The following is a 57,671-nucleotide window of genomic DNA, read 5'->3' on the forward strand; positions in this document are numbered from 1 at the left end:
TTATCAGTCTATGTTGTGCAGATAACGGCAAAGAGTTGGCGCGAGAGATTTATGGAGATCGGTTTGTGTGGGTCCCATATGTTCGCCCAGGTTTTACGTTATCCAAAATGATTGCTGAAAGCGTATTCGCGAATCCGAATGCTGAACTGGTTCTGATGGAGAAGCACGGACTCGTCACTTGGGGAGAGACATCCGAGGAATGTTACGCACAGACCATCAAGATTATCAATGAGGCGGAAGCGTTCATTGAAGCTCGTGTGGATGAAGAAAGTTTGTTTGGTGGTGTTAAACATCCTGCACTTGCTGCTGAAGTGAGACGTGAGATTGTAGCCAAAATCATGCCAACGCTTCGCGGTGCCTTATCGGATAGCAAAAAAATGATCCTGTCCTATGACGATCAGGAAGATGTACTTGCTTTTGTCGGTGGAGCCAATTCACCAGAGCTGTCACAGGTGGGGGCGGCTTGCCCGGATCATCTGGTACATACCAAAGTCGTTCCGTTGTTCATCGACTGGACGCCGGACGCTGAGGATGTTGATGGTCTGAAAGCGAAGCTGACAGAAGGCGTAGCTGCATACAAAGAGCAGTACAAACAGTATTTTGAAAGCAACAAAAACGAAGGCGATGTCATGTTTGAAGCAGCTCCTCGCGTTATTCTCATCCCGGGTGTAGGTATGATCAACACAGGCAAGAGCTGGGCGTTATCTCAAGTAAGCGGAGCACTGTATCACCGTGCGATTGCCGTTATGCGGGGCGCGACGAGCCTGGGTAAATTCGTATCGCTAAGTGAGAATGAGTCCTACAATGTAGAATACTGGCCGCTTGAATTGTATAAATTGTCCCTTGCACCGGCTGAAACGGAATTTTCCCGGAAAGTGGCGTTTATTACAGGTGGAGCCGGTGGGATTGGCAGCGAGACTGCACGCAGGCTGGTATCCGAGGGAGCTCACGTCGTTCTGGCTGACCTGAACCTGGAAGGCGCTCAAAAAGTAGCGCAGGAAATCAACGACCAATATGGTGCGAATCGCGCATATGCGCTAAAAATGGATGTAACCGATGAGGAAGCCGTGCAGTCGGCGTATGCTGAAGTGGCTGTACAATATGGCGGTGTGGACATTATCGTTAACAATGCGGGTCTTGCCACATCGAGTCCATTTGACGAAACCTCCCTGAAGGAATGGAACCTCAACATGAATGTGCTGGGTACCGGATACTTCCTCGTTGCCCGTGAAGCGTTCAAGCTGATGAAACAGCAAGGGATTGGCGGCAGTATGGTCTTCATCGGGTCCAAAAACTCGGTCTATGCCGGTAAAAGTGCATCAGCTTACAGCTCGGCAAAAGCACTTGAAGCTCACCTTGCACGTTGTATCGCAGCTGAAGGCGGCGAATATGGCATTCGTGTCAACACGATACTCCCTGACGCGATTCTGCAAGGGTCTGCGATCTGGAATGGTTCCTGGAGAAACGAACGTGCGGCAGCGTACGGGATTGAGCCCGATCAGCTGGAAGAGTACTATCGCAAGCGTACGACACTGCTCGTGAATATTTATCCGAAAGATATTGCGGAAGGTATTGCCTTCTTTGCTTCTTCCAAATCCGAGAAAACAACCGGATGCATGATGACCATCGATGGCGGTGTACCGGCAGCATTTACACGTTAAGAGGAGGGTTTCTGCGAATGGATAACCAAGTCAAGCAAGCGTATGAAGCAGCCAAATTGTTATATGCCCAGCATGGAGTCGATACGGATGAGGTATTGGAAAAGCTTGCAGAGATCAAGGTATCTGTGCATTGCTGGCAAGGTGATGACGTGAAAGGCTTTTTGAACCAGGATGGAGAGTTGACGGGAGGCATCTCCGTTACAGGTCAATATCCGGGAGCAGCAACCACTCCTGCTGAACTTCGGGCAGATCTGGAACAAGCCTTTTCGCTGATTCCTGGCAAACATAAGGTCAATCTGCATGCGATCTATACCGATACGGATGAAAAAGTGGAGCTGGATCAGATTGAGCCCAAGCATTATGAGAAATGGGTGCAATGGGCGAGGGAGCAGGGGCTGGGTCTTGATTTTAACCCGACGTGCTTTTCTCATGAGAAATCAAGCGACGGATTCACACTGAGTCATCCTGATCCGGAGATCCGCAAGTTCTGGATTGATCACTGCAAGGCGTCTCGTCGCATCGGCGCTTATTTCGGAGAACAATTGGGCCAGACGTGCGTAACGAACGTTTGGGTTCCAGACGGGTTCAAGGATAATCCGGTTGATCGCATGACACCGCGCAAACGTCTCAAGGATTCGTTGGATGAAGTATTTGCAGAAAAGCTTGATCCGAAGCATAATCTGGACGCGGTTGAGAGTAAATTGTTCGGCCTTGGTTCGGAAGCGTACGTGGTTGGATCACACGAATTCTATATGGGATACGGATTGCAAAATGATACTTTGATCTGCCTGGATGCAGGCCACTTCCATCCCACTGAGGTCATCTCCAACAAGCTGTCTTCCCTTGCGCTCTTTACTAGTGGCATTCTGCTGCATGTGAGCCGTCCAATGCGTTGGGATAGTGACCATGTCGTCATTATGGACGATGAGCTGTTGGAAATTGCACGGGAACTCGTTCGTCACGACCTGTTGCCAACGACGCATGTGGGCCTCGATTTCTTCGATGCCAGCATCAATCGCGTAGCCGCCTGGGTTGTCGGTACGCGCAACACGATCAAGGCTTTGCTGCGTGCCATGCTGGAACCGGTGGATGCACTAAAAGCCGCTGAGCTGCAAGGTGATTATACGGTACGGCTTGCGCTGACCGAAGAATTCAAATCCTATCCATTTGGTGCCATCTGGGATTATTATTGTGCCCAGCAGGGAGTGCCTGTTCGCGAGAAATGGATCTCCGAGATTAAAACCTATGAAGAAGATGTTTTGCTGCAGCGTGGTAAATCGCTCGTTTAACTTGTTTTTATAAAAGGAATTTTGTATTACTTACTTTATCCTAAACTGATAAAAGTCCGCCGTGGAGCCAGCGTTCCTTTGCGGGCTTTTTGGCATGGCGATATTCACGATGCATAAGTGAACCGAGAAATACCATACTACAAATACATAAACAGGCTTGTAGAATAGCCCAGTTACTGCAGCAAAGCGAAAAGGAGGATGCTTCAAATTGAATCTAGCCCACAATAAGTTGTATGTCGCTGCACTTGGCGGCGTAAACGAAATTGGTAAGAACATGTACATTATTCAGTACAACCAGGATATTATCGTCATTGATTGTGGTTCCAAATTTCCGGATGAGACCTTGCCGGGCATCGATCTCATTATTCCGGACGTCTCCTACTTGCTGGAGAATCTGGACCAGGTAAGAGCGCTTGTTGTTACCCACGGGCACGAAGATCACATCGGGGGCATACCTTATTTTTTGAAACAAATGAATATCCCCGTATATGCATCCAGGCTTACCCGAGGGTTGATTGAACTGAAACTGAAAGAGCATAATATGCTGCGAACCGCAGATCTTCATACAATCGATGCTCACTCCACTGTAAAGCTGGGGGATATCGACGTTTCCTTTTTTGCAACGAGCCACAGCATCCCGGACTGCCTGGGGGTATTCTTCCGGACACCTGGTGGAAATGTGGTACATACCGGCGATTTCAAGTTCGACATGTCACCGGTAAATGGACCTTATCCTGACCTATATCGAATGGCCGAGATTGGTAAACAGGGCGTTCATCTGCTGCTGTCCGAGAGTACAAATGCCGAACGACCTGGATTTACACCTTCTGAGCGTGTTGTAGGGGATCGCATTCTGGATGCATTTATTCGAGCCAGGCAAAAAATATTCATCTCCACCTTTGCTTCCAATGTCAGCCGGGTCCAACAAATTGTGAATGCCACCTTTGAGACCGGCCGCAAACTGGCCTTGCTGGGCAGAAGTATGGTTAATGTCGTATCTGTTGCTAGTGAACTCGGATACCTGGATGTTCCTGACGGCCTGCTGATTGAAGCGATTGATGCGGATCAGTTTCCTCCTGAACAAGTGGTTATTCTCTGTACGGGAAGCCAAGGTGAACCTATGGCTGCGCTGTCTCGGCTCGCGACAGGTAAGCATCCTCACTTGAGAGTGGCAGCAGGTGACACCGTCATTATTGCGGCAGGAGCAATTCCGGGCAACGAACGCAATTTAGCCCACGTTATTGATAACCTGTATGTACTGGGAGCAAGAGTACTATATGGCTCGAGCGGGTCGGGGGGCATGCATGTTTCGGGGCATGGCAGTCAGGAAGAGCTGAAGTTAATGCTGACACTGATGAAGCCGGATTATCTGGTTCCCATCCACGGCGAATTCCGCATGCTGTACCAGCACAGATTGCTGGCTGAATCGGTTGGCATCGATCCGGATCACGTATTTATCGTAAATAATGGTGACATGATTCAGTACAAGGACGGCGTAGCATCACCGGGTCCCAAAATCGCTTCAGGCAACAGTCTGGTTGACGGCTTGATTATGGGGGACGTAGGTAATATTGTGCTTCGGGATCGCAGACAGTTATCGTCAGACGGTATGCTTGTCATTGTGACGACACTTAGCAAAACGGAGAAGCAAATGGTCACATCTCCAGAGATCATTTCTAGAGGATTTGTGTTTGTAAAAGACTCGGAGGAATTTATGCGAGAAATTCATGGATTGGTGCTATCCAGAATGGAAGAACTGACCGGAGCTGGAGTGAACCAGTGGAATGTCATCAAAAGAAAGCTTAAGGACGAGATCGGACATTACATTTATGCCCAGACGAAACGAAGACCGATGATCCTGCCTATTATCATTGAGGTATGAAAAATGGTTAGAATAAGAAAAAGCCTGAGGAATGCTCATTCATATTTGATGAATAGGCAGCTCCTTCAGGCTTTTTGTTTTTGCTTGCTTTAAAGAATACTGTTCACTATCTTCTGCGACTATTAATCCTTCAATAAACCGGATTGTCTTACGGAGGAGAGGAACTGATGGAATTGTTCGATGTTCAACTGCTGCGCACTATCGGATAGCGCGACCGCTGGATTGGGATGCACTTCCACCATAACGCCGTCGGCACCAGCCGCCAGGGCAGCTTTGGCGCATGGAGCCAGAATATCTTTGCGTCCAGTAGAGTGGGTTACATCCACCAGCACGGGAAGATGGGTTTCCTGTTTTAGAATAGGCACGGCAGAGATATCAAGGGTATTGCGTGTGGCTTTTTCATAAGTGCGAATTCCTCGTTCAATCAGCATGACTTGTTTGTTCCCACGGGACACGACATACTCTGCAGCATGCACGAATTCATCAATGGTTGCTGCCAACCCTCGTTTAAGTAAAATCGGAATACGAGCGTCGCCCGCTGCTTTGAGCAGCTCAAAGTTTTGCATGTTTCGGGCACCAATCTGGATCACATCAATATAATCCGCTGCCAGCTCGATATGGCCTGGATGCACTATCTCACTGATCGTTTTGAGTCCAAACTCGTCAGCTACTTCCTTCAGAATTTTCAGTCCTTCAATACCTAATCCCTGAAAATCATATGGGGAGGTGCGTGGTTTAAACGCTCCGCCGCGCATAACCGAAATCCCGGCTTCTTTCAAAACCTTGGCAACCTCCCGGACTTGCTCGTAACTCTCGACGGAACAAGGTCCGGCAATCATGATTGGTTTACCCGCGCCAACCTGAATGTCACCAATGGAGACGATCGTATCCTCCTGCTGGTTTTTACGGCTAACGAGCAGCTGTTTCTTGTGTTCGTAAACCTGTAAATGCAGCGAAGCCTGAAAGATCTGCTTGAACAGCAGCTTGATGGCATCATCCTGGAAAGGCCCAGGATTGGCTGCCGTCAATTCTTCCAGCATTTCTTTCTCACGAACGGGGTCAAACTTGGGAACACCCTGTTTTTCCTTGATCTGACCGATTTCCTGTGTGATTTGCGCCCGCTCTGATAGTAAGTGAAGCAGATCATGATTAATCTCATTTAATCGGCTTCGTAATTGTTCCAAGGTTTTGTTCTCGTCCATTTACAACCACTCCTCCGTTACGTTGGATATGAATTCATTTTATTGAAAAACAAAAAAAGCCCTTCATCCGCAAGGGACGAAGAAGCCGTGGTACCACCCTAATTAGAAACGGTTCAGCCTGATTGCAGGCATGCCGAATCTCACTTTGACCTTTTAACGCAAGGAACGGATTGTCCTAGAAGCTGACGCTTGAAGAAGCCGCTTTTCAGCAATCGGCTCGGGAGTGAACTTCGGCGGATGGTTGCCTCGGGTGCTCTCAGTCTTTGGCACCACGTCCCTGTAATCAACGCCAGATTCCGCTTACTCTTTCCGTCATAGCCTGTAATTGTTTATTGATATGTTAATATTCCATCGTGCACGATATGAATTGAAGTTATACTAGCATGTACACCTTCTGCATGCAATGAATTGAAGTGATGCCGCACATCAATAACGCTGTACTGCAGCACAATGATATTCGCCACATCGACATCAACCAAGTATAATATGAAGGGTGCATTATCCATTTTCATTTTTAAGCTGTACACAAGAGGAGTAACTATGAACAAAACCATATCTGATATCGCTCAACTGGCCGGCGTGGCCAAAAGCACCGTTTCCCGTTTTCTTAATGGCGGTTCGGTCAGTGAAGATACACGCCAGAAAATTGAGCGGATTATTAAACAATACAATTACGTACCAAATACCTTTGCTCAGAGTCTCAAAGCGAAGAAAACCAGTATTATCGGAACAGTTGTCCCCCGGCTGGACTCATTTGCAACTTCACAGACGCTTATCGGCATAGATGAGGAATTAAGAACCAATCAGTACCAGATGTTGATTGCCAACACAAGCCAGGATATGGACCGCGAGATCGACGCTATTTATGATTTTGCAAGGCAGAAGGTATCTGGCATTATTCTGCTTGCCGCTGAAGTAACCGAAGCACATCTGAAGGCAGTCGAAGAGATTGGTATTCCTGTGTTGTTGGTGGGACAACAGCATGAACGTCTGCATAGTTTGGTTCACAACGATGACCAGGCCGGATACGATATGGGCAAATATGTGGTGGAGAAGGGGCACCGCCAGATTGTTTATCTTGGTGTAACGGAGAGGGACCAGGCCGTCGGCATACATCGTAGACAGGGATTCCAGCGTGCCATCGCCGAATATGGCGGGAGTTGGTGTGATGTTACCTACTACGAGACAAGCTTCAAAATGTCCGAAGCGATCGTTACAGCAGAAGCCATTCTTCGGGACAATAAACCGAGCATCATTGTAGGTGCCACGGATAACATCGCACTTGGTGTAATGAAGACAGCGTTCTCTAACAAGATTCGAATTCCCCATGAATTGTCGGTAGCCGGATTCGGCGGATACGATATCACGGAAATGATTCATCCGGCGCTGACAACAGTGAAATTTCATTATTTGCAAGCCGGTAAACTGGCTGCGAGCCATATGATTCGTCAGGTTACAGGTGAGCCGGTAGAGAAGCAAACTATACTTGATGTGGAATTGATTCCCCGAGAAAGCGTTGACAACGTATAAACTTATCCTTTATGATAATTCCATCGAACCGGTTCCATTCGTTTGAGATATTCGAATTGGAATAATGGTTTTGGCTGTATGCCGTGGAATTATTTTTTTATTTGTGTTGGAACCGGTTCCTCTATAATGTAATAATTTTGGGCAAGGTTAGGAGATATGTTATGAAAATGACCAGAGAGCAGCGCTATCGATTCATTGAGCAGGCGGAAGAAGGAGAGATTGAGAAGCTGAAAGCGTTGATTTCCGCTTGCTCGTGGAGACAATCCTATCACATTCAACCTGTTACGGGCTTGCTGAATGATCCTAACGGATTTTCATATTACCAAGGACACTACCATCTTTTCTATCAGTGGTTTCCCCTGGGAACAGAGCACGGAATGAAATATTGGTATCATGTTCGCTCGTCGGATCTTGTGAACTGGGAGCAGGTCGGCATCGGCATCCGTCCGGGTGATCCATTCGATTCGCACGGGGCTTACTCAGGAAGTGCCATTGTTAAGGATGACAAGCTGCACCTGCTCTATACAGGCAACACCAGGGATGAAGCATGGATCAGACATCCGTATCAATGCTTGGCGGTCATGGATGAAAGCGGTTCAGTTGTGAAAGCCGACCAGCCGGTTATATCGTCAGTACCATCCGGGTACACAGAGCATTTCAGGGACCCGAAGGTTTGGCAGGATGGGGATACCTATTATTGTGTAATTGGAGCACAGCGGACAGACATGACAGGATGCGCGGTGTTGTACCGATCATCCAACCTCACGGCGTGGGAGTTTCTGGGTGAGATCCAGACACATCTCTCCCAATTCGGCTATATGTGGGAGTGTCCGGATTACTTTGAGATGAATGGCAGAGGCGTGCTTCTTTTTTCACCACAGGGTATCGAAGGTGAAGGGGATTTATACAACAACATTTTTCAGTCAGGTTACCTGATTGGTGAGCCATTGAATCTACAGACGAGAGCGTTTGATCATGATTCTTTTCAGGAATTGGATCGCGGGTTCGATTTCTATGCGCCACAATCGATGGAAGCGCCGGACGGAAGACGCATATTGATTGGATGGATGGGACTTCCGGATGTGGAGTATCCAACCGATGCGAGCGGATGGGCCCATTGCCTTACGATCCCGCGCCAGTTGTCCCTCAAAGACAGCAAACTCATTCAGCAGCCTGTTGATGAGATGAAGAAGCTCCGTCGACAATCCGAGGGGTACCGTTATCAAACGACACTGGAGAACAGATCTGAAAGTATTGCTGCATTCAACGGGACTGCCTATGAGCTGGAATGTGAAATCAGTCATGTTGATGCTGAACGATTCGGGATTGAATTTCGAACAGGCGGTGAAGAAAAGACCGTTTTGCAATACGACCGTCTTCAGCAAAAGTTGATATTGGATCGAACCTCTTCAGGTGCTCCAATGGGGGGCATGAATGGCACGGTACGCCAGTGCACGCTGAACGGAGATCGGATCAAGTTACAGCTGTTTGTAGATACGTCGTCGGTTGAAATCTTTGTCAATGATGGGGAAGAGGTATTCACAAGTCGAATTTTCCCAAGCCCCGAAAGTACGGGAATTCGCTTTTTTGCGAGTGGAGGCAAGGCTGAGTTCAAAGCGACCAAATGGGATTACTAGATATTAGGTGAGGGGAATGAAATACCATGTCGGATAATCAACAAATAGCCAAGGAAGTTATTCAAGCCATTGGGGGCAAAGATAACATCGCATCATTTGCCCACTGCGCGACACGTCTTCGCATTATGGTGAATGACAAAGAGAAAATCGATCAGAAGCAGGTCGAGAATATAGACAAGGTCAAGGGTGCCTTCTTCAATTCCGGACAGTATCAGATTATTTTTGGGACGGGTACCGTGAACCGGATCTTTGAAGAGGTCGAGAAGCTCGGAATCGAAGGTACCTCCAAGGAAGACGTGAAGAATCAGGGGAAAAAGGAAGGCAACGCATTTCAACGAGCAATCCGCACGTTCGGAGACGTGTTCGTACCTATTATACCTGTACTGGTGGCTACAGGGTTGTTCATGGGGCTGCGCGGATTGCTTACTCAGAATGAAATTCTGTCCTTGTTCGGTGCAACCCCTGAGGACATTTCGCCCAATTTCCTGTTGTTTACGCAAGTTCTGACAGACACTGCATTCGCATTCCTGCCTGCGCTGGTGGCCTGGTCTGCATTCCGCGTATTTGGCGGCAGCCCTGTGCTCGGAATTGTGCTCGGACTGATGCTTGTCAATCCGGCACTGCCGAATGCTTATGCTGTGGCAGATGGATCGGCTCAAGCATTGCACATGTTTGGATTTATACCCGTTGTAGGCTATCAGGGGTCCGTTTTACCTGCATTTTTCGTGGGACTTATTGGAGCGAAGTTCGAAAAGGTTCTGAGAAAACGCGTGCCGGAGGCGCTGGACCTGATCCTCACGCCTTTTATCACACTAACAGTTATGATTACATTGGGGCTCTTTGCCATCGGTCCCGTCTTTCATTCGCTTGAAGAGTGGGTGCTGCATGGGACGACAGCTGTTCTTGACCTTCCATTCGGTATTGCCGGAATTATTATTGGTTTCTTCAATCAGATTATTGTCGTTACCGGTGTGCATCATATCTTTAACTTTTTGGAAATCCAGCTGCTGGAAAAAACAGGTTATAATCCATTCAACGCCATTGTAACTTCTGCGATGGCTGCACAAGGAGCCGCTTGTTTAGCCGTAGGATTAAAAACAAAAAATACAAAACTCAAGGCTCTTGCCCTGCCATCATCCTTATCCGCTTTTCTCGGGATTAGCGAACCTGCCATTTTTGGCGTAAACCTGCGCTACATGAAACCGTTCGTTATGGGACTGATTGGTGGCGGTGTTGGTGGTTTTCTCGCATCCTTGTTCCATCTGAAGGGTACAGGCATGGCCGTAACGGTGATTCCCGGTACATTGCTGTATCTGAACAGTCAGCTGCCCCTGTACATTCTTGTGAATGTGGTTGCTGTGGGTGTGGCCTTTGCATTAACCTGGTTCTTCGGTTACAAGGATCAGCCGCTTGCTGTAGATGAGATAACGAACAGTGGAAATGAGAGTGATCCTTCGGCTGTCCAAACCGCAGGTACGGATGATCGGACCAATCAAGCAGCGGTACATCGGCCCCAGGTGGATAAGCTGGAGATTGCTTCGCCGATGACCGGTACAGCGGTGGCTTTGGCCAACGTACCTGATCCTGCATTTTCAGAGAAGCATATGGGTGAGGGGATTGCCATTGAGCCTACGGAGGGTAAGGTATACGCACCTTTTGATGGCATCGTAGCCCATGTCATGAACAAGAGTAAACATGCTGTCATTCTGGAGCATGAGAGTGGTCTGCAAATGCTTGTTCACGTTGGAATCAATACCGTTGGTCTAAAGGGAGAGGGATTTACCGCTCATGTCCAGAGCGGAGATGTAGTTACCGCTGGACAATTATTGATTGAGTTTGACATGAACTCCATTCAGGCGGCGGGGCTGCCACTCATCACTCCCGTTCTGATCCCGAACGGAAATGAAATCATAGAAGAAGTGCAGACGGCCAAGATTGGCAGTGTACAGGCGAATGGGGACAACATCCTTGTCGTAAAGTTTAAACAATAATGAACAAAGCAGGCAGAGAGAGCTGATGAATTTGACCAGACTCATTGCCTGCTTTTTTTGCTATTCAGACAACGTAACATGTGTATTAAAACGAATAATAGGTGAGCGCATATTCCATCAAAAAAGAACGCACCTGTTCCTGGCTCATAGGTGAATTCCCGCCATTCTCCAGATTGAAGATCAGATTGTCTAGGCATTTTAGAAGAAAATGAGCACGGACCTCTCCCCACAGACTTTGGTGCTCGCTGATGTAATGGATAGCTCGCTTCGGTTCCAACCCTTTTAACCCTGCGAATACCGAAGCCCATTTGACCAGATCGGCAGGCTCTGAACCTCGCGGTAAATTGAATTCTGCAAATCCGTGAATACCTCCACACGAAATTTTGAACAAGCCGCAGTAGCCGCCTGAATGTTCATGAGGGAGTAACGGCAGCTTTCGCATATCGTACCGAATGATTTCCATGGAAGTAATCTTCGTTTCATGGTTTATGGTAATTTGATTTATAAGTTCACAGCTCGGAAACACGCCACCAACCTCCATCGAATGAATGCGACTTTATGTTCTTCAACCTTTGGTTTATGTTACGGCTGAGTGACGATGAAGTAAAATGTTGGGGATCTTTTATTTACCGCATTTAAGTGCTTCCGGGTGAACATTTCCGTGATGTAAGCGATTAAATCGGGTTCAGTCTGCTATTTTTGCTGATTACATCCGTTTATTTCATTGGGGCATTTCCTCCACGGTAAACGGAAGCTAGAGGAAGCCAGCTGTAGATTAGGGTTAAAAAGAACTTGAGATTCGCCAGAATTGGTTGATTTACGCAGTAAATCGTTCCCTTACGGCCTTGCAGCCCTGCAAGTACAGGACTATGATTCGCTCATACCGTGCCAGAGGATATTTATTCTTGCTGGCTTGGAGACGAAGGTGAGGGAGTACGATGGTGGAAGACGCTGTAATGTTAGTTTCAACGGGACAGAGCTCAGCAGGAATGGAGTTTGTTCGTTTATTGCTGAAGAGGGGGATGGATGTAATCGTGCTTGTCCACAATGCAGAAGAGGAACAGCAGCTGACTGAATTGATCGGTAAACTCTCTGTGTATCGCCTTTATCACTCTGGTTCGGCAGACAAGACGCCCATTGCTTTAGATTGGGCGGTGAAACATGCCTTTGTATTTGAAAGAAATCTGCCAGAGTGCTGTCAGGACATTCAATTATGCCATAGCTGGTGCCCGCAGCGGCTTTATGTAGTTACAAGCAGCCTGAATCCGGTGCAGCTGGTATACCGCGGGTTGGGAGCCTCATATGTCATACACAGCCGAAGCGGTGATATATCGTTTGTTTTATGATGGGACGGTCATGCAAAAATAACAAGCGGTGATCTCGAATAATGAGATGACCGCTTGACATATGTTCAGCACTACAATCCTGCTTGGCGCTTCAGCCGTTCTGCAATCTGTAACAGATCTTCCGCAGAGACGCCAGGGGCGAATTCTTCCGGCAGGTCAGGCAGATCGGGAATAGCACCACTGTGTCCGGGCAGTCCTGCAAATGCCTCCAGTTTTCCGCCATCTGTCGGATGTGTGCCTTTCCAGATTTGGGCGATATTCTGGTAGTCCTTGTCACTAAAGGTGTATAGCCTGCGATGTTCGCCCATGGCTTCCCATTTCCGGGTCGTGTCAAACACCTTATTGTCCAGGCGGGGAATAGGGAACATCTTGGTCACATCAACGCCGGTTGCAATCTGCAGCGCTTTGGCATAGGCTAGAATATGTACGCCGCCACGGACGAGCAAATAACCGGTCATCTCTCTCGCAGTTGGATGATCCGTCATCTCGTACACTCTCATCTTGTGAGTACGTGCGCCGCATTCGAGGAAAAAATTATGCAGCAGGTCGAAGATCAAATTGCCGCTGTTCACGACATAGGAGCCGTTCCAGGGTCTGCCCATGGAATCAAAAGGGAGCGCGGTCTGAGCCGATTCAATGAAATGGGAAGTAATACGGGCATCCTTACCTGTACGAAGCGGGGTAGTATCAGGGTCTCCCGGAGCAGTAGTGCCAACCAGCATCAGATTAATCGTATTGGCGACAAGCTCCACATGACCGAATTCTTCAGCCGTAATACTTGCCACAATGTCATAAAAGGCACGCAGCTTTTTTTTGCCCCGGAAGTTGAAGGACTGGAACATGTAGTTATTTAACGTGGACATCTCGCCGAACTTTCCACCAAGCAGTTCCTGGACTGCGCTTGCTCCATTGGGATCCGGGTTATTGGAGATCGGCAGTTCAATTGCAAGGCGGTCTACCCGTTTAAACATGATTTTGCCTCCTCAAGCCAAATTACTGTAAAGGTATGAGGCATGACTTGTACGTTATTCGGACTTTGGTCAAAACAAAAACGTTCTGCCAGAGCTTTGCTCTGAACAGAACGTTCGCATTTGCAACTTAAGACGTTTGACCAACGACACTGGTACCGTTCTTCGTTATTGTGTAGGTGAGCACCTCGCCACTCCAGAAGTGGAATTTGAGAATAACCTCACCATCATTCGTTTCGTTGAAGAAGTTTGGTTTGAGTTCAATGACATTGCGGCTGTAATCCGGGCTAAAGGTGTAGGAGAACTCCTTGAAAGAAGTCCAGTTTTGCGGACCGGCGTTACCTCCGGTGGCATAAGTTGCTTCCATGGTAGCCAGCTGGTTTCCGTTAAACGTGGTTGGAATTGCAAAAGAATCGGTAGTTCCTGTAACATCGCTCAGCACAGGTGTATCATACGTAATGATATTCAGGTGCCAGTCGGCGCCTTTGTTGAATTTCGCTGTAAGCTTCGCATTGACACCAAGATTGCCGGAAGCGGTCAGTTTGCTTAACAGACTGGATTTAAGGGTCAGCACGTCATCCTTAATTGTGTAATCCTTGCCTTTAGACAGTTTCTTGTTACCGTTAGCCAGGGATTTGAAGGTGTTTCCATTCAGATTCAATCGGATCGTTTGATCTTGAACGGCTGCTCCTTTTTTGAGTTGGACCAGATCGGATTCGGCTGTGGACGAACGACCTTTCCAGCTCGCTTTCATCGTGTTATAGAGATCAGGGTCAGACCAAGTATAGTTTGTACGACTGAAATGCTGACCGTTATCCCACAGCATGGTGGTCATCTTCTTTTGACGCAGATACTGTCCAACGAATTCGAAGAATTTCAGTTTCTCACCTTGTTCGATGACACCCGTATGCTGATCGAAGCCCAGCAAGCCATATTCACCAATAATAACTGGTATACCTTTGGCTACAAAAGCGTTGTATACACGATCGAATGTATCCGTGATGTCTTTTTGTACTTCTTCATTAAACTTGGTAAAACCAGCGATGTTCACACTAAATGGCCAGAAGCCATAATAGTGAACTGTCGCAATAATGTTTGGATCGTTTAATTTCGTGATCGTCTCATTTAATGCATCCAGATCGGCTTGTGCGGATGAGGTGTGCATCGTCGGGAGTACGAGTGGACGTGTCTTGTTGTTTCCGCCAGAAGACCTTACAATTTGATGAAAAGAAGTATTAAGCTCATCGAGCATACGGTACCCGACTGCGGCATCTGTTGTTCCGCCTTCAGTGAAACGGGGCTCGTTAATACTTTCGAACATCAGCTTGGAAGGAGCATTTTTAAATTGGTTCGCAATCTGGGTCCATACGGAATTATAGCGTGCTAGCACAGGGTCATGATCCTTCTCCATGTAACTGACCCATCGCCAGGAATCGTGGTGGATATTAAGCATGACATAGAGATTGGCATCGAGTGCCCAACCCACAACTTCCTGTACACGGTTCATGTAGGCGGGATCAATGGTGTAGTCGGGTGCGTCGCCGATGTGGGCTTCCCAGGTCACAGGAATGCGAATGCTCTTATAACCTTGCTTTGCAATCTGCTTGATCAGTTCCTTGGTAATCCGCGGGTTACCCCAGGCTGTCTCGTCTTCGCCCACAGCGTCGAGCGAATTACCCAAATTCCAGCCTGGTTCCATGGCGCTGACGTAGGATTGGATTTTGGTTGGGGCAGCAGGCTTACTTGGCTTGCCTTTGTGATCAGGAGCTGCAGAGGCCATGGCAGAAGAGAACAGAGACAGAATCAGGGCGGTAACTAGTGTGAGTGATAGAACATTTTTACGATTTTTCTTCATTAACAGTGTCTCCTTCATGCTTGGAATAGTTGAACTGATGAATTATGCTTGCTCAGATGGAGAAAAGCTCAGTTATAAAACAGTCCAGACAGGATTTACGAAGGAAGGATCACCTCCAAAATTTGTATTGAAAGCGTTTTCGTAGATGTTAATATAACATAGAATAAAAGAAGCGAGTACCCTCATAATTGGAACAGAAATCAGTTGTAAATTAGTGATCCGTCTCGCGATAATAGGATGGATAAACTGTTCGTATATGAAAGCATGAGTTTTCGAAGAGAAGCGGGCTTTAATGTGTAGATATGTTCTATGCAATGAGAAATATGTTTCTATGACTGGAGTGCAGGGTTCTTTAAAATGAAGATATCGTTAGCAAAATCAGCCATCCAGCTGCATGAACAGGGTGATATAATAAGTTCACCAGAGGGCAGCAAAAGGAGTCGGTTCATATGCGGAAGTGGCTGGGATGGATGATCCCCCACAAGCTCAAATACCGTTTGTTTGCAGGGTTCGCGCTTGTCATTCTGCTTCCATTCAGTATTCTCAATCTGTACAACTACGAAAAAATTGAATCGCTTGTGCAGCAGAAGATTAGTGAACAGAGTCATGAACAGCTGGATAATCTCCACCAGTCGCTGGAAGATCAGCTCAGTATCGCTTTCAAAACATTGATCTTTCTGGAACAGGACTCTGAAGTTCGCCGAATTCTTCAAAATCCTGGCGAGCACAATGTGCTGGATAACAAGGAGCGTATGGAGGACAAATTCAAGGGTTTGAATAACAGCTTTTTTCTCTACAATCCATCGGTTTATTTTACGCTGCTTGATGAAGACGGGAATATCTACACCTCATATCAGCCCAAGGTCCCGCTAGATTATGAAACTGTTGCCTCGGATCGTTCCTTTTTGGCCCTTCAGGACAGCGGAACCTCATATGTATGGACATCGAATGATGAGAATTACGTATCTCGTGATGTGACCAGGAGCCCGACCCTGTTATCTCTTTACGCCAAATTACGTGACCGGAATAACAATACATACGGACTGGCAAGAATCAGCATTGATTTCTCCTACTGGTTTCAGTCTGTATTGCAGAAGTCCGAGAGTGACCAGCTCTATTTTATCATGACCCGCCAGGGCGAAGTGATTGCTCGTTCCAATTCCGAGTCTAAGCTGTCCGATGAAGTTATTCGTGAGGTTTCCCGCGAGCCGAGTAATGGATACTGGACTGACAAGTCCAGTGAGTCACTCATTAACTATAGTTATCTGCCTTCACTGGATTGGTATATGATAAACCGCATTCCCTTACAATTGCTGTTTGGTGAGATTGAAAGCCTGAAGAAGCATTATTTCGCAACGTTCTATGCCATTACGGCGCTTTTTATTGCTATTGCTTTCATGATTGCTTACACATTTACAAGGCCATTATCCCGTCTACAGGTCAAGATGAAAGAAGCGGTTGGCAAGGATCTCCGCATTCGGCTGCCAGAGGAGAATCACCGGGGAGAGGTGCTGGATCTTACACGGACCTTCAATACGATGATGGTAGACATGAACCGACTGGTTCAACAGCTTCGTGCCGAAGAAAGGCAGAAGGATGCCGTCCATTTTCAGATGCTTCTAGCTCAGATGAATCCACATTTTCTGCTGAATACGCTCAATACACTGAAATGGATTGGCCTGCGGAACGGGAACGAAGAAACGGTGGAAATATGTCTTTCACTCGGTAAACTGCTGGAAACCAGCCTTAATTCAGATGTGGATCTCATTCTCCTACGTGATGAAATGGATCTGACGCGAGCTTTTCTGTATATCCAACAAGTCAGATATGGAAATGTGTTTGATATAGAGTTCAGTTATGACGAAGAGCTGCTGTATGCCCTGGTTCCCAAGCTCAGTCTGCAGCCTTTGATTGACAATGCGATTCGCCACGGGATTGGCAATATGGCAGAGGGAGGCCGGATACAGATCCGGATGTTTAGAAATGCAGTTGTGCCTGATCGTTTGACGCTGGAGGTCGAGGATAACGGGGTGGGAATGGATCATTCGAAGAATAACAGGGAGCAGGGTCGTCAGAGACCGAGTATTGGGCTGCAGAATATCAGGGAACGGCTAAGACTTCTATTCAAGGACAAAGGCGAGCTCGAGGTGATCTCGTTGGAACAGGGGACATTGTGCCGGATTCATCTGCCTGTTTTGCTGTCCGAACCATATGCGAACCAAAACCTGGGCAACAAGAATGACGAGGATTAACGGAATGGAGGGACTACGATGTGGAAAGTATTACTGGTGGAAGATGAGACATTCGTCCGGGAGTCCGTGAAGGAGATCATTCGTTGGGAGGACATGGGGTTCACGCTAGCCGGAGAAGCAAGCAATGGATTGGAAGCGTTACCAATGATTAAGCAGGACCCTCCGGATCTTGTTCTGTGTGACATTGTCATGCCGCAGATGGACGGACTAATGTTACTTCAGGAAACAAGGAAGGCTTGCATCCAATCCAAATTTGTCATGCTGACATGTATGGGCGATTTTGAATCCATGCGGCAGGCCATGGAATACGGAGCTTCCAATTACATTCTGAAGTTGTCGATGAGTGTGAAGGATTTGCGCGAAACTCTCGTTAAGGTAAGCAAGGAATTATCGAATAACGGAGTGCCACAAGAGCGCGCCATTCGTCCCGCATCCACAGCGCCCAAGGAGAAAATTACGCATCCGGAAGTGAATAAGATCATCCAATACATTGAACAGCATTATGATCAGGATATTACACTGAAGTTCCTCGCACGTTACGTCATGATGGGGGAAAACTACGTGAGTGCCCTGTTTAAAAAGAAGACCGGGGAGACGCTGATTCATTATTTGCATCGAACACGTATTAACAAAGCGATCGAGTATCTAACGGATACCGATTGGCCTGTGAACCAGATTGGCCACCAGGTCGGTTTTATGAACGATAATTATTTTATCAAAATCTTTAAACGAATGACGGGTACAACCCCGAGTCAGTATCGTCATCAGAAATAGAACAAAATAATTTGACTGAAGGATGATAACGGTTTCAAATGTGTATTTCTGTTCCATGGCAATCATGATTCTGTTACTTACGACCATTCTCACTCATTTGCTATCCTTAAGTTGCAAACTTCAATCCAGAATTTACGAGGGGGTCGTCTCTTGGTGAGAAAAAAAGGCTTGGTTGCACGAATGGTATCACTTGTCCTTGTTGTGGGCATGATCGCAGGTTGTTCCAATGATTCAGGTTCCAATGCTCAGACCGGTTCGTCTGACAATTCGGGTGATACAGTCAAACTGAAAATGTGGGGAGGCGTACCGCCTGAAGCGGGGCCGCAGGCAGTCATCGATGTGTGGAACAAGGAGCATCCCGAAACACAGATTGAATATGTGCGTTATGTGAATGATGATGAAGGCAATCTTAAACTGGATACGGCCATCATGACAGGTCAGGATGTGGATTTATTTGTGAACTATACGATTTCCCATACGGCCAAGAGGGTGGCATCCGGTGCTGCGGCTGACCTGAGTTCCTTCACCGACTACAACATTGACGAGAAAATGGGTCCTGATGCGGAGGGCTGGAAAATTGACGGAAAGTATTATGGTGTCCCTACCACGAAGAGCACCTATTTCGTGGCACTGAACAAGGAAGCACTCGATGCGGCCAATCTGCCTGTTCCGAAGGACTGGACCTGGGATGAGATGAGAGAATATGCGAAAAAGCTAAAAAAGGATAGTGGATATGGGTTCATTCAAAACACAGAACCTTTCGTTGATTCAATGGATTCCGTCCTGTCGCAGGAAGGGTATACCAAGGCAGACGGAACGTCCAACCTGGATCATCCCATGGTAAGAAAGTGGTTGGAAACCCTGAATGCCATGATGGCTGAGGATAAAACGACACCGCCGCTCGGAGAGCAGCTGACGTCGAAAATGCCTGTGGAGCAGATGTTTCTGAGCGGGGAAGTACCTATGCTTAACATTGGGGCATGGCTTCTCCGCAGCTCTAACAATTTTACCGATTACCCGCGGGATTTCACCATCGCCTTCGCACCGGTACCGCGTTTGTCTGAAGATAAGGAAGGCTATGTCATGCGAGGTGGACTGGGAGATTACATCTCCATTAATGCCAAATCGAAACATCAGGAAGCAGCCTGGGAATTTCTGAAGTGGTATGCGGATGGCGGCATGGCCCCAATGGCTGAGGGAGGACGATTCCCAGCTTCCAAGGATGCAGATCAGGATAAGGCGCTGGAGAGCATGCTAGGAGACAAGAAAGATACGTATGATCTGGAGTCACTCATGTATGTCATGTTTGATTATCAAACGCTAACCTATGTCCGGACTGTGCCTCAGGAAGTAGTGGATTTGCGAGCGCAGGAGTACGAAAAGTATTTTCTGGGCGTACAGGATCTGGATACAACGATCTCCGCTATGGTTTCCAGACATAATGATTATCTCAAGACGGCCAAATAAAAAGAGCAACATAATTCGTGTACTCCAAAAGGTTGAAATATCGAGACTGCTCCAGATTTATGGTGGCAGTCTCTTTGTTTTGACAGCAGATGGATAGGCATTCGCAGAATAGAACAAATTGATGTTTATGAATGATCGGACCGCCTGTGGCAAAGCATTTTTTGCATCATTCTGTTTTATGAACAAGGTGGATTTGTTACTTATGGGAACATTGCCGGGTTGGTAGACTTGGGTTATCCCTGGAAGAAACGAGGCGAAGAACAATGCATAACAACTGGATGAGAAGACAGCGCATGCTGGGATATATTTTTGTCGGTCCAAACATGCTGGGAGTTCTGCTTTTTTTCCTGATCCCGGCCATCTACTCTTTTGGTCTCATGTTTACGGATTACAAATTTATGAACCCAGATATGACGTTTATAGGCTTGGACAATATCAAGCGATTGATGAAAGACCCGCTGTTCTTTCTATCCTTGCGTAATACCCTGATATTTTTGCTCGCCGTACCTGTCTCGATTGTGCTTGGTTTTATTGTAGCCGTCATCCTGAATCAAAAGATTTATCTGAAAAAGCTGCTGCGCGGGTTGTACTTTATGCCTTATATCACGAGCGGAGTAGCTGTGGCATTTGTCTGGATGCTGCTGTTTCAGCCGAATCAGGGACCAATCAACGGTTTCTTGCGCAGTATTGGTGTAGATAACCCACCGGGATGGCTCTCCACGACAACCTCCTCCATGTACGCCATCGATATCATCTGGATCTGGTTTATGCTTGGCTACAACATGATTATTTACCTTGCTGCCTTACAGGAAGTGTCATCTGAGCTGCTCGAAGCAGCCAAGATCGATGGAGCCAGGCCGCTTCAGATTTTGCGCAGAATCATATGGCCTCTGGTAAGTCCAACCACATTTCTACTGCTAATTACCGGACTGATCATGGCTATCAAAACGTTCGGAATCATTCAGGCCACAACACAGGGGGGACCTGGGAATAGTACAACCATCCTGTCTCTGTATGTATACCAGAATGCGTTCCGTTATTATGACATGGGATACGCCGCTACGGTCTCCTGGGCACTGTTCGCCATTATTCTGCTGGTTACTGTTCTTCAGTGGGTAGGGCAAAAACGCTGGGTCCATTACTAATCTAAAAAGGGGGACAGGAAGTATGGAACTCAAAAAACGTCTATCCATTGTGCAGCCTGGCAGTTTGCTCATCACCATCATTATGCTGGCACTGGCTATTGTCATGATTATTCCTTTTCTTTGGATGATAAGCACATCTCTAAAGACGCCTATGGAAGTTTTCAAATATCCCATTGAGTGGATTCCATCCAATCTGACCTGGGAGCATCATCAAAAAGTATGGTCCGGTGCCAAAAGCTTCGGTACGTATTATTTGAATTCACTCAAGATATCCATCATTGGCATGGTAGGCGCAACATTTCTTTCCGCTTTTGCAGCATACGGATTCGCCCGGATTGATTTCAAGGGTCGGAATGCACTGTTTCTGCTCTATCTGTCGATGATGATGATTCCGCCGCAAGTGCTCTTCGTTCCGAAGTTCATCATGTTTGAGTGGGCGGGAATCTATAATACACATCTGGCATTGATTCTGCCTGGTTTGTTCACCATTTTCGGCGTGTTCATGCTTCGTCAGTTCTTCCTGTCCATTCCGAATGAAATATCCGAGTCAGCCTTTATTGATGGAGCGGGACATTTCCGCATATTCTTCCGCCTGATCTTGCCACTTGCCAAGCCGGCACTGGCCACACTGGCCATTATTGATTTTTCCTGGCAGTGGAACGACTATGAGAATGCACTTGTGTTTCTGATCGACGAGAAACTGTATACGGTACCTCTGGGACTGCAAAATTTCATATTGGAAAATACGGTGGATTATAATGGCATGATGGCTGCTGCTTCAGCGGGGATTATCCCCATGATCATTGTATTTGCTATAGGGCAGCGTTACATCATTCAGGGGTTGACCAATTCTGCCGTGAAAGGGTGATGAACATGAGAACAGAACAGATTACCAGTGACATTACCATTGTCGGGGCCGGGCTCTCAGGCATCTGTGCTGCCATCGCAGCGGCGAGATTGGGAAGTACGGTGGCCCTAATTAATAACCGGCCTGTGCTTGGCGGTAATTCAAGCAGTGAAGTAAGGGTATGGGTTTGCGGAGCAACAGCACACGGAACGAATCGGTATGCCCGGGAGACGGGCATCATGGGAGAGCTGTTCCTGGAGAACCAGTACCGCAATCCGGAAGGCAATCCCTATTTGTGGGATCTGGTCCTTTTGGAAGCCGTTCGAGCGGAAGAACGGATCAGCCTGTTTCTGAATACGGATGTACACGAGGTGGAAGCAGAAGGAACGGAGGAAGACCGCCATATTCGATCGGTGACGGGGTGGATGATGGGATCGGAACGGCGCATTCGCTTTGAAAGTCCGGTGTTTCTTGATTGTTCAGGAGACGGCTTAGTCGGATTTCTGGCTGGAGCCCGCTATCGTCTGGGACGTGAGGCGGCACATGAATATGAAGAAGAGTGGGCACCTGAGACGGCTGATCAGATAACACTGGGAAGTACGCTGCTATTTTACACACAAGATGCCGGTAGACCTGTTCGTTTCGTGCCTCCGTCCTTTGCCAAAAACATTGAGGAAACGCCCATTCCAATCAAACGTGTCATTCGCAGCGGTGATTCAGGCTGTCATTATTGGTGGATCGAATGGGGAGGGGAACTGGACACGGTTCATGAGAATGAACGGATCCGGGATGAACTCTGGTCGGTCATTTATGGCATCTGGGATTATATTAAAAATTCAGGGCAGTTTGATGCAGAAACGATGACACTGGAGTGGGTGGGGTCCATTCCGGGGAAACGAGAATACAGACGTTTTATGGGAGATTATGTACTCAACCAAAATGATATTCTAGCTCAGGAGCCTTTTGCCGACCGGATTGCTTTTGGCGGGTGGTCCATTGATCTGCATCCACCGCAGGGCATGTACGCCGAAGCCAGCGGTTCCAAGCATATGCATGCCGATGGCATCTATCATATTCCTTATCGCTCACTTTATTCGGCGAATGTGTCGAACCTGCTCTTTGCGGGAAGAAATGTAAGTGCTTCACATGTGGCCTTCGGTACGACAAGAGTTATGGCAACCTGTGCGGTGATGGGTGAAGCTGCCGGGACTGCTGCTGCGCTCTGTGCAGCCAAGGGGGTATCCCCGCGATTGATCCATAACCAGCATCTGAAGGAATTGCAGCAAACGCTGCTGCGACAGGATGCATCGGTCATCGGATTGCGAAATGAAGACAGGCAGGACCTTGCCCCTAAGGCTGTAGTAACTGCTTCAACAGCGTGTATGACCATTGCAATTGATCAACCGGCAGCGTCCTATCGATTGGAGAGAGATATCGGAATTCTTTTTCCCGTTGATCCTTCGCTTCAGGGGATGGAGCTACTGGTATCGGCAGAGGAAGATACAGAGCTCCAAGTAGAGCTCTGGGATACAGGTCGGGAAGAGAACTACGTTCCAGCAAAACAGATTGCCGAAAGGACCATTCGTGTAACTAAGGGTGAAGAGCAATGGATTCATGTCAGCATCCAATGGGAGCCTGCCCATTCGCAGAATGCATTTGTTGTTATCAGGCAGAATGATAGAATTAGACTCTATCAATCCAGTCAGCAAGTAACCGGTGTGTTGTCCTTTGAGAAGGGTGCTGCCCCACACGCGGTCGCTTCCCTTGAGGATCACGATGAGTCTCAGCCCGTTGTTGCCTGGAGCATGAAGGCACTGAACCGCAAACCATTTTGTTTTAAAATTACAGGAAAGACAGATACTTATCTGCCGGAAAAAGTAATCGATGGCTATAAACGCCCTTATGGCGGTCCTCATTCCTGGATGTCTCTACCTCTGTATGAGAACGAAAACGGTGAAGCCTGGGTGGAGTTGGAGTGGGAGCATGAGGTGTCTATCCGTGAGATTCTTCTTACATGGAATGATGATGTGAATGAAGATCTCATTAATCTGCATCATCACCGGACTCCGTTCGAGATCATTCCGGAGCTCGTAAAAGCGTACCGGATCGAGGCAGAGGTGGAAGGCAAACGGGTTCTGGTTGAATCCGTGAAGGATAATCGTAAACGAACGAACCGAATGGATTTGAAGGATAGTCTATCAACTAAAACGTTACGTATCGTAATTGAGGAGACCAACGGTGCACCTTGTGCCGAGCTGATTGAAGTCCGTGTATATTCCTAAAAAAGGCAGCGCCATCGGCGCTGCCCTTCCATTTTATATTTGTTTTGAATTGAATGGGTTTAAGCAGATTCGCTAACTGGTCGTTAGAGCTGGGGAGCAAGAATCACCTTCATGATTCAATCATTAGCAAAGTTCCTCATTATATTTAAAAGTCGTTTCCAGCGTGAATGTAAGTACCTTCATGCACGCGGAAACGACTTTTTGACTTGAGCATTTTTTAGATTATGTCTTCCTTAGGATTCTGCCTTCATAATGGTCGAATTCAGATTACCTGTCAGTCGCTGCGGTGGGAATACCATACGAACTGGGGCGATAATGATCGCAGCAAAGATTGCTTTGATCAGATCTCCGATAATGTAAGGATAGAAACCTTGAATCATGGCTTCCGGAAGAGACATTTTATAGGCATAAGCCAGCCAAGGTACGCCCGAAACATAGATCAGCAGCGATCCGAACAGTTCAAACACGACAAATGCCAGTACATAACCGCCGATCCCTTTCAGCTTGATTCGTGCCAGCAATAATCCAATGAGCAGGGCGGCGAAAGGCCACATCATGACGTATCCGCCTGTTGGACCGAGGAGTACGGCGAGGCCGCCGGCCCCGTGCAGAAGTGGGAACCCGAGAGCAGTCAAAATAACGACAAGAGCAATACTCAGAAAACCGTATAACGGGCCCAGTAATCCTCCCGCCAGCATGACGGCAAGTGTCTGCAGCGTAATAGGGACGGGTGAGAAACCGATGGGAATACTTATGTAACCAAAAAGAACAAGTATAGCTGCCATGAGTGCACTAAATACAATACCCCGCAAAGATAATTTCATGATTGAACAATCCTTTCGATTTTGGTAATCTTATTGTTAACCAAAACAGGAAACGGTGGTTAACGATTTGGATCGTACCACAAAAGAAGCAAAAGGGAAAGGACCAAATTTCGATGCAGGACGTTATACCTTTAATTACACTGGAACAAGTGCGAGTTCATTATGCGGCCGAATCCGGCCAGGTTCGCAAGGCAGTCGATGGGGTTTCCCTGAACGTATATCCCGGAGAATGGATCAGCATTGTGGGAGCCAATGGCAGCGGGAAAAGTACACTGGCCGCAGTGCTGATCGGCTTCACACAACTATCAGGCGGAACAAGACAGGCCGCTCCTGAGCTTGCCGTTCGCGGAGTGCTTCAGCAGCCTGATGCGCAGGTGCTTGGAGATACGATTGAGGAAGAGTTTCATTTCAGTCTATCGCCGTTCGTTGATTCAGTAGAGGAACAATTACGGCGTAGAGAAGACGCTTTACATATGGTTGGCCTTCAATATTCCCCGGACACATCCATATCTCGTTTGTCTGGCGGTCAAAAGCAGCTGCTCAATATTGCGGTAGCCCTGGCCTCGAAGCCGGATGTTCTTGTCCTGGATGAACCTACAGCCATGCTGGATCCGGGAGCGAGAGAGCGGATAGAATCCATTGTGGAATCTGTCGTCCGGCAAGGAACCGCAGTTGTCTGGATAACGCATCACCTGGAAGAAGCAACTCTAAGTAATCGGATTATGGCTATGGAACAAGGACAATGTGTATATGATGGGGTACCATCGTCATTTTTCTATGGAAGTACGCTCGAGACTCCCCCGGTAACCATGGCTGAGGAACGTACACCCTGTGAGCGACTGAGACTGGACCCACCCTTTACAGTAAAAACAGCTCTCCTTCTCAAACAGCAAGGTTTTTTGAATCAAGCCGCCACACCACTCCGGCCAGAACAACTGGTGGAGGAGGCTGCCCGATGACTATTGAACTGGATCACCTAACCATAGAAGCGCCTGACTCCGGAACACGAGCGCTTTTGCAGGACATGTCCATCCAGTTTAACAGCGGTGAAATAACCCTGTTATTAGGCTGCACAGGATCCGGTAAAACCACTTTATTGCAGACCATAGCAGGTCTCAAACCACCAAGTGCTGGTCACATTGCATTGAACGGTGAACCATTCTGGCAAAATGGGAAGGTACCGCGGTCTATTTTGCTGCAGATGGGATTGGTGTTCCAGTTTCCCGAGCAGCAGCTATTTGCCCGAAGCATTCAACGGGAATTCTCGTACTCGCTTCGCCCGTTCCCACTATCGGATGAACAAAAGAAATCCCAGATGACCGAGTCGCTTGTACAATGGGATCCGCCAACGGATCCAGATGAGATGAAACAGCGCTTCAATCCGGATAGATCTCCTTTTGCGCTGAGCGGGGGTGAACGAAGAAGGCTCGGCCTCGCACTCGGGACGGCAACGAAGCCTGAGTGGCTTCTGCTTGATGAACCCAGCGCTGGATTGGAAGCGCAGAGCGTTTTGCTTCTGCTTGACGTGCTTAAACGGCACCGGAATGTAGGTAAGGGAGCCATTGTGGCCACGCACGACCTGGATACATTTTTGCCGATTGCGGATCGTGTTCTTTTGCTGCGAGAAGGACGGTTGATTGCGGATCTTACACCGAGAGAACTTCATATGCATCCCGAACTGCTGGAAGAGGCGGAGATCGGGTTGCCGCCTTCCATGCGACTTGCCCAGCAGTTGAGAGTGGCTGGTATGGACTTGCCCACTGCAATGACACCTGAAGAGATGGCTGCAAGTATAGCTCAGACTTCTTTCCAGGCTTCGAATGAGCTTCGTCAGCAGGGAGAACAGTCCAGGAGTGTGCCAGGGACAAGTGAAGCGAGCCAGCAAGAGTTAGCAAAAATGGAGCATTCCATTGAAGCTCAAGAGGCAACTCCACCCAATGGCCTTTACCGTAACATGGACCCGCGTCTTAAATGGCTACTGTATATTCTGCTCGTAACGGCAGCAATGCTGCAGCACCGCTGGATTGGGTTATCCCTCACACTGATACCAGTCGTTTTGGCGCTTAGTATATTGCCCCGTCAGACTCTGGCAGGCTGCGTGAAGTTAATGAAGCCCTTATTGCTGTTCTTCATTATATCTACAGCGTTATCTGGAACCACGCTTGCTACAGAGGGAGGGAGTCTACGCTTCGGTTTTTCCTTGCTGCAGGCGGAGGCAACACTCCTGAATGTATTTCGTCTGTTTATCGTTACTTTGGCGAGTCTCTGGTTTTCGCTAACCACGCCTTATGGCCGAATGGTAGAAGGGTTAAACTGGGTGCTGAGCATTGGTAAAAAAATTAGGCTGCCTGTTGCTTCGTTTGCACTTGCCGTTTCATTGATCTTCCGGTTTATCCCGATGATCTGGAGCGAGTGGCAGCGCTTCTCGCTTATCGTTCGATCACGCGGTAAAGCTGCCCTGAAACCCAATACGGTTCGGGTCCGGGACATCGGACCGATGGTTATCCCCTTATTAATGTCGTTATTGCAGAGAGCGGAAGATATGACGATTGCCATGGAGATGCGGAAAGTGCGGGAAAATCCGATGCTTGGCGTACGTTCTACCCTGTTGGTATGGTCCAAAAGGGATACAATCATCTGTTGTATTGGACTTATTGTATTTGTTTTGTTTATATCGATACGTAAGTGATGACGAGAGAGCACAGCGCAGATTCATTCTGTGAATCAAGGTAAGAAACGCAGTGTTTTCCAGAGATGATGCATAAATGGTATGGTTTTCGCTCAAAATAGACGTGCTTTGGAATCCTCAAGGCGGATATGGAGGGACGAACAATGAAGGACAAATTTTTGCACGAAGAACGGCGCGAATATACCGATCTGTCCACGGTGGAGTCGCAGCGGAATGATCTCGCACTGGAGGAGTTTCCGGAAGGCCCTTACGGCTCATCGTTACTTTCAGAATCACTTGGAAAGAGTTCGCCGTGGCGAGTGGATCAGCGATCCGCACATCGGTTTGACTATGAGAACCACGAGCTTCATGAAGGGGAAGTACGGGATTATCCGGGTCAGGATGTCTTCGACGAATCGGTTCCTGATCGCGTGACAAAGCCCCAATATTCGGAATAATCAGAGCGGTTCATCGTATACAAAAATAAATCACAGTCTTCTGGCAGAACGTTCTGCTTGGGGACTGTTTGGCGTTCATTTCAGTGAAAAAGAATCTACCACCTGTTCCACAATTTGGGTTATCATAGGTTTAGTTTCAACAGATGGTGAGTAAAAGAACGGACGGGAAATGGGGATGAAGAAATGAGAGAGATTGACTATAGCCATTACTTTTGGCAGGATGAGCAGATCAGGCTGCGTGCTCTGCGCGAGGAAGATTGGGAAGCTCATTATTATAATCGGTTTGATACACCTGCCCGTCGTCTGCTCGAATGTGCAGTGGAACTGCCGCCGACGTCTGCCGAGGCCAAACATTTTACAGAAAGCTTCTCCAATTTCTCCAGTACACATGGACGCATCATGTTCTCGATTGAGGATTGGCATGGAGAGTACCTTGGCGGCGCTAACATAAACAGTATAGATGAGAGGAACGGCACATTTAGCATTGGAATCCAGATCGATCGTGATCATCGGGGCAAAGGGATTGGAACGCGAGCCATTCGGATTATGCTGAAGTATGCCTTCTTCGAGAGAAGACTGAACAAATTTAACGATAGCGTCCTCGAAGGGAACGAACCCTCAGCAGCCATGATGAGAAAGCTGGGTTGCGTTCAGGAAGGTGTTCGACGCAAGGTCATATATACGAACGGCAGGTACCATGACATGATCCTTTTCGGATTAACCAAGGACGAGTTTATGGAGAAGGAGGGAATGGTATGAGCCCGATATTAAATCAGATCGGTACAGTGTTTATACCCGTCCGTGACATTGAGCGTGCAAAAGATTGGTATTGTGACCTCTTGGGCTTGCCTGCGGATGGCGAGATCCTGTTTGGTCATTTATACATCCTTCCAATGAACGGAACACGGATTGTGCTGGACAGCAAAATTTATGCCGAAGCGCATACGTTCAAAACGCCTGCATTCCATTTTGATACGGAAAATATTGAGGAAGCCTATGCGTTTATGCAATCCAAGGATGTTCACATAACGACACCCATTGAGCATGATCACTGGTTTAACTTTCAGGATCTGGATGGAAACCTGTTAATGGTGTGCAAGTGTTAGCTCGTAAAATGAATAAAAGGTGAAGTGTAGTAAGGGGGAGCATGAAGAAAATAATCTGGATAAGCACCATCCTGCTTGTGCTGTTGATTGTAGGTCTCAACCTTTTCTGGGATCGGATCTTCGGATATCCAACATTGGACCAGGCTGTCCAATCCAATTGGCAGACACCGGTGAAGATTGTGAATGTTGATCAGGAGAATCAGTTGGTCCTTTATCTGTACGAAACACAGTATGTATTTGCAGCCTATGAACAGAAGCGTGGGAGATTTCATGTAAATGCGGACACCGAGTCGGGTTGGACGGCCAGTTCAGATCTGGGTCCTGCGTTCCTCGTTGTCGCGGAGCCCAAAAACAATAACGGAAATTTCATGTGGGGTGCCTTATATTCTGACATCTCCATTGCCAAATTCCAAATTGAATATATTAATGGAGAGACTCATGCTGTAGAAGCAATAAATAATACGTTTATCGTGAGAATGCCAGTAGCCTTTCAAAACGAATCGCAGCTTAGTCTCATGGAGACGTTCGACAATATCCATGCCATCGATGCCAATCATCAGGTGATCCAGTCATGGAAACCGGAGAGTTAGTATGAGTTGGGGATATGGTGAGGAAACATTTACTCGAGAAAATCAATTTTAACAGAGGTGATGGAATGGAAGATAAACCTCAGCTTGTTTTGGATATAGCCGGAGTTCTGATTACGAATCTTTCCTCTTCATTTTGGCAGGAGCTTGCAGGTCATGCAGGCACGACTTTTCCTATATTCTTTGAACAGCTGAACGCTATTCGGATAGACCTCTGGACAGGAAAAATGAAAGAGGAACAGTTCTGGGTCTGGTTGCAATTGCAATACCCCAAGATAGACAAAACCTATGCATATGAATTACTAAATCGTACGACTGAAACATTACCTGCAATACATTATCTTGAACGATGGAGTCAGCACGCTGATATACATCTGCTAAGCAATCATTGCCATGAGTGGGTTAAACCGATATTGCTGACGATCGAAGAGCACACCAAAAGCATTACCATTTCGAATCAGGTCGGATTCTGCAAACCCCAAAGAGAAATTTATGAAATCGTAGAATCTCATATGAACTTTAGAACGCGTATTATATTTGTGGATGATCAATCGAAAAACTTTAAACCTGCTATGGAGCTGGGATGGGAAACAATGCTTGCAGACGAACAACATAATTGGATTAAAAAAATAGAACATAGACTTACCGAAGGTGCTTAGAATTGAAAAAAATGAGTATTGAGCCAATAACCCTTTCACAGTCCTAAGGAGCTGGAAAGGGTTATTAGTCATGCTAATGATCAAAAGTTGCCTCAGACAAAGGCAGCAAAATGGTAAACGTGGTTCCGCTGCCTAACTTGCTGTTCACCGCAATACTTCCGCCATGCGCTTCCACAATGGAACGTGTAATGGCTAGACCAAGGCCGGCGCCGCCTTCCTTTCTGGAACGGGAAGAGCTGGTCCGGTAGAAGCGTTCAAAAATATGGGGAAGATGTTCCGGTTCAATCCCGGTGCCGTTGTCTTTTATGGTCAGTTCGGCCTTGTTATGAACAGCATAAAGCGCCACAGTAATGGAACCGGATTCCGGGTGGGTATGCTGCACTGCATTGTGGAACAAATTGAGAACCACCTGCTTCAGCTTGTGCGGCTCAGCCATTATGGTTATACCGGCAGTCAGGTCGAAGTGTACATGGCGTTCCCGCGCCATCATGTTGAGCTGGGGCTGCATCTCCATCAGCAAATGATCCAGCTGAACAATCTCCTGTTCTTGCTTCGGAGCTTGATCTAGCTTGGTTAGCATAAGCAAATCTTCAACCAGTTTGTTAATTCGAACAGACTCCCCATACATGCTGTCCAGTGCCCTATACAGTTGTTCATGATTGGACGCTGCGCCTCGCTGGAGAACTTCGATGAATCCGTGGATGGACGTCAATGGAGTCCGCAGTTCATGGGAAGCATCGGACAGGAAACGCTGCATTTGTTCCTTGGATTCACGTTCCGCTTCAAATGATTGCTCGAGTCTTTCGAGCATGCCGTTGAACGACTGCGCGAGCTGATCCACTTCCTGTTGACCCTGCGTGGCGGGAAGACGCTCTGCCAAGCTGCCTGCATCGATCCGCTGTACGGTATCCACCATACTGGATAACGGAATCAGTGTACGGCGGAGCGTTTTGGTATAGAGAATGAGACCTGCGACCATCGCCAGAATGGATAACATGACGAAGATCAGCAGCTGTTTAACAATGAGGTCTCTTAATGGTTTCGTGGGGGTACCCATCTGAACCATGGAGAAATCCCGATTACGAGGCCCAGGCGAGGCAAAAACGATCAATTGCTCAGTGCCTGTACGATCCGTCACGATCTGGTAAGGGGCATGTCGTTTGTCCAATAATTGGTCCGTGATTGTTTTGTATTCGGCGGTAGTGAGCTGGGGTGCTGCCAGACCGTCTTCTTTACCGAATATATCCTCGAATGTACCATTTCGATCGAATAGGGCAAGTGAACGATCGGGAATGTAAAGCATCCTGTTACCCGACACGCGTGCATCTGAGCCTGCCTGTCCGGCAAATGGGTTATTGAATGACTCGTTCCGCGAAGATAAGCCGAGCCAGACAGGAGGCATGGACATGATCTGCTCTTCCATCGTTTTCGCCTGATTGCGATACAGAAAGCTCTCCATAATCCAGAACTGAAGCATGCCAATTAACAAGAATAAGGCTGCAAGAATAAACAAAGAGCGGGCGAGCAGCTGAGAACGGAGCGAACGGGGCCAAATTAACCGCTGCAGTCGTCCCTGAAGAGATTTGGTGGTAGGCTTCATTGAAGGACTCATCAGAGATCCACTCGGTATCCAACACCTCGAAGAGTGCGAATAAGTTTGTGCTCTTTATCCCCAAGTTTGTCACGCAGTGATCGTATATAGACCTCGACAATATTTTCTTCTCCGCCAAAATCATACCCCCATACACGACTAAGAATTGTCGCCTTGCTTAGCACGATACCGTGGTTCAGCACAATAAACTTCAATAGTTCATATTCGGTAGGGGACAACTCAAGAATCTGATCATGATAGGTGATCTCCTTGCGCTGATCGTCGATTCGGAAGGGACCATGTGTTACGGCCCCAATAAGCAATGGAAACTGATTACGCAGCCTTGCCTGGATCCGGGCGAGCAGCTCATCGAAGGCAAAGGGCTTGATCATATAATCGTCAGCACCAAGCCACAGACCTTTAACTCGATTCTCAACTTCGTCCTTGGCTGTAAGCATGATGACTCCAACCTGGGCTCCAGTCTTGCGCAGACGTTCAACCACCTCGAATCCATCCATTTCCGGCATCATGACGTCCAAAATGGCCATATGCGGATGGAACTCAAGTGCGAGTTCAAGTGCTGCAGCACCATCCGGAGCCGTGCGTACATCAAAACCCTCATTACTCAATCCAAGCTCCAAAAATTGCAAAATATGTGGTTCATCATCCGCCAAAAGGATTTTAATCCCGGTACTTAACTTCATAAGCGGGCATGCCTCCCTGTTAAATCCATCTAATGAATGCCTCAAAAAGTTGAGGGCTTTATGTTGTATTATCGCTTGCCAAGCTGAAAATTAGCTGAAAGGTTTGGAACTTATCCTCAGTTAACATTCAGCGGGGACTCATCCCAATTTTATTTTGGCATGTCACAATACAATCATGAAGAACGAGAAGGAGTGATTGACATTGAAACATGCCAAACGAAGGATTGATCTGGTCCTTCTGCCGATTGTCATATTGGCGGCAATTCTGAACGGATACGGGATTTGGAACGATTCATATGCCAATTCCTACTATACGACCGCCGTAGGGAGCATGCTGAGAAATTTCCACAATTTCTTCTATGCATCCCTTGATTCGGCTGGCTCCGTAACGGTAGATAAACCACCCGTCGTGTTTTGGATTCAGACGGCTTTTGCCTATGTTTTCGGATTGCATGGTTGGAGTGTTATTTTGCCGCAAGTGTTAGCGGGAATTGGTTCGGTACTGATTATTTATTTTATGGTTAAACCAACCTTTGGACTTGCTGCGGCACGTATTGCTGCTCTGGCTATGGCTACGGTTCCCGTTGTGGCGGCAGTAAGTCGTACCAACAATATCGACAGCATGCTGGTATTTACGCTATTGCTCGGTTCCTGGTTTTTGTTCAAAGGTACCAAGCAGGGCAGTCCGTGGCGGATCCTCGCAGCATTTGGCCTTATTGGACTGGCATTTAACATGAAAATGCTTCAGGCCTACATGATTCTTCCGGCATTTTATATCTTCTACCTGCTTGCATTCCAGGCGAAATGGAGAAAGAAGATCCTTCTGCTTATTGGCAGTACCGCAGTACTGGCAGTTGTTTCCCTATCCTGGGCAGTGACGGTCGATTCTATTCCGGAAAGTCAGCGGCCTTACATAGGAAGCAGCGAAACCAATTCGGTGCTGGAGCTTGCTTTTGGCTATAACGGTCTGTCCCGTCTTACTGGTCAGCAGAACAGAACCGCTGGTGCAGGCATGCCTAACATGGCAGATGATCGAAACCGTGATGATGCTTCCGCACCAGCCTCGGATTCTGATTCATCAGACAACTCCGTTGCTGCAGGCAACCCTTCAAGCGACGGTTTAAAGCGTGAGATGGGGCAAATGAACGGAATGAATTTCCCGCAAGGCGGACAGTTGCCGAACGGCGCTGAAATGCCAAACGGAAGCAATTTCGGTGGCGGCAATGGTGGCGGAATGGGTGGCATGTTCGGCACAGGGGAGAAAGGTGTGCTTCGATTGTTCCAGACTGAACTGTCCGGCCAGGCCAGCTGGCTTCTGCCAACGGCACTGCTGGGATGCATTGCTCTCTTTGCGGGGTTCAGACGGAGAAATATTACGATGAAACATAAGGAAGCTGCGTTTTGGCTGATCTGGTTGCTTCCGGTTGCGGCGTTCTTCAGTGTGGCTGGTTTCTTCCACCAATATTACCTGATCATGCTGGCCCCGCCAGTTGCAGCTTTGACTGGTGCCGGATTTGTAGCCATGTGGCAGGCCTATCGAGAACGTAACGGGTGGCAAGCCTGGCTGCTTCCTCTTGCCGTTCTGCTTACGACGATCTTCGGCTGGTATATCATGCAGGTTTATGATGACACCATCGGTGCAGGGTGGTCGATCAGCGAACTCATTGCAGGCATTGTGATTACGCTGATTCTAATTGTAATGCTCAATCGTTCACATCAATGGAAGCAAGGCATCATTGTGGCAGGGTTTATGGTTATGCTTATTGGTCCAGTCTATTGGGCATTCACGCCAATTACCTACGGCGGTAACAGCATGATTCCTGCCGCGGGTCCTACAGGTTCGAATGGAATGTTCGGCGGCATGGGCATGGCTATGGGAGGCAGACAAGGTGATCGAGATAGCGAGATGACTCTACCTAATGCTGCAAGTGATACAAATCCATCCTTCCCTGGTGCTTCTGGCAGCGGTGCTGCTGGTGATCCATTGAGTACAGGAACACCTCCGGCATCTGGTGGAAACATGTTTGGCGGTGGTGGCATGGGAGCAGCTGGCGGACGAGGCGGAGCCGGAAACAGGAACGAAGAAGTAGATACAACAACACTGAATTATCTCAGAGAAAATAACACAGGAGAGACCTATCTTTTTGCAACGACAGACTATAATCAGGCAGCTCCATACATCATTGATGAGAACGAGGCTGTCATTACACTCGGAGGCTTCTCCGGTTCTGATCCGGTCTATACCACGGAGGAACTGGCAGAGCTCGTGAAGAGCGGACAAGTGAAATACTTCATGGTTGGCGGCATGGGCGGCCGAGGAGGTAATTCGGATATTAGCAGCTGGATCATGGAACATGGTACCGAAATTCCGGCATCAGAGTGGATGTCAGGTACGGATAGCGGGGCTGGCTTCGGCGGACAGAGCACCCTATACGAAGTGAAGTTATAGAGATGGTCAAGTGGAACGAACTGAAATTGAAAAGGAGGGAACGAATATGGCCCAAAAGTGCCGTTACAGCATCATTATTCCGATGTACAACGAAGAGGCAGTCATTGAAGAAACCTATCGACGGGTGAAAAAGGTGATGGGCAGTACGGGAGAAACGTATGAACTGTTGTTTGTCAACGATGGCAGTGTCGACCGAAGTGCGCAGATGATCCGTGACTATGCACGTTGGGATGAAAGTGTAAAATTAATTGATTTTGCACGCAACTTCGGTCACCAGATCGCGATTACTGCAGGGATGGATTATGCGGCAGGTGATGCAGTTGTCATTATTGATGCGGACCTTCAGGACCCTCCCGAACTGATTCTGGACATGATTGCCAAATGGAAAGAGGGCTATGAGGTAGTGTATGCCCGCCGGACCAGACGAAGTGGGGAGACCCGCTTTAAGAAATGGTCTGCAAGCATGTTTTACCGCGTACTCCGGGCATCAACCGATACGGATATTCCAGTGGATACAGGAGATTTCCGATTAATCGATCGCAAAGTGTGCGATGAGATGAAACGTCTTCCGGAAAAAAATCGATTTGTCCGTGGTTTGGTCAGCTGGGTTGGATTCAGACAAACAGCGATCGAATACGAACGAGATGAGCGTCTAGCAGGGGAGACCAAGTATCCGCTAAAACGCATGTTGAAACTGAGCCTGGATGGTATTACTTCCTTCTCGTATAAACCGCTCAAGCTTGCGGGTTACTTGGGAGCTATTCTGTCCGTTGGCGGATTCATCTACATGCTCAGCGTGATCATTTCTGCGATTTTCACCGATTCAACGATCAAAGGCTGGCCTTCCATCGTCAGCATCATGCTGATATTTAATGGATTTATTCTCATTATGCTGGGCATTCTTGGGGAGTACATTGGCCGGATCTATGATGAAACCAAGGCAAGACCCTTATACATTGTGCGTGACGTGTATCAATTGGAGAGTCAGTCCGGACAAGTGCGGATGACAGGCAGAGTTGCTCACCATGATTAATCGGTTGGTCACACTGATCAAATTCGGAATCGTAGGTGTGGTGAATACGGCGGTGGATGCATTGGTGTTTACCATGCTCGCCGCCCTAGGCGCACCCGCTCTGATTGCCCAGGTCATTTCCTATAGCTGCGGCGTATTGAATAGTTATTGGTGGAACGGACGATGGACGTTCAGGGATGCACGAAGACAAGGTCCAAATAATGAATTGCTGCGTTTTGTGACTACTAATCTGATTATCCTCGTCTTAATATCTCTGATCTTGTTTCTCTCGAACCACATACTTGGCTGGAACCTGGTCATAAGCAAAGCAGCAGCAACCCTCTTGGGCATGATCCTGAACTATATTGCCAGTCGATATTGGGTTTTCCGTGCTGTGTCCGCGACAGCGCCCTGTCCGAATACAGATGCGAACGAAAGGAGTGTTTCATGATATGAGAATCAAAAAGGCAGTCATTCCGGCAGCGGGACTCGGAACACGATTCCTACCGGCAACCAAGGCTCAGCCGAAAGAAATGCTGCCCATTGTGGATAAACCCGCCATTCAATATATTGTTGAAGAAGCGGTTCAATCGGGTATTGAAAATATTATTATTGTGACCGGACGTAATAAAAAATCGATCGAGGATCATTTTGACAAATCGGTGGAACTGGAACACTCCCTTTATGCCAAAGGCAAACAGGATTTGCTCGAGCAAGTGCAGGCGATAAGTGATATGGCAAGCATTCATTTTATCCGTCAAAAAGAACCACTGGGACTAGGACATGCCATCGGATGTGCGCGTCAGTTTGTGGGAGAGGATCCGTTCGCTGTGCTGCTTGGGGATGATATTATGGTATCCGATCCGCCGGCACTTGCACAGATGATTCATTTGTATGAAAAGACCGGCAGTCAGGTCGTTGGTGTACGTCAAGTGCAGCCTGCAGATGTAAGCAAATATGGAATTATCGATTCAGCGGGTGCGGAAGATCGGGTTCACCGAATTATGAATCTGGTGGAGAAGCCCTCAATAGAGGAGGCACCATCAAGGAATGCGGTAATGGGACGTTATATTCTGAAACCATCGATATTTCCCATTTTGGATCGGATCGAGAGAGGCGCAGGAGGAGAATATCAATTAACCGATGCATTAAAAGAAGTGAGTCAGCTGGAAGAGCTGCTCGCTCTTGAGCTTGAGGGCCGCCGCTACGATATTGGCAATCAGTTCGGTTACATCCAGGCTATTTTGGAGATCGGGCTCATGCGTAAGGAGCTGCAGCCGGTATTGACCCCATACCTCAAACAGCTTGCGACGCAGTGGGGCTGAATTGCAGAATGTATAGGCACTTCAACTAATCCGGTAAAATCTGGTGATGTACGTATATTGCAGGCTTATTCTATTGGTAACGAATGCTTTTGTCACTAAAACGTAGTAAATAAATATCCATTTGCAGCAAATTATAAAAAATATGTTTACTTCGCAATGGTAACTTTGATATTATAATCGCAATATCAAATGCGACGAAGAGACGAGTAAATAAAAGTATTCTTTCTCAGAGAGCCCCGGCAGCTGAAAAGGGGTAAAGAATTTTTATTGAATAAAGACTCAGAGCAGCACATCGGAACTTGGCAATAAGGGATGGTGTGACAGGAGCTCCTGTTACAGAGCTGGAGTATAGGCTGTTACAACGAATTAACGGTTGTATCCTTAACTCATAGAGGCTGATATGGCGACATATGGGCGAATCTGGGTGGTACCACGAGTGTTCAATCTCGTCCCTGAGACATCTGTCTTGGGGGTGGGATTTTTTTGGTTTTTCCGGGGTGCTGGCAACACGCTTTGGAATCACCTGAATAGTGTTTACTAAGGGAAGAATCATGAAGTCCCATCAACCGATGCAGGAATGAAAATAGCGATTATCGAACTCACACCGAAAGGAAATGATGATTATATGACAGCAAAATTGAAAGTCGGCATTGTCGGAGGAACAGGAATGGTAGGCCAGCGTTTTGTAGACCTACTGGATGGCCATCCGTGGTTTGAAGTAACAGCCATTTCAGCAAGTGCCAACTCTGCAGGTAAAACATACGAAGAATCCGTTCAGGGCAGATGGAAACTTGCAGTTCCTATCCCGGAAGCTGTGAAACACATCGTTGTACAGGATGCCTCCCAGGTTGAAGCATTTGCCAGCCAGGTTGATTTTATCTTCTGTGCCGTAGATATGAAAAAGAATGAGATCCAAGCGCTTGAAGAAGCTTATGCCAAAACAGGCACTCCGGTTGTCTCCAACAACTCGGCTCATCGCTGGACTGCCGATGTACCTATGGTTATTCCAGAGATCAACCCAGGACACCTGGAAGTGATTGAAGCACAGCGTAAACGTCTGGGGACCAAAACTGGTTTCATCGCAGTTAAACCAAACTGCTCCATTCAGAGCTATGTACCTGCACTGCATGCGCTTCGTGAGTTCAACCCGACTCAAGTGGTTGCTTCCACGTATCAAGCCATTTCGGGAGCAGGCAAAAACTTCACGGATTGGCCTGAAATGCTGGATAATGTCATTCCATACATTGGTGGCGAAGAAGAGAAGAGCGAACAAGAGCCGCTTCGCATCTGGGGAAGCGTGCAAAACAACGAGATTGTGAAAGCTTCGTCTCCACTCATCACGACGCAATGTATCCGTGTTCCGGTAACGGATGGGCATCTGGCTACGGTATTTGTCAACTTTGAGAAAAAACCTTCCAAAGATGAAATTCTGGAGCGTTGGTTGCAATTCAAAGGGCGTCCGCAAGAGCTGGAATTGCCAAGTGCACCGAAACAGTTTATTACGTATTTCGAGGAAGAAAACAGACCGCAAACGAAACTTGATCGTGACATTGAACGCGGAATGGGCGTATCCACAGGAAGACTGCGTGAGGACTCCCTGTATGATTACAAATTCGTTGGTCTGTCTCATAACACATTGCGCGGTGCTGCAGGCGGCGCTGTCCTGATTGCTGAGCTGCTCAAAGCTGAGGGATATATTCAACCAAAATAAAAATGATCATTTGAAATACCAAAAAACGCCAACTGTTGTTGGCGTTTTTTGGGTTTACGTTCTTAGGCTGCCGACGTTTTGTCTGCATTTTGCAGCAGTTGTGAGCGACGTCCTAGCAGATAACCTGTCAGGGAAGCCAGCATTTGCTGAAATACCATTCCGAGAACAACCGGCACAGCAACGGGAGGTGGGAAATAGGATACGGCAAGCACCGCTCCTGCGCTGATATTGCGCATGCCTCCATTAAATACAAGCGCCACCTGGTCAGCCTCATTCCAGCCCAGCAATCTTGCAATGAAATAACTGAGTGCATAGCCTAAGGAAGCGAGGAAAATGATGATTGCCGCAAGACCTGCCAGTCTCCAGTTGAAATCGGCCAGATATGGAGCAACAACTGATCCGTTGATAGCAACTACCACCGCCATAAACAACTTGGAAAATGGATTCAGTCTTGGGCCCCATACTGGTACAATGGCTCCCTTGGTCCATTCATTCAGCAGCATACCCACCAATGATGGCACAACGATCATCCAAAACAGACTGCTCATGATAGCTCCCATATCGAGCGTAACGCTGGTGCCGATCAGGAGTGAAAGAACACCCGGAACGACAAAAGGGGCCAGCATGGTATCGATCAGGATGATGGATAGCGTCAGTGCAATATTGCCCCGGTAAATGCTAACCCAGATGAAGCTGCTTACACCTGTCGGAATTACGGCTGCCAGAACAAGTCCGGTTATCGTATAGGCGTCCATCGGAAAAACCAAATGGCCCATACCTAGTGCGATCAGAGGCATCGCTAAATGTAATATGAACAGACAAACAAACAGGGGAAAAGGCTTTTTCAAAACATTCAGAAAATCCCTGAACCCTAGACTGATGCTTCCCGCAAACGTCATAAATGCAAAAAGCCAAGGTGACAAAAAAGTGTACGAAGAAAGAAAACTTCCGCAAAGTACGCCAATGATAATGCTGGTTGGAGTAATCAGTGGCATGATGCGGTTCAAGCGCTGATTCAAAGCCTGAAGCATATTCATGACATCCCTTTACCGTGTGATTCTTCCATTATACATGTTCAATCCTATGAGTGCAGACCGATTTGCATTCGGGTATCCGGAACAGCTATCATTCAATTAAGTAAATAACTTCTGATATAAGGAAGGGAAGATGCTCATGATTTTACGTAAACGAAGGCAAACACTGATCATGACAGGCTTTATTGCTGCAAGTATTTTAGTCATCTCGGCTTGTTCTGTTGTGGAGCAGGCAAACGAAAGTTTAAACTATGTTAGCGGAGCAACGGATTATATCGAGCAAGTATCCAGTGCTGGCGCGGAGCTCCAGCAGCTCGCTTCGGATGCCGTCAACAATCCCCAGATCACCGAGCAGATTCAAACGAAAATTGATCAGATTCAAGCGGAAGCAAGTGAATTCTCCCAGCTTACGGCTCCGGCCATCGGTGAGAGCATCCATGAAAATTTGGTCAATTATAACAATCAGTTAACCGAAGTTGTGGATCAATTCGAGACCACCATAGCAGAGCAAGGCTTTACTGCAGAAAACTGGGAAAAGACAGGAATCCCGGATCTGATCAATAATATCAACAGTCTAAAAGATCCGTTGAGCGGATTAGGGAATGAATGAGCCAAATTTAAATATGAAGTAAAAAAGGTGCCAAACGTTATAATTCGTTTGGCACCTTTTCTTATATTTCTACATGTTGGAGTATGCGATTTCACTTGCTCTCAGGGCTTACTGCTTATCGAGGCAGCAGAGACGTGGTACAATGAGCAGGAATGTTTTTTTATCATTTTGTGGTGTCATACACAATGCGTACACCGAGAGAGCCGTAGCTTTCTTCCTTATAATTGCACTGGCTGCAGGTCTTGGTGGCGCAGAGCGAATCACTGCATACAAGCAATTTTTCGTTGCAATTAGGGCATTTATTTTCAAAAAGAGTCTTGAACAGATTAAGCATGCTTAATCACTCATTTCTGATTAATTTACTTGGTTTTTATTATAGCCGATAAATTTCGCCGCGTATACAGTTTTTTGACAAGGTTTTTCAAGCGCAAGAAAGGAAGAATTACCGATGGATGTTCTGCTTTTTATCATCATGTTTATACTGGGTCTGGTCGGTTCCTTCTTTTCCGGTTTACTGGGTATTGGTGGAGCTATTATTAACTACCCGCTGCTGCTGTATGTTCCCTCTCTTATGGGTATTGAGCCTTTTACTTCACATGAGGTTTCCTCCATTAGCATGTTCCAGGTATTCTTTTCCTCATTGGCAGGTGTAGTCGCATTTCAGAGAAAGAAGAGAAGGGTCCGAGATGGGCATGCTTTGGTGAATAGGACGCTCGTGGCATACATGGGCATCAGTATTCTCATCGGCAGCTTGATCGGAGGCATCATATCCGGCCATCTGGATGGAGAGGTCATTAATCTGATTTACGGCATATTGGCGGTTATCGCAATAATCCTCATGTTGATTCCGGGAAGAGGTACGGAAGATTCTGCTGATGTTGTGGAATTTAACCGATGGATTGCGGCAGGTTCGGCTCTGGCCGTGGGCGTTGTCTCGGGAATTGTTGGCGCTGGCGGTGCGTTTATTCTGATTCCCATCATGCTCACGGTGCTTCGTATTCCTACGAGAACGACGATTGCCTCGTCCCTGGCCATCGTGTTCATATCCGCGATTGGTGGAGTCATCGGGAAAGTCAGTGGTGGAAGCATTCCGATCGAGCCAGTCATCTACACCGTTATAGGGAGTCTGATAGGGGCATCACTCGGCTCGAGGGTCAGTTCAATGATCAATGTAAGTGTGCTTCGCTACGGTTTAATTGTTCTTATTGCTGTTACTGCCGTTAAAGTGTGGGCGTCTATACTATAAAAACAAGAATCAGTGGAGTGACCGTGACGATTACGTAACCAAACGGTTCAAGCGCCGTATAAAGGTTATGAACATGAGCTGGCGAATTTGATACAGCATGAATTCACAACAGTTTTCGTCCATGGAGCACCCTCAATCTCCTCTCATGGATACATGTTTAACATTAATAGAAGTTGAGGTATCCATCCTATGAATAACGCACTTATAGATCATGCTGAAGCAGGATATCAGTTAGCCGAGCATAAGGCAGCTCAGTACTTTGCTTCCCTTCAAAGCCAGTTAATAAATAACACATATACAACGGTTCTAATGCAGGATTTTCATTTATGGCAAAAGAAACATATTCATCGATTCTCATGGTTACCCTGGATATCACGAAGCTCAAGAAAACCCGATTCCCGGGATGTATATAGATATATCCACTGGTTGAACGTGACCGGCAAACTCGATGAGTATCTGGATCGCAGCATCTCCTATATTTATATGAGAGATCTGGGCAAGGCGCTGGATGCTCCTGAGACGCAGGCTCGTATTCAGCGGGTTGCGCAGGATACGAAGAAATATTTCATGCGTAAGGGTGGAGCGAAAGGCCAGGGCCAGCCTGATTTTATTAGCCTGGCGGCATTGTATCGCTGGGCTCAGAAGGAAAACGTGGAGACTGCCGTAATCTGGCTGATTCAGAAACTCGAAAACGTCGCTTCAAATATTCCGAAGGAGCTCGATGCAGAGCAGGCACAACGCAAGCTGATTAAGATCATTCTTGGCGTTGTTCTGCATGTGAATGATGAATTGGATGAGACGACGCCAATTCCGGAGCGTTCGAAGAGATTTGATGCAGCCATCAGATTGGGGTATTCTTACGGGTTAACCTATCCTTTTATAGACGATCTGTTGGATTCACAGGCCCTGACTTCCCAGGAGAAAGAACAGTATTCCCTCCTGATTCGAAAGGCGCTTCTTACAGGAATTGTTCCTGACATTGGCGAGTGGCACGGAGACAATGAGGAAGTCATTCGCTATGTTCACTCAGAGCTGCGTGAGGCATTTGAATACATCAAGAATTACCAGCGACCTGAGATGCAGCGAACCTTTTTCGAGCAATCCTATGTGTTTTTTCAGTCCCAAGAGCTGGACCGGGCGAAGAAACTTACCAATGCGAACTATACCAATGAAGAGCTCTATATCCCGATTATTATCAAGTCATCTTCATCCAGGCTGATTGTTCGTTCCGTCCTGAGCGCTTCGGAGGATGAAGGCTTTGATCTCCGCACGTTCTATTATGGAATTTACAATCAACTGGCAGATGATTTTGCAGATATGTTTGATGATTTGGAAGAGGGGGCAGTGACCCCGTACACGTATTATCTGAAATACCGGGATTTGCGTCCTGACTTAATTAATCCATATGAGCTCTATTGGACAGTGATCTCTCATTTGATCCATAGCGTGTATGACTCGGATGCCAAGACACGTGAGGTTATATTGGATCGTGCGATCAATGGCCTCAAGCGCAGCAGGGAACGACTGGGACCAGCGAAATATAATGAAATTATGGACATCTTTGCTTCGGGTCAGCCTGAATTTAACGATCTCATTCAACGAATGGTTCGAAAAGCGGATGATGTGGACTTTCTCGATAAATTGCTCAGGGATCAGGTTATTGTCCATCTGAAGAATGACAAAAAGGAAAAAGAAGATTTTATTCAAACGGTTCGAAACGTTCGTGAACGGATCAACATGGAAGTTCAAATATCCAAACCGAATGCAATTCCGGAAATGAAAGAAACGCTGATTGATGCAGCCAATTACAGCCTGCAGGGGAGCGGCAAACGGCTGAGGCCGATCTTAACCTGGGTTATGGGTGTGCGAGAGTATGGGCTGACAGAAGCATCGATCGTTCCGCTACTAAGGTCACTGGAGTATATGCATACCGCTTCCCTCATTTTTGATGATCTGCCAACGCAGGATAATGCTTCAACCAGGCGGGGGCGTTCAACCTTGCATCAGGTGCATAACAGCGCCACAGCTGAATTAACAGGCCTCTTTCTGATTCAGAAAGCCATTGGAGAACAATCCTCGCTCAGTCAATTCGATGCTGCAACGGTGCTAACCTTGATCCGATATTCGGCTGAAAAAGCAGAAGACATGTGTATGGGGCAGGCGATGGACCTAAACGCCAAAGGAAAAGCGCTGACGTTGGATCAACTGAACATGATCTGCTTCTACAAAACAGGGATTGCCTTTGAAGCGGCGCTTGTCATGCCTGCTATTCTGGCACAGGTTAAGGATTCTGAAATTTCTTCCTTGAAGACATTTGCCTACCATGCGGGTATCGCTTTTCAAATCAAGGATGATCTGCTGGATCTGGACGGGAATGACCTGGTGCTTGGTAAACCAGCCGGGCAGGATGTCCGTAACAACAATTCAACCTTCGTTTCCATCCTTGGGGAGGATGGAGCGAAAAAAGCAATGTGGGAGCATTATTGTCTCGCAACGGATGCACTTGCCGAAATGCCGAAGCATATCCCTTTTTTGAAACATCTGTTGGATTACATTGTTGGGCGTGAGCGCTGACAGAATTTACTCGCGATTTCGTGCACCATATGACTTATAATGAATTTTAGCGACAAAGGTCGGGAATTCCATGTCTATGGGATCCAGGCCTTGTTTCCGTTTAAAAGACACAAATCTCTTGGAAACTGATGTTTCAATCGCTATAATACGGGGTACTAAGCAGTTATTATGGTTCTAAAACGACTATCCCTTTCGGAACGGACAAGATGAAGCAAAATTCGAAATTTCGACAAACTATTACATGAGTATATATTTCAAAAAGGAGATTTTAAAATGCAGGTTCAAAAGGTTGACCATCACGAATTGTTCGAGCAGATTTATAACCAGGCACCTATCGGAATTGCACTCGTGGCTCCTTCAGGTCAATGGATGAAAGTAAACCCTGCATTTTGCTGCATGATGGGCTATACCAGTGAGGAACTCATGAATCTCAGCTACCAGGATATTACACATCCGAATGACTGCCCGCAGGATGTAGTCTATGCTTGTGATTTGTTTGAAGGCAGATCGAAAGAGTATACGTACGAAAAGCGCTACATCAAAAAAAATGGTGACGTACTCTGGATTTCATTGCATATAGCCTTGGCTCGGGATGAAAGTACAGATGAGCCGCTTTATTTCATTTGTCATATTATAGATATCACAGATCGGAAGTTGTCCGAACAAAAACTCCTGCACAGTGAAGAGATGTTTAAACTGATTTCGGATAATGCACAGGAGATTATCTACATTGCCAATCTCGATGGGGTTTGTAGGTTCTGCTCACCTTCGGTTCGCGATCTGCTGGGTTACTCTCCAGAGGACATTATCGGCCAGAATAACAATGCCTATTTCCATCCGTTTGATTTGGAACAGATCTCACAGATGGACTTGACTACCGGAAATATGCTGAATATCAGAGTTCGCCATAAAGATGGACATTATCTATGGTTCGAGACCACATACAAGATTATTGGGGATGCCGAGCAAGAACGGCAGATACTTACCATTGGACGAGACATATCTGAGCGAAAGAAACATGAAGAGATCAGTGCAGAGGCTGAGCGCATTGCGATGATTGGTAGTTGGGAATGGGACATGGTCAATGATCAAATCGCCACTTCAGATCAGGTACTTGAAATTTTCGAGCTCGAGCGCACACACAAACGCTACCGGGCAAGGGATGTTCTTCGGGTGATGAATCCCGCGGATGCAGCATCCTTGCAAGAAAAAATCAGAGGCACGAAGCAAGGAGAACCGCTTGATTTCGAATACAAACATATACGCTCTGATGGAAGTGAGAAATATCTTCATTTGCGCGGGTTGATTACGTTTGATGAACATCATCAGCCAGTACAATTGAACGGAACATTGCAGGACATCACCGAACGGAAACTCATTGAATTTAAACTGCAGGAATCCGTGGAACGTTACACTTCACTTAAAAAATATAATCATGACGCCATTATCTCGTTTAATATGGACGGTAACATCATGAATGCCAACCCTGTAGCGGTGAAGATGACAGGGTGTCCTGTGTCAGACATGATCGGCACGAGTATTAGCAGGTTCATCGGAGCTGTCAATCTGGGAATGATCCTGCGCAGCAACTACGAATTGGCTGAGAAGGAGATTAACGCCGTTCGTCACACGGATGGCAGTGAGACAGAAGTGTTGGCTACACTTGCTCCGATCATCATCAACAAGACCAATGTCGGATTCTATCTGATTGCGAAGGATATTACGGAACAGAAGAATCTGCTTGTGGCCAAAGAGACCGCCGAGAGAATGAACAAGGCCAAAAGTGAATTTTTGGCAATGATGAGCCATGAAATTCGCACACCGATGAACGGTGTTATCGGGATGACCGACCTGCTTCTGGATACACCGGGACTTAGTGAGGAGCAAAAGGAATATATTCAAATTATTCAGAAGAGTGGAGATTCCTTGCTGGCCATCATCAATGATATCCTGGATTTCTCGAAAATAGAGTCAGGTAAAACGGATCTGGTAGATGATCCCTTTGATGTTGGGGAAATTGTGACAGAGACCGTGCAAATTGTGAAACCACTGGCTCGTGAAAAGGAGCTGGATATTCGTTTATGTCTGGATGAGGCCATACCGACTCCGCTCTATGGCGATGCTTACCGTTTGAAGCAAGTACTTACCAACATTATCGGCAATGCGGTCAAATTTACGCCAGAAGGCAGTGTGGCAATTGAAGTTGGAGTTAAGGAGCAGTGCAGCAATAACCTCCTTCTGCAATTTAAGGTGAAGGATTCGGGCATAGGGATACCTGCTGAGAAAAGACAACAATTGTTTGAGCCGTTCTATCAGTTGGAGAACTTTATGACCCGTAAACCTCAAGGGACTGGTCTGGGGTTAGCCATTAGTAAGAAGCTGGTAGAGCTCATGCAGGGCGATATCTGGATCGAGGAATCGGATGAACCAGGTACAACCTTTATATTTACGGCTTCCTTCAAATTAAATAATGATGAAGGTAGCAACCAGTTTGATGAACAGCAGAAAAAGAACAGAAGTACACCTCTGCGCATTCTGATTGCGGAAGACAATGAGGTCAATTTGCTTGTCCTTAGCCGGATGGTTGAGAAAAAGGGACATTTTGTAGATCGTGTGGCAGATGGTGTGGAGGCTGTTGAGAAGGTCAAACGTAATGCATATGATATTGTTTTTATGGATGTGCATATGCCGCGGCTTGACGGATTTGAAGCCACTAGAGCGATTAAGGAACTTTCGGACCCGGAAGCATGTCCATATATTGTTGCGGTTACGGCAAATGCCGTCCGAGGCGATAGGGATAAATGCTTGAAGGCGGGCATGGATGATTATGTAAGCAAACCTATTAAGAGCGAGGCCATCATGCAAGTGATGGAGAGGTATTATCACAAGAAACAAATCCATCATTGAGCTCGTAAAAAAGGATCATTCCTGAACGAGTCAGCACCTGATGGGCAATAGAGCCGCTAACTTATCCTAGATAAGGCAGCGGTTTTTTGCTACGATTCCTAATCTAACGTATGATCGTTAAGCTAACCACATATGATAATAAACATGTAGGAAATAACAATTCAGACAAAATGTTCTTGACGTAATGTGGTGGAGCGAATACAATTAACAACAAATATGTGTAACGGGTGGGTAGTTGAATATGTTCATGCCAATATGGGATATACATTCACTAACTGAATAAGCATGAGCATAGCTACGATCTTAGGATGAATGTCAGTGTGTAGACAGTCGTGCTTGTGCAGCCCCTGTCGTGGACACTATTCATTATTGCGATGCAGAGGAGAAATCCGGAAACGATTTTGATTTCATATGGTTCTCTTGTAGATACAAAGCTGTAGATGAACATCAGTTCATCTATGGCTTTTTTGCATGCATCCCGCCAATCGGTTCACATGGAAAGGAGATCTTGTAGGTCTGGGCTTCAATTCATTTTATATCCTGAGGGAAGAAAGTTGGTAAAGGAATGAAAAAACCTTCTCAAAGCTATACGATTTGGTTTTCCCAACGCACAGGCAGTACACTGCTAGGTGAAGCTTTAGGTTCAACAGGCATTGCAGGTAAACCTGGTGAATGGCTGCATTTTCAGTATAAGAGTCCGGAAACGTTGCAGCGCGCAGATCTGGAGCAAATCTGGGAGATGGGTACAACACCTAATGGGGTATTCGGCATCAAAATCAATTTTGAACAGCGTTGGATCGATGCCATTCGCCAACTGTATCAGCTGCCATCCGAAACGCCGAGGGCGGAAGTATGGAGTACAGGTTTCCCCAACTGCACGAAGCATATTTACATGACACGCCGAAACAAAGTGAGGTTGGCTGTCTCCTGGTGGCGGGCCATTGTTTCAGGTGAGTGGCATCGTCAGCATGGTGCTCAGGCTGAAGAGAAAGATATTGCAGATCAATACCATTTTGATGCCATTAAACATTTGCTTGTTGAGAGCAGTATGTGTGAAGCTGCCATCGAAGATTTCCTTTCGGAGTCGGGCATCGTCCCTTTGACGATTGTATACGAGGATTTCGTACAAAATTACGAGGGGACCGTCCGGAAGGTGCTGGAGTACTTGGATGTTTCGTCTGCTGACGTTACCGTTGCGCCCCCGGCTTTTGACCCTATCGCAGATGAGATATCCGAACAATGGGTACAAAGGTTCCGGGAAGATTGCCAGAAGGGTTGGGAGAATACAAGATGGTAAAACCACAAGTCAAATATGATGTTTGGGTGCAAGAGATGGTATTTCATGATGTTCTGCATGATTCGTCTTAGCCATACGACATGAAAGGCATATTGAAGTTCATTGAAAAAGGAATTAAATCGACGTAAAGGGGTGGGCAGCATGCCCAAACAAGAAAAAAGATCCATGACCTGGCTCTTCCGTTATCTGAAGCCTGTAAAAGGGCGACTCACTCTGCTGCTGGTAATGCTGCTGACTTCTACTGGCTTGCAGCTGCTGAATCCGCAGATCATCCAGCGGTTTATTGATACAGCCGCTAGCGGTGGAATGCTCACAAGTCTGATTCAGCTCGCAGGGCTCTTTCTGGTCGTTGCTGTATGTAATCAGTTGATTACGGTGGCAGTCAGTTATTTTGGCAATGATGTGTCTTGGCGTGCAACCAATCAGCTGCGGGGAGATCTGCTTAAACATTGTCTGCAGCTGGATATGCGTTTTCACAATGTAAAAACACCCGGGGAGATGATTGAACGTGTCGATGGAGATGTAACGAGCATTTCCAACTTTTTCGCCATGTTTATTGTTCAGGTTATCGGGAGTTTTGTATTGCTTGCCGGCATCCTCGGATTTATGTTCACGGTGAATGTACCTATTGCAATCGTCATGACCGTGTTTACGTTATTATCGATTTTATTTATGGTATTTATCCGTAATCTGGGCGTACAATCCTCCAAAAATGAGCGAGAAGCAAGTGCATCCCTGTTCGGCATGATCGAGGAACGGATTGCCGGAATTGAGGATGTACAGGCGAACGGGCACGTGCCGTATGTCATGAGCCGTTTCTACAAATTAATGCGCATGGTATTCCTGAAAGGACGGAGAGCCTGGATGCTCCGGGTAATTCCGTGGAATACCACCGTGATTTTATTTGCCATTGCTGTTACAGTGGTTCTCTTGCTGGGTGTTCATTATTTTATGCAAGGGGCGATTAGCATCGGAACCTTGTTTCTGATCTATCAATATACCCAGATGCTAAATGATCCGATTGAGATGCTGGGAGATCAGGTGCAGGAGTTTCAAAAAGCGAAATCCGGTATGCTTCGTTCCAGGGAACTGCTTGCCCTGAGCAGTGAAATCAAAGACGGAGACCAGGAACAGCTTCCGAATGGAGCGCTTGGTCTTGAATTTGATCATGTACACTTCAGCTATAACAATGATAAGCCTGTTTTACAGGATATTCATTTTAAGATTGAGCCTGGTCAGAGGCTTGGAATTATTGGTCGAACAGGCAGCGGAAAGTCTAGCCTGAGCCGGGTGCTGCTTCGTTTATATAATCTGGACCAGGGTGCTATCCGCGTTGGTGGTATGGATATTTCCAAGCTCAGCTTGAAGGCACTGTACAGACGGGTGGGCATGGTTACGCAGGATGTTCAGCTGTTCGATGGTACACTTCGGGATAACCTGACATTGTTCAATCAGGAGGTGCCCGATGACATGATCCTGGAAACGACGGATCGACTGGGTCTTCGTCAATGGATTGATACCCAGCCAAATGGGCTGGATACTCATTTGACGGCGGGTGGTTCATCCTTGTCCGCTGGGGAAGCGCAATTATTTGCTTTAACCCGGGTATTTCTGACCGAGCCGAGTCTGGTCATTCTGGATGAACCATCTTCACGTCTGGATGCGGCTACGGAACACTTGCTCCAGTCGGCTGTCAACCAGTTGATGCAGCATTGTACGGGAATTATTATTGCTCATCGTCTGGCTACGCTTGAACAGGTAGATCAGATTATGGTACTGGGGGATGGCCGGATATTGGAATTCGGTGCGAGGGAAGACCTGGCGAACAATCCGAATTCTCATTATGCACGGCTGCGAATGACAGGCAGAGAGGAGGAACTTGCGTGAATGTGGCAGGATTTATTGGACGGCTGTTTCGATTTAGAACCGTATTATTCATCATTAACGGTTTGTTGTGGTGCTTGTTCCATTCCTTGCCATTAGCTATTGGTATTGGGATGCAGTGGTTTTTTGACCGGGTGACGATAGGATCCAGTGACTACTTATGGCTGGCCGTTCCGTTAATATTCATTGCGCTAGTAAGAATAGCCAGAGTAGGCACGTTCTTTGCCGCTTTCTATGCGTGGATTACATATGTCTTTCATATTCAGGCCATTCTTCGTACCAATATGCTGGCTGGCATTATGCGCTGGCCTGGACGGAATCTTCCGGCTTCACCCGGAGAAGCGATGAGTCGCTTTCGTGATGATGTGGACGAAGTTGTCGAGTATGTTGAGTCCTGGGTAGACTTCTGGGGAAGGCTCGTGTTTGCCATTGTATCCATCGTCATTATGGCGAGCATCAATTGGAAAATCACACTGGTTGCCGTCATGCCATTACTTGTGGTTACGCTGCTGAACAATCTGTCAGGGAATCGCGCACGTAAATACGCCCAGAAAAATCGGGAAGCGACAGGGCGGATTACGAGTTTTATAGCGGAAACGTTTGGTGCAGTACAGGCTTTGAAACTGGGGCAGGCCGAGCAGCATGTTTCAGCCCGGTTCAATCAACTCAATGAGGATCGTCGTCAAGCAGCCTTAAGGGATAATCTGTTCAAACAGTGGATGAGATCCCTGAATCAGCATGTGCTTAGTATTTGTACAGGGTTAATCCTGCTGATGTGTGCAGCCGAAATGAGAACCGGACAATTCACTGTAGGTGACTTTGCCTTGTTTACATCGTATCTTGCTAACATCGGCTTTAGCATTTCCTTATTCGGGTACATGGTATTCCAGCATAAACGACTCAAGGTCTCATTTGACCGCATGCGCAAGCTGTTTCGTCCTGGTGAAGAAGATTGCATCATCGAATCAAGAGAGATCTATCTGTATGAGGATCCGCCGGAACCAGTTGAACTACAGAGAGAAAAGGACGATAAACTTAGGGAGCTGGAAGTCAGGAATCTGACATACCATTATCCTAATTCTCCAAAAGGAATCCAGAATATTAACCTCCGACTGAAACGTGGACAATTTATTGTGATTACCGGACGAATCGGATCGGGAAAATCTACACTGGTGAGGACGCTGCTTGGATTATTGCCGAAACAGGAGGGGGATATTCGGTGGAACGGGGAAGAGGTAGATCCCGCAACATTCTTGATGCCGCCTCGTGCGGCTTACACGCCTCAGGTCCCCCGATTGTTCAGTGATACATTGAAGGAGAACATTGTGCAAGGCAAAAAGGGTAGAGTAGGCGAATCGCTCGCACGTGCCATTCGCCTGGCTGTAATGAAAAAGGATATTGAACACCTCGATCAGGGATTGGAAACCTCCGTTGGTCCAAGGGGTGTCATGCTGTCTGGTGGACAGATTCAGCGTGCAGCCACGGCACGGATGCTAATGACTGAAGCGGATCTGTATATCTTCGATGATCTATCGAGTGCACTGGATGTGGAAACGGAACAGCAGGTGTGGGAGGGGTTATCTAACGAGCAGCATGTGACATGTATTGCCGTTTCACACCGGCGAGCAGCACTGGCTAAGGCAGATCATATTATCGTATTAAAAGATGGCCGTATTGAAGCAGAAGGAAGCTTGAGCGAGCTGCTTGCGACCAGTGAAGAAATGCAATTGCTCTGGCAGGGAGAACAAGCGCCTGTGAAAGTGGGATAAGATCAGATTAACAACCATATAAAAAGCCGTACAGTTAACTCTTTACAAGAGTTTGTCTGTACGGCTTGTTTGTATTCAACATTGCTGCAATTCTTTATCTGAGCAGCTGTGCAATCAGGGAATAAGCGATGATCACCAGGAATACAATCGTAATGTGATTGATGGAGAAAATGAACATTTTATGTGACCATTTCTTGGTTTGGTTACGATCAAATGTTGCCACGCTAAGAATGAGCCATGCCAAGCTGACCAAGAAAGCGACAATCGCCACTAGCGGGCTAAGCGGCCAGAATAAAAAGCTGGAGAGCAATAACAATACCAGATAGACATTCGTTTGAATATATGTGCGTCTGATTCCTTTGACAACAGGAAGCATTGGGACACCAGCTGCCTTATATTCGTCAAATCTGCGGATGGCAATACCGTAGAAGTGGGGCATTTGCCACAAGAGCATGGTAACGACCAAAGCCCAGATTTCAAAATGTCCGAGTTCCGGTGAGATTGCTGCCCAACCAATCAGAGGTGGAACGGCACCGGACAAGCTGCCTACTTCCGTATTGTATATTGTTGTACGTTTGGTCCACATGGTATACGGGAAGACATAAAGCAACAATCCCAGGATACCAAATACGGCTGCTGAAGGTGAAGCAATATACAGTAGAATGCCCCCGAGCACCGTAATCGTGATCCCCAGAATAAGTCCGGACTTGGTATCAACTTGACCCGTAACGGTTGGACGTGTTCTTGTACGTTCCATAATCGCGTCAATATCCCGGTCGTACAAGTTGTTGAACACACCAGCAGCCCCGATGATCAGGGAGGAACCGATGACAGACAGTATGATCGGCACAATGTTGGCTATGAATGAGGCATCAAATACATACAATGCCAGACACAGACCGGCAAGCATGGCGATCAGATTGGACTTGATGATTCCGACTTTGATCGTATCAAAGAATACTTTCGGAATGGAGCTATACTCTAGTTCAATTTTGGGTTGAGACCCCTTATTCAGTGTTTTCAAATGCTCACTTCCTATATCTATACTTATATATCTCGTGCCCTTATTATAGCATTTAGTTTACTATGTGAATTAAAACACGTTTTTGTTTAAAAATACTGTCAATTGATTGTGAACAATTTAAAAACAAGGTTTTTTTTAATTGTTAAAATTGAATTTCTGTGCTACACAATTCATGAAAAAAACAAAGATATGATAATAAATGAGAAAATTATACTTGCATTTTTGAAAGTAAGGGTCTATTGTAGATATCAAGGATCTTTAATTAATTTAAATTTCATTCTCTTTATTATAGCCTATCTGGTTGTTATTGTCAGGGGATACTGTTTTAATCCATAGGCCATGAAGAAGAGAATCTGTTTTTGGATTAATTAAGGACTTTAAGTATCTGGAAAGGGTGTTTAAAATGATTAAAACAGTAGATGTGATTATCATAGGCGGGGGACCATCCGGTCTGAATGCCGCATTGGTCCTCGGAAGAGCCAGAAAAGAGGTTGTAGTGATCGATGAAGGGCGACCGCGTAATATGGTGACTCGTGAAACTCATGGTTTCTTGACAAGAGATGGGGCAACGCCTAGTGAATTCCGCCAAATTGCCAAAGAGCAGATTCGCGCCTATCCTTCAGTACATATCATGGAGGACACAGCCGCTACTGTCACCGGAACGGAAGGTTCATTTGAAGTAACAACGGTAGAAGGAAAGATCGTAAGAGGCCGGAAGCTTCTTTTTGCAGTCGGTAAAAAAGACCAGCCTCTTGACATTCCCGGACTGTCCGCGGTATATGGCAAGAGTGCCTTTGTGTGCCCATACTGTGATGGCTGGGAGTTAAGGGATCAACCCCTTGGCATCATTGTGAGTGGTGATAAAGCCGTACACATGGCCAAAGTAATATCGGGTTGGACGAACCGATTCACCATACTAACGAACGGAACTGGAATGACGGAGGAACAGCGGGAGGAATTGAAACAGCATCAGGTGTCTGTATTGGACGCGCCGATCCAATCCATTGAATCAGAGGAAGGAATGGTTAGACAGATTGTGCTGGAGGACGGAAATACCCTAGAGTGTACAGGCATTTTCTTCGCACCAAAGCTTGTCATCGGTTCGGATCTGGCTCAAACACTGGGGTGCGAAGTAACGGAGTCGGGGACAGTTAAGGTAGATGAGTTGGCCAAAACGTCCGTACCAGGTGTATTCAGTTCGGGAGATGCTGCATCGGAAATATATCAGGCGATTACTGCTGCTTCGTTGGGCGCGCTCGCGGCCGTTAGCATAAATAGTGAGCTGAACGCAGAGGCCTGGGATAATTCAGGAAAGATATAAATGCTGTAGTTGAGTCGAGTAGATCAGACTGGTTTTAATGAAATGAAGAGATGTTCTCCAAGGTTTCAGAGATCGAGTACGAGCAGACGTACTAGGATCAAGGCGGCGAAAAGCCGTCTTTTTATATTCTAAGTCCATAATCCAGTCTCTTCGCAGCTTTTAATATGAAGATAACAAACTGTTAGCGTTTCCATAACATTTCTTTGATAAAGTTATTGACAGTCTTATTGGAAACGGGTTTAATTATGTAGACCGATTGTTATAATTCAGATTAAGGAAGTGGCTCCATTGAGTGAAAAGTCTAATGCTAAAGAACAAATTGTCAGCACAGCAGCCAGACTGTTTTTTTCACAAGGATATCATGCGACCGGTCTTAATCAGATTATTAAGGAGAGCAGTACGCCAAAAGGATCGTTATATCATTATTTTCCGCACGGCAAGGAAGAGCTCGCTCACGAGTGCATCCAGAAAGCCAATCAACAGATCATGCAGAAATTTGAGGATACCTTCGCAGCCCATGAGAGCACAGGAGATGCCATCCAAAGATTTATTCATGACATGGCTGATGAAACGGAAGCGGCTGGTTTCACGGGGTTTCTGCCATTCAGCTTTTGGGCAGCCGTGGAGACTTCCTGTATCAGTCATCAATTGCGTGTGGCATGCCAGGGTGTGTTCGCCAATTGGCAGAACATCATTACGAAACATCTGATGATGGAGGGCGTTGGTGAGGAGAAAGCACGAGAAACGGGTCTTTTGGTCATCTCTTTAATGGAGGGAGCACTGATTATCAGTCTGACCAATCAGGATAAACAGCCTCTGCTGACGGCTGCTGATTATTTGTCAAGTGTGGCTAAGAATGCCAGAGGGATTCAATAAGTCTGCACAAAGAGAGAGACAGTTATAACGTTTGAGGAGGATGGATCGTGGAGGTTTCCATGAAGGCTGGTTCTGTACAGGACCAAGAAGAAACAAAGCAATATAAGGTACTGCCCATATTATTCGCGATGCTGTTGAGCGGATTCATTGGCCTGTTCGGTGAAACAGCGCTTAATGTGGCACTGACGCCGCTGATGACCCTGCTTGAAGTTGGACCCACAACGATTCAGTGGTTGACGACAGGTTATCTGCTCGTACTGGGTATTTTGGTGCCGGTTTCCGGTATGTTATTACAATGGTTTACAACAAGACAGTTGTTTACAACGTCTCTGATATTTTCGATTGCGGGAACCCTTGTTGCTGCAATCGCACCAAGTTTTGAACTGCTTTTGGTTGCAAGGGTACTGCAGGCTGTAGGTACAGCTCTGTTGCTGCCATTGATGTTTAACACGATTTTGGTTATTTTCCCGATTGAAAAACGTGGTGCTGCCATGGGATTAATCGGTCTCGTAATCATGTTTGCCCCAGCGAGTGGTCCGAGTATTTCCGGATTGATTTTGGCTAATCTGAGCTGGCACTGGATTTTCTGGATTTCATTGCCGTTCTTCATTATCTCGTTGGTGTGTGGTCTGCTGTTCTTGCCGAACATTTCAAAACTGACCAAGCCGAAAATTGATGTAATCTCCATTATATTGTCTACCCTCGGTTTTGGCGGTATTGTATATGGATTCAGCAGCGCGGGAGGACATGGGGAAACAGGCGGAGGCTGGACCAGCCCTGTTGTGGTAATTACTCTGGTTGTCGGAGTATTGTCCTTGCTGCTGTTCAGCATCCGTCAGTTGCGGATGAAGCAGCCAATGATGGATCTGCGCGCCTTCAAATATCCAATGTTTACGATCGGTTTGATTCTGATCTTCATCTGTATGATGATGATGTTGTCTTCCATGCTGATCCTTCCAATGTATCTGCAGCAAGGTATGGCTGTTACAGCACTGACTGCAGGTCTGGTATTGCTGCCGGGCAGCTTGCTGAACGGATTCTTGTCTCCGGTCATGGGACGTTTGTTTGACAAATTTGGTCCCAAATGGCTCGTTATCATTGGCCTGGCGATCGTGGCAGTTGTTCTGTTCATGTACACAGGCATTACGCCGACAACGGCTTTGGGTACAATCATTACCATGCATGTATTCATGATGATCGGGATTTCCATGATCATGATGCCTGCTCAAACGAACGGTTTGAACCAGCTGCCGCCAGAGTATTATCCTCACGGCACAGCGATCATGAATACATTACAGCAAGTATCCGGTGCGATCGGTACTGCGGTTGCCGTAAGCATTCTGAGCGCGGGTCAGACTCGCTTCTTGAGCAATGTAACTAACCCGGAGAGCCCGGAAAATCAGCTCGCTGGTTTCACGTCAGGGGTACAGAATGCATTTGTGTTTGCACTGGTTCTTGCCGTGATTGGTCTGGTGATCTCTTTCTTCGTTAAACGGGTGAAGGTTGGATCACAACAAGGTCAACAAGGCCCTATGCATTAATTCGATATCACTTAACATTAGACGATGTTCTTCCAGCTGCGGCTGGGGGACATCGTTTTTTTATATGTTGACACCTTGACATGGAACGGGTTTCATCCATTAAAGTGGAAAAAAGTCAGCTGCAGTACGTCAAAAGTCACATATATGAACATGAAAGCAAATAGTTCATGTTCTGGCGAAATTGGATATGTTCAACTTCTAGTTTAGCGACAATAATAGTGAAGTGAAGTAAGATTCATCACAAAGTGGAAAACGTTTTAGCTTTGATAATCGACCAAGGAGAACTCTTTTATGAAAATCATTCAACCATTACCACCACATCTGGAAGATATGCTAATGCGTTATGAACGGAACGGGCACCTGAAC

The 57,671-nt window shown here is 46.9% G+C and carries 45 protein-coding genes and 1 other annotated feature (2 of these 46 running past the window's edge); of the genes, 36 read left to right on the top strand and 9 right to left on the bottom strand.

The genetic code is table 11. The features are described from left to right. The 3 genes from AC3RCI_RS12790 to AC3RCI_RS12800 form a co-directional block, all read left to right on the top strand. Positions 1-1,661, top strand: partial view of a bifunctional aldolase/short-chain dehydrogenase gene (locus tag AC3RCI_RS12790; protein ID WP_492529293.1) — the 3' portion only. The gene continues 409 nt to the left of window position 1, outside the view; 1,661 of the gene's 2,070 nt are visible here — the last part of the coding sequence; its start codon lies off the left edge, out of view; the stop codon is at positions 1,659-1,661. A 17-nt stretch (positions 1,662-1,678) separates the two neighbouring features. Next, positions 1,679-2,950 (top strand): L-rhamnose isomerase, encoded by a 1,272-nt coding sequence (gene rhaA, locus AC3RCI_RS12795; RefSeq protein WP_492529295.1) that lies wholly within the window; start codon positions 1,679-1,681, stop codon positions 2,948-2,950. A 208-nt stretch (positions 2,951-3,158) separates the two neighbouring features. After that, a complete protein-coding gene (locus AC3RCI_RS12800) occupies positions 3,159-4,832 on the top strand; it encodes a ribonuclease J (protein ID WP_492529297.1) in 1,674 nt (557 codons plus the stop codon). 122 nt (positions 4,833-4,954) lie between these two features. On the opposite strand, the gene AC3RCI_RS12805 is transcribed toward AC3RCI_RS12800, so the two are convergent. Next, on the bottom strand, positions 4,955-6,034 hold the full coding sequence (locus AC3RCI_RS12805; protein ID WP_492529299.1) for a bifunctional 3-deoxy-7-phosphoheptulonate synthase/chorismate mutase: 1,080 nt from the start codon (positions 6,032-6,034) through the stop codon (positions 4,955-4,957). A 540-nt stretch (positions 6,035-6,574) separates the two neighbouring features. Here AC3RCI_RS12805 and AC3RCI_RS12810 point away from each other — a divergent pair. The 3 genes from AC3RCI_RS12810 to AC3RCI_RS12820 all read left to right on the top strand — a co-directional run bounded on the left by AC3RCI_RS12810 (position 6,575) and on the right by AC3RCI_RS12820 (position 11,192). Further along, positions 6,575-7,564, top strand: coding sequence for a LacI family DNA-binding transcriptional regulator (locus tag AC3RCI_RS12810; protein ID WP_492529301.1), 990 nt, complete (start codon positions 6,575-6,577; stop codon positions 7,562-7,564). Between the two features lie 161 nt (positions 7,565-7,725). Next, entirely contained in the window at positions 7,726-9,201 is a 1,476-nt protein-coding gene (locus AC3RCI_RS12815) for a glycoside hydrolase family 32 protein (RefSeq protein WP_492529303.1), read from the top strand. Positions 9,202-9,227: 26 nt separating this feature from the next. After that, positions 9,228-11,192: a sucrose-specific PTS transporter subunit IIBC gene (locus tag AC3RCI_RS12820; RefSeq protein WP_492529305.1), complete on the top strand. Its 1,965-nt coding sequence runs from the start codon at positions 9,228-9,230 to the stop codon at positions 11,190-11,192. A gap of 85 nt (positions 11,193-11,277) precedes the next feature. Here AC3RCI_RS12820 and AC3RCI_RS12825 read toward each other — a convergent pair whose 3' ends face one another. After that, a complete protein-coding gene (locus AC3RCI_RS12825) occupies positions 11,278-11,655 on the bottom strand; it encodes a hypothetical protein (RefSeq protein ID WP_492529307.1) in 378 nt (125 codons plus the stop codon). Positions 11,656-12,148: 493 nt separating this feature from the next. On the opposite strand from AC3RCI_RS12825, the gene AC3RCI_RS12830 reads away from it, so the two are divergent. After that, complete coding sequence (locus AC3RCI_RS12830; protein WP_492529309.1) at positions 12,149-12,538, top strand: hypothetical protein; 390 nt, start codon at positions 12,149-12,151, stop codon at positions 12,536-12,538. 71 nt (positions 12,539-12,609) lie between these two features. On the opposite strand, the gene AC3RCI_RS12835 is transcribed toward AC3RCI_RS12830, so the two are convergent. Both AC3RCI_RS12835 and AC3RCI_RS12840 read right to left on the bottom strand, forming a co-directional pair. Further along, positions 12,610-13,509 (bottom strand): manganese catalase family protein, encoded by a 900-nt coding sequence (locus AC3RCI_RS12835; RefSeq protein WP_492529311.1) that lies wholly within the window; start codon positions 13,507-13,509, stop codon positions 12,610-12,612. Between the two features lie 127 nt (positions 13,510-13,636). Beyond that, a complete protein-coding gene (locus tag AC3RCI_RS12840; RefSeq protein ID WP_492529313.1) occupies positions 13,637-15,361 on the bottom strand; it encodes a cellulase family glycosylhydrolase in 1,725 nt (574 codons plus the stop codon). Positions 15,362-15,810: 449 nt separating this feature from the next. Between AC3RCI_RS12840 and AC3RCI_RS12845 the strand changes: the two genes are divergently transcribed. From AC3RCI_RS12845 to AC3RCI_RS12870, 6 genes are all read left to right on the top strand, one after another. Continuing rightward, positions 15,811-17,613 (top strand): sensor histidine kinase, encoded by a 1,803-nt coding sequence (locus AC3RCI_RS12845; RefSeq protein WP_492529315.1) that lies wholly within the window; start codon positions 15,811-15,813, stop codon positions 17,611-17,613. A gap of 18 nt (positions 17,614-17,631) precedes the next feature. Continuing rightward, complete coding sequence (locus tag AC3RCI_RS12850; protein WP_492529317.1) at positions 17,632-18,387, top strand: response regulator transcription factor; 756 nt, start codon at positions 17,632-17,634, stop codon at positions 18,385-18,387. A gap of 153 nt (positions 18,388-18,540) precedes the next feature. Further along, positions 18,541-19,854: an ABC transporter substrate-binding protein gene (locus AC3RCI_RS12855; protein WP_492529890.1), complete on the top strand. Its 1,314-nt coding sequence runs from the start codon at positions 18,541-18,543 to the stop codon at positions 19,852-19,854. 263 nt (positions 19,855-20,117) lie between these two features. After that, complete coding sequence (locus AC3RCI_RS12860) at positions 20,118-20,999, top strand: carbohydrate ABC transporter permease (RefSeq protein WP_492529319.1); 882 nt, start codon at positions 20,118-20,120, stop codon at positions 20,997-20,999. A gap of 22 nt (positions 21,000-21,021) precedes the next feature. Next, positions 21,022-21,867, top strand: a complete 846-nt coding sequence (locus tag AC3RCI_RS12865) for a carbohydrate ABC transporter permease (protein ID WP_492529321.1) — start codon at positions 21,022-21,024, stop codon at positions 21,865-21,867. A gap of 5 nt (positions 21,868-21,872) precedes the next feature. Then, positions 21,873-24,128, top strand: coding sequence for an FAD-dependent oxidoreductase (locus AC3RCI_RS12870; RefSeq protein ID WP_492529323.1), 2,256 nt, complete (start codon positions 21,873-21,875; stop codon positions 24,126-24,128). Positions 24,129-24,361: 233 nt separating this feature from the next. Here the strand turns inward: AC3RCI_RS12870 and AC3RCI_RS12875 are convergent, their stop codons facing one another. Continuing rightward, entirely contained in the window at positions 24,362-24,952 is a 591-nt protein-coding gene (locus AC3RCI_RS12875; RefSeq protein ID WP_492529325.1) for a biotin transporter BioY, read from the bottom strand. Between the two features lie 113 nt (positions 24,953-25,065). Here AC3RCI_RS12875 and AC3RCI_RS12880 point away from each other — a divergent pair, with 113 nt between their 5' ends. The 7 genes from AC3RCI_RS12880 to AC3RCI_RS12910 all read left to right on the top strand — a co-directional run bounded on the left by AC3RCI_RS12880 (position 25,066) and on the right by AC3RCI_RS12910 (position 30,430). After that, entirely contained in the window at positions 25,066-25,911 is an 846-nt protein-coding gene (locus AC3RCI_RS12880; protein ID WP_146239881.1) for an ATP-binding cassette domain-containing protein, read from the top strand. Then, positions 25,908-27,641, top strand: coding sequence for an ATP-binding cassette domain-containing protein (locus AC3RCI_RS12885; RefSeq protein ID WP_492529327.1), 1,734 nt, complete (start codon positions 25,908-25,910; stop codon positions 27,639-27,641). Before AC3RCI_RS12880 ends, AC3RCI_RS12885 begins: the two co-directional genes overlap by 4 nt. A 143-nt stretch (positions 27,642-27,784) precedes the next feature. Next, positions 27,785-28,078 carry a hypothetical protein gene (locus AC3RCI_RS12890; RefSeq protein WP_095287440.1) on the top strand — a complete coding sequence of 98 codons (294 nt, stop codon included), beginning with the start codon at positions 27,785-27,787 and terminating at the stop codon, positions 28,076-28,078. 183 nt (positions 28,079-28,261) lie between these two features. Further along, the gene (locus AC3RCI_RS12895; RefSeq protein WP_110822386.1) at positions 28,262-28,837 is read left to right on the top strand and encodes a GNAT family N-acetyltransferase; all 576 of its coding nucleotides are present in this window, start codon (positions 28,262-28,264) and stop codon (positions 28,835-28,837) included. Continuing rightward, positions 28,834-29,184, top strand: a complete 351-nt coding sequence (locus AC3RCI_RS12900) for a VOC family protein (RefSeq protein ID WP_095358338.1) — start codon at positions 28,834-28,836, stop codon at positions 29,182-29,184. The genes AC3RCI_RS12895 and AC3RCI_RS12900 overlap by 4 nt, the downstream gene beginning before the upstream one ends. Before the next feature lie 41 nt (positions 29,185-29,225). Next, positions 29,226-29,774, top strand: coding sequence for a hypothetical protein (locus tag AC3RCI_RS12905; RefSeq protein WP_492529329.1), 549 nt, complete (start codon positions 29,226-29,228; stop codon positions 29,772-29,774). Between the two features lie 65 nt (positions 29,775-29,839). Then, entirely contained in the window at positions 29,840-30,430 is a 591-nt protein-coding gene (locus AC3RCI_RS12910) for an HAD family hydrolase (protein WP_492529331.1), read from the top strand. 73 nt (positions 30,431-30,503) lie between these two features. Here the strand turns inward: AC3RCI_RS12910 and AC3RCI_RS12915 are convergent, their stop codons facing one another. Together AC3RCI_RS12915 and AC3RCI_RS12920 are read right to left on the bottom strand one after the other, a co-directional pair. Then, positions 30,504-32,042 carry a sensor histidine kinase gene (locus AC3RCI_RS12915; RefSeq protein ID WP_492529333.1) on the bottom strand — a complete coding sequence of 513 codons (1,539 nt, stop codon included), beginning with the start codon at positions 32,040-32,042 and terminating at the stop codon, positions 30,504-30,506. Further along, positions 32,042-32,725: a response regulator transcription factor gene (locus tag AC3RCI_RS12920; protein WP_492474110.1), complete on the bottom strand. Its 684-nt coding sequence runs from the start codon at positions 32,723-32,725 to the stop codon at positions 32,042-32,044. The genes AC3RCI_RS12915 and AC3RCI_RS12920 overlap by 1 nt, the downstream gene beginning before the upstream one ends. 196 nt (positions 32,726-32,921) lie before the next feature. Here AC3RCI_RS12920 and AC3RCI_RS12925 point away from each other — a divergent pair, with 196 nt between their 5' ends. The 5 genes from AC3RCI_RS12925 (at position 32,922) to asd (ending at position 39,222) form a co-directional block, all read left to right on the top strand. Continuing rightward, positions 32,922-35,174, top strand: coding sequence for a glycosyltransferase family 39 protein (locus AC3RCI_RS12925; protein ID WP_492529335.1), 2,253 nt, complete (start codon positions 32,922-32,924; stop codon positions 35,172-35,174). A gap of 46 nt (positions 35,175-35,220) precedes the next feature. Then, positions 35,221-36,207 carry a glycosyltransferase family 2 protein gene (locus AC3RCI_RS12930; RefSeq protein WP_336779865.1) on the top strand — a complete coding sequence of 329 codons (987 nt, stop codon included), beginning with the start codon at positions 35,221-35,223 and terminating at the stop codon, positions 36,205-36,207. Continuing rightward, positions 36,200-36,637 (top strand): GtrA family protein, encoded by a 438-nt coding sequence (locus tag AC3RCI_RS12935; protein ID WP_492529337.1) that lies wholly within the window; start codon positions 36,200-36,202, stop codon positions 36,635-36,637. The genes AC3RCI_RS12930 and AC3RCI_RS12935 overlap by 8 nt, the downstream gene beginning before the upstream one ends. A 1-nt stretch (position 36,638) precedes the next feature. Next, positions 36,639-37,511, top strand: a complete 873-nt coding sequence (gene galU, locus AC3RCI_RS12940) for a UTP--glucose-1-phosphate uridylyltransferase GalU (RefSeq protein ID WP_492529339.1) — start codon at positions 36,639-36,641, stop codon at positions 37,509-37,511. A 185-nt stretch (positions 37,512-37,696) separates the two neighbouring features. Then, positions 37,697-37,968, top strand: a binding site (T-box leader). A 168-nt stretch (positions 37,969-38,136) separates the two neighbouring features. Continuing rightward, entirely contained in the window at positions 38,137-39,222 is a 1,086-nt protein-coding gene (gene asd / locus AC3RCI_RS12945; protein WP_492529341.1) for an aspartate-semialdehyde dehydrogenase, read from the top strand. Between the two features lie 62 nt (positions 39,223-39,284). Here asd and AC3RCI_RS12950 read toward each other — a convergent pair whose 3' ends face one another. After that, entirely contained in the window at positions 39,285-40,253 is a 969-nt protein-coding gene (locus tag AC3RCI_RS12950; protein WP_153978271.1) for a bile acid:sodium symporter family protein, read from the bottom strand. 142 nt (positions 40,254-40,395) lie between these two features. On the opposite strand from AC3RCI_RS12950, the gene AC3RCI_RS12955 reads away from it, so the two are divergent. The 7 genes from AC3RCI_RS12955 to AC3RCI_RS12985 all read left to right on the top strand — a co-directional run bounded on the left by AC3RCI_RS12955 (position 40,396) and on the right by AC3RCI_RS12985 (position 52,543). Next, positions 40,396-40,866 carry a DUF6376 family protein gene (locus AC3RCI_RS12955; RefSeq protein WP_492529343.1) on the top strand — a complete coding sequence of 157 codons (471 nt, stop codon included), beginning with the start codon at positions 40,396-40,398 and terminating at the stop codon, positions 40,864-40,866. 448 nt (positions 40,867-41,314) lie between these two features. Next, entirely contained in the window at positions 41,315-42,112 is a 798-nt protein-coding gene (locus tag AC3RCI_RS12960; RefSeq protein ID WP_492529345.1) for a sulfite exporter TauE/SafE family protein, read from the top strand. A 189-nt stretch (positions 42,113-42,301) separates the two neighbouring features. After that, positions 42,302-44,686: a polyprenyl synthetase family protein gene (locus AC3RCI_RS12965; protein ID WP_492529347.1), complete on the top strand. Its 2,385-nt coding sequence runs from the start codon at positions 42,302-42,304 to the stop codon at positions 44,684-44,686. A 273-nt stretch (positions 44,687-44,959) separates the two neighbouring features. After that, a complete protein-coding gene (locus tag AC3RCI_RS12970) occupies positions 44,960-47,593 on the top strand; it encodes a PAS domain S-box protein (RefSeq protein WP_492529349.1) in 2,634 nt (877 codons plus the stop codon). A gap of 565 nt (positions 47,594-48,158) precedes the next feature. Then, positions 48,159-48,890 carry a Stf0 family sulfotransferase gene (locus AC3RCI_RS12975; RefSeq protein WP_154893364.1) on the top strand — a complete coding sequence of 244 codons (732 nt, stop codon included), beginning with the start codon at positions 48,159-48,161 and terminating at the stop codon, positions 48,888-48,890. A 141-nt stretch (positions 48,891-49,031) separates the two neighbouring features. Then, a complete protein-coding gene (locus AC3RCI_RS12980) occupies positions 49,032-50,777 on the top strand; it encodes an ABC transporter ATP-binding protein (protein ID WP_492529350.1) in 1,746 nt (581 codons plus the stop codon). Further along, on the top strand, positions 50,774-52,543 hold the full coding sequence (locus AC3RCI_RS12985; protein ID WP_492529352.1) for an ABC transporter ATP-binding protein: 1,770 nt from the start codon (positions 50,774-50,776) through the stop codon (positions 52,541-52,543). Before AC3RCI_RS12980 ends, AC3RCI_RS12985 begins: the two co-directional genes overlap by 4 nt. A 94-nt stretch (positions 52,544-52,637) precedes the next feature. On the opposite strand, the gene cyoE is transcribed toward AC3RCI_RS12985, so the two are convergent. Then, positions 52,638-53,567, bottom strand: coding sequence for a heme o synthase (gene cyoE / locus AC3RCI_RS12990; protein WP_127535973.1), 930 nt, complete (start codon positions 53,565-53,567; stop codon positions 52,638-52,640). Positions 53,568-53,970: 403 nt separating this feature from the next. Between cyoE and AC3RCI_RS12995 the strand changes: the two genes are divergently transcribed. The 4 genes from AC3RCI_RS12995 to AC3RCI_RS13010 all read left to right on the top strand — a co-directional run. Further along, entirely contained in the window at positions 53,971-54,888 is a 918-nt protein-coding gene (locus AC3RCI_RS12995) for an NAD(P)/FAD-dependent oxidoreductase (protein ID WP_492529354.1), read from the top strand. 288 nt (positions 54,889-55,176) lie between these two features. Continuing rightward, entirely contained in the window at positions 55,177-55,764 is a 588-nt protein-coding gene (locus tag AC3RCI_RS13000; RefSeq protein WP_492529356.1) for a TetR/AcrR family transcriptional regulator, read from the top strand. Between the two features lie 59 nt (positions 55,765-55,823). Next, on the top strand, positions 55,824-57,305 hold the full coding sequence (locus tag AC3RCI_RS13005) for a DHA2 family efflux MFS transporter permease subunit (RefSeq protein WP_153980684.1): 1,482 nt from the start codon (positions 55,824-55,826) through the stop codon (positions 57,303-57,305). 291 nt (positions 57,306-57,596) lie between these two features. Continuing rightward, positions 57,597-57,671, top strand: the 5' end (the start) of a protein-coding gene (locus AC3RCI_RS13010) for a protein kinase family protein (protein WP_492529358.1). 570 nt of this gene lie beyond the right edge of the window; 75 of the gene's 645 nt are visible here — the first part of the coding sequence; it begins with the start codon at positions 57,597-57,599; its stop codon lies off the right edge, out of view.

The organism is Paenibacillus sp. MT124 (genome assembly GCF_058792755.1).

Coding starts and splice junctions, on each gene's coding strand:
- AC3RCI_RS12915 (WP_492529333.1), bottom strand. CDS start 32,042: ATGAGTCCTTCAATGAAGCCTACCACCAAATCTCTTCAGGGACGACTG.
- AC3RCI_RS12910 (WP_492529331.1), top strand. CDS start 29,840: ATGGAAGATAAACCTCAGCTTGTTTTGGATATAGCCGGAGTTCTGATT.
- AC3RCI_RS12870 (WP_492529323.1), top strand. CDS start 21,873: ATGAGAACAGAACAGATTACCAGTGACATTACCATTGTCGGGGCCGGG.
- AC3RCI_RS12835 (WP_492529311.1), bottom strand. CDS start 13,509: ATGTTTAAACGGGTAGACCGCCTTGCAATTGAACTGCCGATCTCCAAT.
- AC3RCI_RS12810 (WP_492529301.1), top strand. CDS start 6,575: ATGAACAAAACCATATCTGATATCGCTCAACTGGCCGGCGTGGCCAAA.
- AC3RCI_RS12980 (WP_492529350.1), top strand. CDS start 49,032: ATGCCCAAACAAGAAAAAAGATCCATGACCTGGCTCTTCCGTTATCTG.
- AC3RCI_RS12880 (WP_146239881.1), top strand. CDS start 25,066: ATGCAGGACGTTATACCTTTAATTACACTGGAACAAGTGCGAGTTCAT.
- AC3RCI_RS12830 (WP_492529309.1), top strand. CDS start 12,149: ATGTTAGTTTCAACGGGACAGAGCTCAGCAGGAATGGAGTTTGTTCGT.
- AC3RCI_RS12960 (WP_492529345.1), top strand. CDS start 41,315: ATGGATGTTCTGCTTTTTATCATCATGTTTATACTGGGTCTGGTCGGT.
- galU (WP_492529339.1), top strand. CDS start 36,639: ATGAGAATCAAAAAGGCAGTCATTCCGGCAGCGGGACTCGGAACACGA.
- AC3RCI_RS12895 (WP_110822386.1), top strand. CDS start 28,262: ATGAGAGAGATTGACTATAGCCATTACTTTTGGCAGGATGAGCAGATC.
- AC3RCI_RS12825 (WP_492529307.1), bottom strand. CDS start 11,655: ATGGAAATCATTCGGTACGATATGCGAAAGCTGCCGTTACTCCCTCAT.
- AC3RCI_RS12805 (WP_492529299.1), bottom strand. CDS start 6,034: ATGGACGAGAACAAAACCTTGGAACAATTACGAAGCCGATTAAATGAG.
- asd (WP_492529341.1), top strand. CDS start 38,137: ATGACAGCAAAATTGAAAGTCGGCATTGTCGGAGGAACAGGAATGGTA.
- AC3RCI_RS12965 (WP_492529347.1), top strand. CDS start 42,302: ATGAATAACGCACTTATAGATCATGCTGAAGCAGGATATCAGTTAGCC.
- AC3RCI_RS12815 (WP_492529303.1), top strand. CDS start 7,726: ATGAAAATGACCAGAGAGCAGCGCTATCGATTCATTGAGCAGGCGGAA.
- AC3RCI_RS12955 (WP_492529343.1), top strand. CDS start 40,396: ATGATTTTACGTAAACGAAGGCAAACACTGATCATGACAGGCTTTATT.
- AC3RCI_RS12920 (WP_492474110.1), bottom strand. CDS start 32,725: ATGAAGTTAAGTACCGGGATTAAAATCCTTTTGGCGGATGATGAACCA.
- AC3RCI_RS12970 (WP_492529349.1), top strand. CDS start 44,960: ATGCAGGTTCAAAAGGTTGACCATCACGAATTGTTCGAGCAGATTTAT.
- AC3RCI_RS12890 (WP_095287440.1), top strand. CDS start 27,785: ATGAAGGACAAATTTTTGCACGAAGAACGGCGCGAATATACCGATCTG.
- AC3RCI_RS12930 (WP_336779865.1), top strand. CDS start 35,221: ATGGCCCAAAAGTGCCGTTACAGCATCATTATTCCGATGTACAACGAA.
- AC3RCI_RS12865 (WP_492529321.1), top strand. CDS start 21,022: ATGGAACTCAAAAAACGTCTATCCATTGTGCAGCCTGGCAGTTTGCTC.
- AC3RCI_RS12820 (WP_492529305.1), top strand. CDS start 9,228: ATGTCGGATAATCAACAAATAGCCAAGGAAGTTATTCAAGCCATTGGG.
- AC3RCI_RS12845 (WP_492529315.1), top strand. CDS start 15,811: ATGCGGAAGTGGCTGGGATGGATGATCCCCCACAAGCTCAAATACCGT.
- AC3RCI_RS12975 (WP_154893364.1), top strand. CDS start 48,159: ATGAAAAAACCTTCTCAAAGCTATACGATTTGGTTTTCCCAACGCACA.
- AC3RCI_RS12935 (WP_492529337.1), top strand. CDS start 36,200: ATGATTAATCGGTTGGTCACACTGATCAAATTCGGAATCGTAGGTGTG.
- AC3RCI_RS12885 (WP_492529327.1), top strand. CDS start 25,908: ATGACTATTGAACTGGATCACCTAACCATAGAAGCGCCTGACTCCGGA.
- AC3RCI_RS12840 (WP_492529313.1), bottom strand. CDS start 15,361: ATGAAGAAAAATCGTAAAAATGTTCTATCACTCACACTAGTTACCGCC.
- AC3RCI_RS12875 (WP_492529325.1), bottom strand. CDS start 24,952: ATGAAATTATCTTTGCGGGGTATTGTATTTAGTGCACTCATGGCAGCT.
- AC3RCI_RS12950 (WP_153978271.1), bottom strand. CDS start 40,253: ATGCTTCAGGCTTTGAATCAGCGCTTGAACCGCATCATGCCACTGATT.
- AC3RCI_RS12900 (WP_095358338.1), top strand. CDS start 28,834: ATGAGCCCGATATTAAATCAGATCGGTACAGTGTTTATACCCGTCCGT.
- AC3RCI_RS12995 (WP_492529354.1), top strand. CDS start 53,971: ATGATTAAAACAGTAGATGTGATTATCATAGGCGGGGGACCATCCGGT.
- rhaA (WP_492529295.1), top strand. CDS start 1,679: ATGGATAACCAAGTCAAGCAAGCGTATGAAGCAGCCAAATTGTTATAT.
- AC3RCI_RS12905 (WP_492529329.1), top strand. CDS start 29,226: ATGAAGAAAATAATCTGGATAAGCACCATCCTGCTTGTGCTGTTGATT.
- AC3RCI_RS13005 (WP_153980684.1), top strand. CDS start 55,824: ATGAAGGCTGGTTCTGTACAGGACCAAGAAGAAACAAAGCAATATAAG.
- AC3RCI_RS12850 (WP_492529317.1), top strand. CDS start 17,632: ATGTGGAAAGTATTACTGGTGGAAGATGAGACATTCGTCCGGGAGTCC.
- AC3RCI_RS12860 (WP_492529319.1), top strand. CDS start 20,118: ATGCATAACAACTGGATGAGAAGACAGCGCATGCTGGGATATATTTTT.